Source organism: Streptomyces sp. NPDC037203 (genome assembly GCF_055605065.1).
Genome location: NZ_JBVJUC010000007.1, coordinates 115,344 through 171,080 on the forward strand (window position 1 = coordinate 115,344; position 55,737 = coordinate 171,080).

Sequence of the window (55,737 nt, forward strand, 5' to 3'; positions counted from 1 at the left end):
CGGGCGGCCGACGGAGGCGAGGTCGGTGTAGATGTCCTCGTCGTCGATGTGCTGGACGGCCGGGGCGAGCCCCGCGTCCAGCTCGGCCAGCTCGGAGACGGGCACGAGGGGTTCGGGGTCGGCGGCGACCGTGGCGGTGGCGTGCAGGTTCTCCTCGCCGCCGACCAGGGTGTACACCTCGACCTCGGCGCCGCCGCCGGGGCGCGGCCGCCAGCGGGTGGTGAGCGCGGTGACGGTCTCGGCGGGCAGTTCGAGGGGGGCGAGCAGCCTGAGGTCGCGGACGGCGTGGCGGGCGTGGCCCTGCACCGCGTCCTGCACCGCGAACAGCAGGTCGACGTAGGCGCCGGCGGGCAGCACGGTGCGGTCGTCGGCGGCGAGGTCGGCGAGCGCGCCCAGCTCCTCGGCGGTGAACTCGGCGGTGAACTCCCGCACTCCGCTGGCGAATCGCTCCTCGGTGCCGAGCAGCGGGTGGCGGGCCGTGCCGCCGGCGGCGGAGCGGCGAGGGGTGACGGAGGGCAGCCAGTAGCGCTTGCGCTGGAAGGCGTACGTCGGCAGGTCCACCCGCTGGGGGGCGGGGTGGCCGGCGTGGTAGCCGTCCCAGGCGACGGAGAGCCCGGCCGCGTAGTACTCCGCGAGGGCGGTGAGCGTCGTCGCCGTGGTGGTGTCGCGGCGGCGCAGGCTGGCCAGCCAGACGTGGTCCTCGACGGTGACCGAGCGGCGGGCGAGCGCGGTGAGCCCGGCCTGCGGGCCGACCTCGATCAGGGCGTGCCGGCCGCGCTTGGCGACGGCGCGGATGCCGTCGAGGAAGCGCACGGGCTCGCCGATGTGCCGCACCCAGTAGCCGACGTTGCCGATCTCGCGGAAGCGGGCGAGGCGTCCGGTGACGTTGGAGATGAGGCTGATCTTCGGCTCGTGGAACTCGATGCCGTCGAGGGCGGCGCGGAAGTCGTCGTAGACCTCGGCCATCAGCGGGGAGTGGAAGGCGTGCGAGACCTTGAGGCGCTCGACGCGCACGCCCCGCCCGGCGAGGATGGCGCTCACCTCGTCCAGGGCCGCGACGCCGCCCGAGATCACCGTCTGGTCGGGGGCGTTCACCCCGGCGACGGCCAGGTCCTCGTGGCCCTCCAGGAGCGGGGCGACGTCCTCCAGCGGCGCGGAGACGGCGGCCATGCCGCCCTCGGCGGTGACGGCCTGCATCAGCCGGGCGCGGGCGGCGACCAGCTTGACGGCGTCGGGGAGGCTGAACAGGCCGGCCACGGCGGCGGCGACGACCTCGCCGATGCTGTGTCCGATGAGCACGTTGGGCTTCGCACCCCAGGCCATCCACTGCTGGGCGAGCGCGTACTCCAGCGTGAACAGGGCGGGCTGGGTGTACTCGGTGCGGTCGATGGCCTCGGGGTCGGCGGCGGTGCCGAGCAGCAGCTCGCGCACCGAGCGGCCGAGGTGGGCGGCGAACAGCTCGTCGCAGGCGTCGACTTGGGCGCGGAAGACGGGCAGTGCCGAGTACAGGGCGGCGCCCATGCCGGCGTACTGGGAGCCCTGGCCGGTGAACATGAACGCGGTCTTACGGATGCCGGTCGGGCCCTCGTGCTCCTGCTCGGCGGCCTTGTCGAGGAGCTTGACGAGGGCGGCGCGGTCGGCGACGGGGGCGGCGATCCGGTACGGGTGGTGGGCGCGGGTGGTGTTGGCGCTGTGGCAGAGCGCGGCGATGGACGTCTCGGGCTTCTCCTCCAGCAACGCCCGGTACTGAGCGGCGAGTTCGCGCAGGGCGCCCGCGTTCTTCGCGGAGAGGGTGAACAGCGGGGCGGCGCCGCCCTGTTCGGTCTGCTCGGCGGGGCGCTGCGGCGCCTCCTCCAGGACCACGGCACCGATCGTCCCGGCGAAGCCGAAGCTGTTGACGACGGCGCGCTTGACCTCGGCCTTCCAGGGCTCGCACGCGGTGGGCACCCGCAGCGGGTACAGGTCCCAGGGGATGCGGCCGGAGGGGTTGTTCAGGTTGATGTGCGGGTAGATGGTGCCCGAGCGGAGCTGGAGCACCGTCTTGATGACGCCGACGATGCCGGAGGCCGGCTCCATGTGGCCGAGGTTCGTCTTCACCGAACCGACCACCACGGGCTGGTCCTTGGTGTGCGAGTCCACGAACACGTCGCCGATGGCGCCGAACTCGATGGGGTCGCCGAGCGGGGTGCCGGTGCCGTGCGCCTCGACGTAGCTGATGTCCTCGGGCGTGAGGTGGGCCGCGGCCAGCGCGCCGCGGATGACCTTCTCCTGCGCGGGTCCGTTGGGCACGGTCAGGCCGGCGCTGTCGCCGTCCTGGCCGACGGCGGTGCCGCGCACCAGGGCGAGCACCCGGTCGCCGTCGCGTTCGGCGTCGGAGAGCCGCTTGAGGACGACGATGCCGCAGCCTTCGGCGCGCGCGTATCCGTCGGCGGCCTCGTCGAAGGTCTTGCACTGGCCGTCCGGGGACAGCATCTGCGCGTTGGAGAACATCACCGGGATGCGCGGGTGGTGCAGGGCGTTGACGCCGCCGCACAGCGCGATGTCCGTCTCGCCGCCGCGCAGCGCCTGCACGGCCAGGTGCAGGGCGACCAGCGAGGAGGAGCAGGCGGTGTCCACGCTCATGCTCGGGCCGCGCCAGCCCAGGAAGTAGGAGAGCCGCCCGGAGAGCGGGAACATGGTGATGCCGGAGGCGAGGTGGCCGTCCAGCTCCTCGTAGGGCAGCGAGTCCAGCTCCAGCGCGTAGTCGATGGAGCTGGCGCCGATGTAGACGCCGCCGTTGCCGCGGCGCAGCGGCGCGGGGTCGATGCCGGCGTGCTCCAGCGCCTGCCAGGCGGTCTCCAGCAGCAGCCGCTGCTGGGGGTCCATGTACCGGGCTTCCTTCGGCGAGATGTTGAAGAAGCCCGCGTCGAACAGGTCGATGCGGTCGAGGAAACCGCCGGCCGACGCGCGGATCTTGCCCTTGTCGTCGGGGCCCTCGGGGGTGAACGCCTCGACGTCCCAGCGGTCGGTGGGAATGGGGCGGATCCCGCTGCGGCCCTCGCGCAGAAAGTCCTCGAACTCGTCGGGCGAGCCGCTGCCGCCGGGGAACCGCAGACCGATTCCGACGATCGCTACCGGCTCGGGCGCCTGCGCTGATTCCGTACGCGGCATGGAACGACTCCTCAAGCTTCCTGGACGGCCTGGGTCAGGTGGTCGACGAGGTGGGTGATGGTCGGCTCGTTGAAAAGCACGTTGACGTTGATCGACAGATCCAGGAGCTGTTCCAGGCTCTGGCGTATCTCGGTCAGGCGCAGCGAGGTGAGCCCGAGGTCGAAGTAGGAGATGTCGACGGGAAGGTCCTCGGAATCGTCCATGAGAAGAACGGCCTTGAATTTCCGCAGGACGATTGTCTCGATTTCCTCGGTCAGTTCACTGCGCGGCAGCTCGCGCAACCGCTGGATGGTGCTGTCGACGGGTGACATGCGGCTCATGCAAGCAGCGGCGGCTGACGCCCCACTGACGGCGTGGGCAGGGCCGGTTGGCTGGATCAGTCGGGTGTCAGCGCCGGATCAGATTCCGCTGTCACGCTCGCCTTGCTTCAAGAAATCCACACGCCATATCCGAAAGGCTGAAGATGCTTCGCGAAGCCGCGCAGGAGGAGAGTGCTGAGGCACCTTCCGGATTGAAGAGTTACGACCTCTACATCGCGGGCAAGGACGTCGCCGGCGACGGCTGGGTGTACACCGTCAGCGGGCGTTCGCTGCTGGAAGACGTGTTCACCAGCGTGAGCCTGAAGCGCTCCCTCGAACAGGACCCGGAGTCCGAGGCGGCCAAGCACCCGTATGTGGTGGGGCGTTGCGCCATCGCCGACGACGCCTCCATCGACCTGGCCACCCAGGCGGCCGCCGCTGCCGCCGCCGACTGGGCGGCCGTACCGCTGGAGCGGCGGATGCGGCTCGGCACCCGGTTCCGCGAGGAACTGATCAAGCACGAGGACGAGTTCCTGCGGATGCTGGTCGCCGAGTCCCACCCGGTCAAGCTCGCTCGCTGGGAGCTGAGCTGCCTGCTCCAGATCTACGCGCCGGGCTCCCTGCGCTGGTACGACAAGCAGATGCGGGTGGAGAAGGAATACAACGGCCGCCGGCTGATCCTGCACCGCCAGCCCGACGGAGTGGTCGCCTTCAACCCGCCGCAGAACGCCCCGCTGCCGAGCGCCGCGCTGTGCGTGCTGGCGCTGATGGCCGGCAACGCGGTGGTCGTACGGGCCCCGCGCAGTATCGCGCTGTCCACCATGTGGCTGCTGCGCGACATCGTCGCTCCGCTGCTGGAGGAGTTCGACGCCCCGCCCGGAGTGCTCAACGCGGTCTGCTCCAACCCGAAGCAGACCATGGACCGCTGGATCGCGGACCCGCTGATCAACGACATCTTCTACATCGGCGGCAGCCAGGAGGGCCTGCGCTTCGAGCAGCAGTGCGTGGCCCACGGCAAGAAGCCGATCCTCGAACTCGCCGGCAACGACGGCATCGTGGTGTGGAAGGACGCCGACGTGAAGTGGGCGGCCGAGGCGATCACGGAGGCGTTCTACGGCTCCGGGCAGATCTGCATGGTGCCCAACTACGTGCTGGCCCATCCGGATGTCGCCGAGGCGCTGATCGCCGAGGTCAAGGAGCAGGTCAAGGGCATCAAGCCGGGCCTGCCCGAGGAGGAGGACGTGCTGCTGTCGCCGGTGCGGCGCAGCGAGCGGTTCTTCCGGCTGCTGCGCCAGGCGCTGGACAACGGTGCCGAGCTGGTCACCGGCGGCAACCGCACGGAGGTGGACGGCACGGTCTCGGAGACCGGGGTGTTCCTCCAGCCGACGGTGGTGCGGGTGGACGGCCTGGACCGGGCACGGACGTACGACGTGGTCCGCGAGGAGACGTTCTTCCCGCTGATCCCGATCGTGGTGGCCGAGCGCGACCATGACGACGCCCTGCTCGAATCGTTCCTTCAGTTCGTCAACAGCAACGACTACGGGCTGCGCAACTCCCTGTGGTCCCGCTCCGACCACGTGGTCGAGACGTTCGTGCGGCGCACCGTCAACGGCGGCCTGCTGAAGGTCAACGACTCCCACATCGGCTTCCTGCCCTACCTGCCCAGCCACGGCGGCACCGGCCGCACCGGCGGCGCGTTCGGCGAGGCCAACTACCCGATGCTCAAGACGTCCCACGTCCAGGGAGTCAGCATCGCCCGCGACGTGAGCCCGTACGACGCGGTCTTCGGCGCCTGAACCCACCCCGTACCCGGAGGTTTTCCCGTGCGTTCCCTCGATGTCGCCCGGACCGTGTGCGAGCGGTTCCATCCGGGACTGCTCAAGGAACTGGAGCAACTCCCGTACCAGGAACGGGAGAAGGCCGGCAGCCCGGTGATCGACCTGTTCCGCATCCACGGCGGTGTGGGCCTGCTGATCCCCGAGAGCTACGGCGGCCACGGCGCGGCCCCGCTGGAGGCGCTGCGGGTGCAGCTGGCCCTCGGCGCGCTCTCGCCCTCGCTGGTCGCGGCCGTCTCCATGCACCACTTCACCGCGGCCATGCTGTACTCGCTGGCCGTCAAGTCGGGCCGGCTCACCGACGCGCAGACCCGGTTGCTGCACCAGATCGTGCCCGACCAGCAGGTGCTGGCCTCCGGCTGGTCGGAGGGCCGTACCGCGCAGAACATCCTCAAGCCGGCCGTGACCGCGCGCCCGGTGGAGGGCGGCTTCCTGCTCTCCGGCTCCAAGAAGCCGTGCAGCCTGTCCCGCTCGATGAGCCTGCTGACCGCGTCCACCGCGATCCACGGCGAGGACGGCGGCGAGCCCGAGCTGGCGCTCGCCCTGGTCCCGGCCGACGCGCCGGGCCTCACGGTGCACCGGTTCTGGGGCAACGACCTGCTGGCCGGCGCCGAGAGCGACGAGGTGCGCCTGGAGGACGTGTTCGTGCCCGGCGAGATGGTGGTGCGGGCCGGCGCGGACGACCCCACACGGCTGGACGACCTCCAGTCCGCCGGGTTCGTCTGGTTCGAGATGCTGATCTCCGCGGGGTACGCGGGCGCGGCGGCGGCACTGGTCGAGCAGGTGCTCAGCCGCAAGCGGGGCAGCGCGGACGCGCGGGCCGCGCTCGCCGTCGACATGGAGGCGGCGCTGGCCCTCCTGGAGGGCGTGGCGCGGGGCACCGGCCGCGAGCCGGGCGACGAGGAGTCGGTGGCGCGGGTGCTCGTGGCCCGGTACGCGGTGCAGAACGCGCTGCCGGGGATCGTGGCACGGGCGCTGGAACTGCTCGGCGGGATGGACTTCATCACGAACTCGGCGTTCGCGCAGGCCGCGGCCGCGACGAGGGCGCTGGCCTTCCATCCGCCGTCCCGGATCGCCGCGTCGGAGCCGTTGCTGACGTACTTCGACGGAGGGCCGTTGGTTCTCGCGTAGTCGGTCGGCTGCGGGTCCGCTGCGGCTGAGCGCGCCCACGCGGCGGAGCCGCACATCGGACACAGCACCACGCCCCTGAAGGGGCGCTCCCATCAACGGCGTTGAAAAGTCCCCTCTCTTGGAGTGAGTGACACGTGACCGTCTTGCACGATTCCCCCCACGCGCCCGTCGTCGACGACGAGGCCGAGATCCTCAACCTCTACCGGGCCCATCTGAGCAAGGGGCGGGCCACGCTCGCCGAGTTGTTCGGCAGTCATATGGAGGTGGCGTCCGAGGGCGCCTGGCTCACCACCAGTGACGGTGAGCGCTTCCTGAACGCCGGCGGCTACGGCGTGTTCATCATGGGCGCCCGGCACCCGATCGTCATGGAGGAGGTGGAGCGCCAGCTGCGCACCCACCCCACCGCGACCCGCATCCTGCTGGAGCCGACGGTCGCCCGTGCCGCCGAGGCGCTGGTGTCGGTGCTGCCCACCGGGCTCGACCGGGTGCACTTCGCGCTGTCCGGCGCCGAGGCGGTGGAGACCGGTCTGAAGCTGGCCCGCGCGGGCGGCTTCAAGCGGACCGTGTCGATGCGCGGCGGCTACCACGGCAAGACGCTGGGCGCCCTGTCGGCCACCGCCAAGGACGTGTACCAGGCGCCGTTCCGGCCGCTGATCCCCGACTTCCTGCACCTGCCGTTCGGCGACGCCGACGCCCTGGAGGCGGAGCTGAAGGCCCATCCGGGCGAGGTCTGCGTGATCCTGGAGCCGGTCCAGGGCGAGGGCGGCGTGATCATCCCGCCCAAGGGCTACCTCAAGCGGGTCGAGGAACTGGTCCGCGAGTACGAGGGCTTCCTCATCCTCGACGAGGTGCAGTCCGGGTTCGGGCGGCTCGGCGAGTGGTGGGGCGCCGACCTCGAAGGCGTCGTACCGGACGTGCTGCTGGCCGGCAAGGCGCTCGGCGGCGGGGTGATGCCGGTGTCCGCGGCCATCGCCACCCGCAAGGCGTTCCGCCCCTTCGACAAGGACCCCTACGTCCACACCGCCACCTTCTCCGGGCAGCCGGTGCTGATGGCCGCGGTGATGGGCGCGGTCCGCGCCGTCAAGGAGGAGCGCCTGGTCACCCGGTCCATGGACCTCGGTGCCCGGCTGCTGCCGCGGATCGCGGAGGTCGCCCACCGCAACATCCCCGAGCTGGTGGTGGACGTGCGCGGCCAGGGGCTGCTCATCGGCGTGGAGCTGGTCGAGGCGGGCCTCGCCGGCGAGCTGCTGATCGAGCTGTTCAACCACGGCGTCGTCGCCAACCACTCCATGAACGGCAGCTCGGTGGTCCGGTTCACCCCGCCCGCCGTGCTGAACGACACCGACCTCGACTACCTCGTCAACTCCTTCGACCTGGCCACCCGAGACCTCATCAAGGGCGCGGCCACTATGCCGGAAGGCGGTAACTGATCGTGCGGCACGTCGAACTGGAAGCCCTGATACCCGCGGAGCAGGCCGAGGAGGTGCTGCACGCCGTACGGCGCTGGGAGAAGTACCCCGACCTCGCGCCGCACGTCAACGCGACCACCGTGCACTCCGCGTACCCCGAGCCGAAGCCCTCCTCCAGCTGGGAGCTGCACTTCCGCAGCGGACTGCTGCGCTGGACCGAGGACGACACGGTGCTGCCGGAGGCGGGCGAGATCCGCTTCGAGCAGTCCGACGGCGACTTCGACTCCTTCACCGGGATCTGGTCGGTCAAGCAGAACGGCGCGGACGTCGCCGTCCGCTTCGACGCCGACTTCGACTTCGGCATCCCGAGCCTGGAGGGCATCCTCGACCCGATCGCCGAGCGGGTCATCAAGGAGACCGTCGCCTGGGCCCTGACCGGTCTGTACCCGGCCGTGCGCATCCAGGGCGGCATCGAGCTGAACACGCCCGCCACGGTCGGCGCGTAGTACCGGCCGAAGGAGCTGACCATGGACCAGGCGAACCCCTTCGAGACGCCACGCACGTACTCGCTGCACCGCGCCGAGTACCTGGTGGGCCTCGCCGTCACCACCGGGATGATCATCTACCACTTCGGTGACATCCGCTGGCTGCCGGCGCTCGGGCTGTTCCTGTACATCGACCTGATCGGCTACATCCCCGGCGCCATCGCCTTCCGCAAGAGCGGCGGCCGGCCGATCCACAAGGCGTACTACGTCCTCTACAACGTCATGCACAGCCTCATCACCCAGGGCGCGGTCGCCGCGCTGTGGTGCCTGCTGGTCAAGCCGGAGTGGGCGCTGCTGGTGCTGCCGTTCCATCTCTTCGGCGACCGGGGCCTGTTCGGCAACTTCATGAAGTCCTTCGCGCTGCCCTTCGAGCCGGTGCGCCAGGAGGGCTACCTCCGCCTCCTGGACGACCTGGGCCTGCCGCACCCCAAGCCGGTCGGGCACGCGATGGACCCGGTGCCCGTCGGGCACGTCCCGGCACGCACCGTCGTCCGCGAGACGGAGGCCGTACGATGACCACCGCCGCGACCCCGGTGCGCCGGCCGGTGCGCCAGGACCCCGCCGAGCGGCGGCGGGCCCTGTACCACCTGGCCTCCCCGGTGTCCGTGCTCACCACGGGCCCCGAGGAACGGATGCACGGCACCACCGCGAGTACCGTCACCCTGGTCTCGCGCGCGCCCCTGCTGGTCGGGGTGGTGCTGCGGGCGGGCTCGTCCTTCGCCCGCCTCGCCGCCGCCGAGGGCCGGTTCGCGATCAATGTGCTCGGCGGCGAACAGGCCGACGTGGCACGGCGGTTCGCCGACAGCTCGCGGCCCGACGGCAGCGCGGCCTTCACCGGCCTCGCCTGGACCGCCGACCGCTACGCCCAGGCCCCGCTGATCGCGGGCGCCCTCGCCCACTACGTCTGCCGGTTCCACTCCGCGCACCCCGCGGGCGACAGCGAGCTGTTGCTCGGCCATGTCGTCCGGGCCACCGCGGACGAGGGCCTGCCGCTGCTCAGTTACACCGGCGGGCTGTTCGCCGGTTCCCTGCGTCCGGCGAAGGAGACCGCCGCATCATGACCACACCCGTTGCCCCCGAGGCCGACTGGGAGAAGGCTCCCGGCCTGCTGGACGGCGCGAAGGAACTCACCCTCGGCCCCGAGGAGTGCGACCTCGCCTACTGGTTCACCTCCGTCGCCCAGGGCACCCTGCGCGACCGGGGTGCCACCGGCCACCACGTGGACGCCCTCACCCCCGACTTCCTGAAGGCCCCCGGCCCGCTGCGCGAGGCGCTGATCCTGGAGTTCGGCTTCCGGGCCCTCTCCGAGGAACTGGCCACCCGGCTGCTCGGCCACTACGTGACCATCGCGCCCGGCATCCCCGAGATGGAGTTCTACGCCACCCAGCTGATCGACGAGGCCCGGCACGCCCGCGTCTTCCGCCAGCACCTGGTGGACCTCGGCATCCCGCAGAGCGCCCTGCTGCGGGAGATCGAGGAGATGTCCCGGGACTACCGCAAGCGGGTGCTGAACCCGGTGGTGGACTTCACCCTGGACATCGTCCGCGACAAGGCCGACTTCGCCGGCGGCGTCGGCGTCTTCGCCATCATCATCGAGGGTGTCCTCGCCCCCGCGGCCGAGCTGAGCGAGCGCAAGTGGACCCCGCTGTCCCCGGCGACCGGCGAGATCTCCCGCGGCACCGCCATCGACGAGATCCGCCACCTCACCGTGGCCAGCACCATCCTGCGCGACCACCTCGTCGCGCACCCCGAGTACACCCCCCGGCTGCTGGAGATCCTGCGCTCGGGCGTCAAGCTGTGGGACGAGCTGCCGGACCGGGAGTTCGTCATCCACCGCGAGGAGCTGTTCCAGGACGGCATGTTCAAGCACGCCGACCTGATCGGCGACTACGAGGTCTGGCCGGGCGTCCGCCTGCTCGACACCACGCCCGACCAGCGCTACGACATGGCCGAGCAGTGGACCGACGAGATGGCCGAGGTCCGTATGGAGTACATGGGCCTGCCGGTCGAGGTCCTCGCCTCGGGGGCCGGCGCATGAGTACCGGGCGGGCGGCGGTCATCACCGGGATCGGCTCGTACGTCCCGCCCAACATCGTCACCAACGAGGACCTCTCGCAGCGCCTCGACACCTCCGACGAATGGATCCGCACCCGTACCGGCATCGCCGAGCGGTTCTACATCTCCCCCGGCACCTCCACCGGGGACCTCGCGGTGGAGGCGGGTCTGCGGGCCCTGAAGTCGGCGGGCGACGAGCAGGTCGGCGCGGTGGTGCTCGCCACCACCACCCCGGACCAGCCGTGCCCCGCGACCGCCCCCCAGGTGGCCGCGCGGCTCGGGCTCGGCCAGGTGCCCGCCTTCGACGTGGCGGCCGTCTGCTCCGGGTTCCTGTACGGCCTCGCGTCCGCCGCCGGGCTGATCGCCGCGGGGATCGCCGACAGCGTGCTGCTGATCGCCGCCGACGCCTTCACCACGATCATCAACCCGGAGGACCGCACCACCGCCGTGATCTTCGCGGACGGCGCGGGCGCGGTGGTGCTGCGGGCCGGCTCGCCGGACGAGCCCGGTGCGCTCGGGCCGCTGGTGCTCGGCAGCGACGGCGAGCTGAGCCATCTGATCGAGGTCCCGGCGGGCGGCTCCAAGCAGCGCTCCTCGGGCCGCCCGGCCGCCCCGGAGGACCACTATTTCCGGATGCTCGGCCGGGACACGTACCGGCACGCGGTGGAGCGTATGACCAGCGCGTCCACCGAGGCCGTCGAGCGGGCCGGCTGGCGTCTGGACGACGTCGACCGGTTCGGGGCGCACCAGGCCAACGCCCGGATCCTGGACGCGGTCTCGGACCGGCTCGGCATCCCCCCGGAGCGGCAGCTCAGCAATATCGCGCGGGTCGGCAACACCGGGGCCGCCTCGATCCCGCTGCTGCTCGCGGAGGCCACCGCCGACGGCCGGCTCACGGCGGGGGACCGGGTGCTGCTCACCGCGTTCGGCGGCGGGCTGTCCTGGGGCGCGGCCACCGTCGTCTGGCCCGAGCTCCAGACCATCTGACCGATCGTCAGGAAAGACCTTCGAAAGGAACCGACATGCTGGAGCAGCTCAAGGAAATCCTGTCCAACAAGCTCAAGGTGTCGCCCGAGGCCATCACCCCCGAGGCCACGCGGGAGGACATCGAGCTGGACTCGCTGGCCGTCGTGGAGCTGTCGCTGCTGCTGAAGTCCGAGCTGGACCTGGACATCAGCGACGACGACCTGCTCGAAGCCGACACCGTGGCCGACATGGTCCGGCTGATGGAGGAGCGGAGCGCGAAGGTCTGATGGCCGCGATGGACATCGCCGTCACCGGGCTCGGTCTGATCACCCCCGGCGGGATCGGGGTCGGACCGAGCTGGGCGGCGGTCTGCGACGGCAGGCCGGCCGCGGCCCTCGATCCGGTGCTGGCCGACAATCCCGTGAAGATCTCCTGCCGGGTGCCCGACTTCGACCCCGAGCGCCTGCTCAGCGCGCGCCGGGCCCACCGTCTGGACCGGTTCGTCCAGTTCGCGCTGGTCGCCGCGCACGAGGCGGTGGCCGACGCGGGCCTGGACCCGCAGACCTGGGACGGCGCCCGCGTGGGCGTGGTCCTCGGCTGCGCCGACGGCGGTCCGGGCACGGTCGAGGAACAGCATCATGTGCTGCGCGAACAGGGTGCCGACCGGGTGTCGCCGCTGCTGCTGCCGATGCAGCTGCCGAACATGCTGGCCGGTCAGACGGCCATCGAGTTCGGGGCGACCGGACCCAACCTGGTGGTGGCCACCGCGTGCGCGTCCGGCGCGACGGCCATCGGCACCGCGCGGGACCTGCTGGCGCTCGGCCGCTGCGACATCGTGCTGGCCGGCGGCAGCGAAGCCATGATCACCCCGCTGGTCATGGCCGGGTTCGCCCAGATGGGCGCGCTCTCCAGGCGGCACGACGACCCGGCGTCCGCGTCCCGTCCCTTCGACGCCGACCGCGACGGGTTCGTGGCCGGCGAGGGGGCCGGGATCCTGGTGATGGAGCGCGTCGCCGACGCGCGGGCCCGTGGCGCGCACATCCACGGGCGGATCATCGGGTACGGCGCCACGGCCGACGCCCACCACATGACGTCGCCGCATCCCGAGGGCGCCGGCATCGAGGCGGCGGTCCGCGCGGCGCTCGCCGACGCGGGAGCCGACCCCGACGACGTCGAGCACGTCAACGCGCACGGTACGTCGACGCCGCTCAACGACCTGTCCGAGGCACGGATGATCCAGCGGACGCTGCGCGGCGATCCGGTGGTGACGTCCACGAAGGGGGTCACCGGGCATCTGCTGGGGGCGGCGGGGGCGGTCGAGGCCGCGTTCACCGTACTCAGCGTGGAACACGAGATCATCCCGCCCACCGCCAACTTGGTGATGCCGGACTCCCGGATGGAGATCAAGCTGGCGCAGACCCTGACCGAGATGCCGATCGATCTGGCGCTGAGCAACTCCCTTGGATTCGGGGGGCAGAACACCGCTCTGGCGATAGCGCCCGCCTGAGCAGCCGCCCCGCGTCGCAACAGCCGTCCGCCGAGAACGCTCCGCGGGCGGCTGTCGGCCTTACGTCACCCCCCCACAGTCCCCACCCCTCTCCCCATATCTGGAGCCCCCATGTCCACCACCAGTGGTTCGCCGCCCGTGTCGGGGCGGCTCGGTACGGCGCACATTCTGTTTCTCATCGTCGCCGCCGCGGCACCGCTGTCCGCGATGGTCGGTACGGTCCCGCTCGCGTTCGCGTTCGGGGACGGCGCCGGGGTGCCGGCGGCCTTCCTGTTCGCCGGGGTGACCCTGCTGTGCTTCTCGGCCGGGTACGCGGTCAGCGCCCGGCGTACCGGGGGGTCCGGCGGGTTCTACGCCTCCGTCGCCGACGGGCTCGGCCGGCCCCCGGCCGTCGCGGCCGGATATCTGGCCCTGCTGTCGTACAACTGCGCGACCATCGGGCTGGCCGGTGCGCTCGGATACTTCACCCGGCTCGTGCTGGCCGCGCACGGGCTGACGGTCTCCTGGGAGTGGTGCGCGGCGGTCGGGCTGGTGCTGACGGCGGTGCTCGGCTACCGGGAGATCGCGCTGAGCGCCCGCGTGCTGGCGCTGCTGATGCTGGGCGAGATCGGCGTGCTCGCGGCCCTGGACGTGGCGATCCTCGTCCGGCACGGGCTGCACGCGCTGCCCGCCGCCTCGTTCTCCCCGCACACCGCCGCCGGCCCCGGCGTCGGTGTCTCGCTGATGTTCGCGTTCGTGTCCTTCATCGGGTTCGAGTCGGCGGCGCTGTACGGCAAGGAGGCCCGCGACCCGGAGCGCAGCGTGCCCCGCGCGACGTACGCGGCCGCCGCGCTGATCGCCGGGTTCTACGCACTGACCAGCTGGCTCGCGGTGGGCGCGATCGGCCCGGACCATGTGCGCGAGGTCGCGGGCAAGCAGATGGGCGACCTGTTCTTCGGGCTCGGCGACGACTTCCTCGGCACCGCGGGCAGCACCATGCTCCAAGTCCTGCTCTGCACCAGCCTGTTCGCGGCGACGCTGGCCCTGCACAGCGCCGCCAACCGCTATGCCCAGGTCCTCGCCCAGGACGGGCTGCTCCCCCGCACCCTGGCCGCCGAGCACGCTCGGCACGGCTCCCCGCACCGGGCGAGCGTCTGGCAGAGCGTGCTGACCGCGCTGGTGCTGGCCGGGTTCGCGGTCGCGGGCCTGGACCCGTACGCCGACCTGACCACCAGCATGCTCGGGCTGGGCACGCTCGGCATCGTCACACTCCAGGCGCTGGCCGCGCTCTCCGTGCTCGGGCTGCGGCTGCGCGCCGGGCACGGGCACTGGTGGAAGGAGACCCTCGCCCCGCTGCTGGGCTTCGCCGGGCTCGCCGCCTCCGTGTGGCTGGTGCTCGGCAACTTCGACATGCTCACCGGCTCCCCCTCGAAGGTGATCGCCGCGCTGCCCTGGCTGCTGCCGCTGGTCGCGCTCGGCGGCCTCCTCTACGCGGTCCGGCTGCGCACGGCCCACCCGCTGCGCTACCGGCTGCTCGGCACCCGGCACACCGCCGCCCCCGCCACCCCCGACCTCTCCCCCGCCCCGTCAGGAGACCGCCATGCACGATCCCAATGAGCTGATCGAGGCCGGCGAGGACGCCAGGCGCCGCCTGGCCCGCCGCCGCTACGAGCTCGACCTGGACGCGGTGGGCGGTGCACTGCGCGCCCGTTCGGCCGCCAACGCCGAGGTGACCCGGCTGCGCACCGAGCTGAACAGGACGGCCAAGGCACGCCGTTCGGGCCCGCCCAGCGAGGCGGAGAAGGAAGCCGCCCGCGCGCTGCGGGCCGAGGTGCAGCAGGCGGAGGCGCTGGCGCGGGTGGCGGCGGGAGAGCTGACCGAGCTGCTGCTCGGCATCCCCAACCTGCCGCTGGACAGCGTCCCGGACGGCGACTCCGAGAAGGAGGCCGTGGAGGTGCGGCGGGGCGGTCCGGCGCCGCGCCCGGCGAAGGGTGCCCGGCACCACGCCGAGATCGGCGAGGCCCTGGGCATCCTCGACCCGCCGACCGCGGCCAAGCTGTCCGGCGCCCGGTTCAGCGTGGCGCACGGCGCCGGAGCCCGCCTGGAGCGCGCCCTCGCCGACTTCTTCCTCGATCTGCACACCCGCGAGCACGGCTACACCGAGCAGTCGGTGCCCTTCCTGGTCTCCCGCGACACCATGACCGGAACCGGACAACTCCCCAAGTTCGAGGAGGACCTGTTCCGTACGCAGGTCGGGGAGCGGGAGCTGTTCCTGATCCCGACCGCCGAGGTGCCGCTGACCAATATGGTCTCCGGGGAGCTGCTGGACGCGCGGGCGCTGCCGTACGCCTTCACCGCCCGCACCCCCTGCTTCCGCGCGGAGGCCGGGGCGTACGGTCGCGACACCCGCGGTGTGCTGCGGCTGCACCAGTTCGAGAAGGTGGAGCTGGTGCGCATCTGCGCGCCCGAAGAGGCGCAGGAGCAGCTGGAGTTGATGGTCGGGCACGCGGAGGAGTGCCTGCGCCGCCTCGAACTGTCCTTCCGTACGGTGCTGCTGCCGGCGGGCGACATGGGCTTCTCGGCGCGGATGACGTACGACATCGAGGTGTGGCTGCCGGGCGGTGACGCCTTCCGGGAGATCTCGTCGGTGTCCGACTGCGGCACCTTCCAGGCGCGGCGCGCGGACATCCGGGTCAAGCGGGCCGACGGCCGCAAGACGCCGGCCGCCACGCTGAACGGCTCGGCGCTGCCGATCGGGCGGACGGTGGCCGCGCTGCTCGAACAGGGCGTGCAGGACGACGGTTCGGTGCTGCTGCCGGACGCGCTGGTGCCGTACACCGGGTTCCGGCGGATCCTGCCGGGCGGCACGACCGAGTGACACCACGGGAAGGGGGCGGGCGCCGGTCCGGCACCCGCCCCCTTCCCGTGTCCGCGCCGGAGGAGCGCGGGACGTCTCAGGCGCCCATCATGTGCACCCCGCCGTCCACGTGGACGATCTCGCCGGTGGTGCGCGGGAAGAAGTCCGACAGCAGGGCGACGACGCCGCGGGCGGCCGGCTCGGGGTCGGTCAGGTCCCAGCCGGCCGGAGCCCGTCCGGTGGTCCACACATCGGCCAGTTCGCCGAAGCCGGGGATGGACTTGGCGGCCATCGAGCGCAGCGGGCCGGCCGCGATCAGGTTGCTGCGGATGCCGAACTCGCCCAGATCGCGGGCGAGATAGCGGCTGGTGGACTCCAGGGCGGCCTTGGCGACGCCCATCCAGTCGTAGTGCGGCCAGGCCACGGCCGCGTCGAAGGTGAGCCCGACGACCGAGCCGCCGCGCCGCTTGAGGAGCGGGAGGCAGGCGGTGGTCAGGGACTTGAGGGAGTACGCCGAGACGTGCACGGCGGTCGAGACGTCGTCCCAGGTGCCGTCCAGGAAGTTGAAGGCGCCCTGCGGGCCGAAGGCGATGGAGTGCACCACGCCGTCGAGTCCGTCGGTGTGCGTGCCGAGCCGTTCGGCGAGCGTGTCCAGGTGGTCCTGGTCGGTGACGTCCAGCTCGATGACGGGGGCGGGCTTCGGCAGCCGCTGCGCGAACCGCTCGATGAGGGAGAGCCGCCCGAATCCGGTGAGCAGGACCTCGGCGCCCTCCTCCTGGGCGATCCTGGCCACGTGGAAGGCGATGGAGGCATCCGTGACCACGCCGGTCACCAGGACGCACTTGCCCGCGAGGATGCCGCTCATGCCGTCACCTTTCCGGGCAGGGACGCCACCAGCGGGGAGTCGTGGTCCTGGGGGCCGAGCGCGCTGCCGCCGCCGGGCGAGCCGAGGGCGGCGAAGAAGTCGGCGTTGGAGGTGGCGTGGTCGTCGCCCCACTCCTCGGGCATGTCGTCCGCGAAGTAGATGGCGTCGACCGGGCACACCGGCTCGCAGGCGCCGCAGTCCACGCATTCCTCCGGATGGATGTACAGGGCGCGGCGGCCCTCGTAGATGCAGTCCACGGGGCATTCGTCGATGCAGGAGCGGTCCTTGATGTCGACGCAGGGCAGCCCTATGACGTAGGCCATGCTCAACTCCTTGCTGAGTAAGGGTCGTTCACTTCAGGGACACACCGGTGGTGCGCTCGCCGAGGGTGAGCACCGTGACGGCGAGGACGGCCATGGCGGCGGCGATGACGGCGAACAGCGCGCCGGGGCCGTGCGCGTCGAGGACCGGCAGCAGCGCGAACGGCAGTGCGCCCGCGCTGAGTTTGGACAGCGAGTACGCGGCGCCCGCGGCGGTGGCCCGGATCTCGGTCGGGTACTGCTCGGAGAGGTACACGTGCGACACGCTGGAGAAGACGTTGCTGAACAGGGTGTACGCGAAGCCGCACAGCACGATGAGTTCGGCGGAGGAGGCGTAGGCGAAGCCCAGGCCCGCGACCACCATCGCGGCGGCCGAGACGGCGACGAGGGTACGGCGCTCCATGCGGTCCACGACCGGCAGGGCCAGCGCGGAGCCCACCGGGTAGCCGAGGAAGGAGAGCGCGGTGAAGCCGAGGCCGGCGACGACGCCGTAGCCCTTGGCGGCGACGATCTGCGGGGCGAGAGTGCCGAAGCCGTAGTAGCCGACGGTGGACAGGATGCAGAACACCCACAGCACGAGGGTGCGGCGCAGCAGACCGGGCCGGAAGATGTCGCGCAGCCGGGTGCCTCGCGCGGCGCTCACGCTCTCCGGCGCGGGGCTCGCGGTGTCCCCTCGCGGGGCGGGCGGGACCGGCGGCAGCCCCTGCCCGGCCGCCTCGGCCTCCAGGCGGGCGACGAGCCGGTCGGCCTCCTCGGTGCGGCCGGTGGCGGCGAGCCAGCGCGGGGACTCGATGAGCTGGCGGCGGAGCACCCAGACGACGGCGGAGCCGAGGGCGCCGAGCACGAACAGCCAGCGCCAGCCCGCCACCCCGAGCGGGGACAGCGGCACCAGCCACAGGGCGGCGAAGCCGACCGCGGGCACCCCGCAGAAGGCGAGGGTGTAGGCCCAGGCGATGAACCGCCCGCGCTTGCCGGCGGGCAGCACGTCCGCCAGGTAGCAGTCCGAGAGGGCCTGTTCGGCGCCGATACCGAGACCGGCGAAGAAGCGGGTGACGATCAGCCAGGCGGCGTTCGGTGTGAAGGCGCCGAGCAGGGAACAGGCCGAGTAGATCGCCAGGTTGACCAGGAAGGCCCGACGCCGGCCGAACCGGTCCGCGATCCGGCCGAGCGTCAGGGATCCGATGAACTGGCCGACGAACGCGGAGGCCAGGACGAGCTTGAGCGAGGTCGTGCCGAAGCCGAAGTCGCTCTGGAGCACCTTGCCGATGGTGCCGGAGAGGTTGTTCTCGAAGGTGTCGAAGAACAGACCGACACCGATGACCGCGGTGAGTCTTCGGTGCAGGGGAGTGATCGGCATGCGGTCCAGGCGGGCGCCGATCGGGACGTGAGCGGTGCGACCGCCGGCCGCGGCGGTGGTCTGGGACATGGGGCTGGCTCCTTGGAAACTGCTGTCGCACGCTGTCGCTGTGCTTCTGGGAAGGAACCGCCCGGGTCCCCGGCGGACCCGGGCGTGCGGCCCGGGGGCCAGGTGTGGGGGTAAGTCAGGGACGGACAAGGGGATTCGGGGGGTCAGGCCGTTTCCATGGCCTGGCGGCGGATCTGCTCCTCGACGTCACCGCGCCGCACCGGCGCGCTGACCTTGTGCAGGAAGGAGGCGACCTCGCGGTACGAGCGCCAGAAGCCGACCTCGTGGTACGGCACACCGCGTTCGGCGCAGTACTGCATGGTCAGTTCGCGGGCGCGCGGCAGGTTCTTCTGCGGCATGGCCGGGAACAGATGGTGCTCGACCTGGTAGTTGAGGCCGCCGTAGAGGAAGTCGATGAGCAGGCTGGGGCGGATGTTGCGGGAGGTGAGCACCTGCCGCTCCAGCCAGTCCAGGGTCTCCTCCTCGCCGTCGCGGACCTCCATGCCCTTGTGGTTCGGGGCGAAGATCATGCCGAAGTACACGCCGAGGGCGGCGTGCTGGACGACGATGAAGGCGACCGCGAGCTCCGGGGACAGGATGGTGAAGACGCAGGTGAGGTAGACGGCGGCGCGCAGCAGGATGAGGGAGGTCTCCAGCACGGGCCGCTTGGTCTTGCCACCGGTGATGGACTTGACCGCGGTCTTCAGCATCTTGAAGCCCTCGAGCACCAGCAGCACGAAGAACATCACGCTCTGGTAGCGCACCACGAACTTCTGTGTGCCCTTGCGGCTCGGGTACTGCTTGATGTCGAAGATGGCGGTGCGCCGGCCGATGTCCGGGTCCATGTCGAGGTGGTTGGGGTTGGAGTGGTGCCGGTTGTGGTGGTTGACCCACCAGCCGTAGCTGACCCCGTTGACCAGGTTGGCGTGCACGTACCCGACGGCGGACGCGGCCTTCTTGCTGCGGAACATGGCCTTGTGGCCGGCGTCGTGCCACATGAACGCCGACTGGCCGCCGCACAGGCCCATCCACACGGCGGTGAGCAACTGCCACCAGGTGTCGCCCAGTTCGAAGAAGGCGATGAACCCGACGGCCAGCAGGGCGGTGTTGAGGGCGAGCTTGCCCACGTAGTAGCGCGGGTCCAGATCGAGGAGTCCCTCGGCCTTGACCCGTTTGAGCAGTTCGGCGAAGGTGGCCGACGCGCCGGTGCGTTCGCCGCCCGGCGCGGCCGCGGCCACGGCTTCCTGTATGTGCGGACGCTGCATGCGTTGCTCTCCTTGGGAGAAAGTGCCCGATACCGGGCGGCGGCGCCGCTGCCCCGCGGACCTGCGGACCTGCGGGCGCCGCGAGTCGACTTCAGCTCCCGCGTGGCGTCACCGCCGCGGGCTGTGGCCCGCCCGGCGGATCCGGGCGACGGGAGCGCAGTGCGGCGCTCCCGGACCCGGACCACCGGGCGAACGTGCGTCCAGCGTTCCGTGCGGCACTGATGTGGCACTGATGCCGGTCTGATCGGGCCACCCTCGCCCCACCGGCCGGCGCCGGGCGGCCGCCCGCGCGGCCACTCAGGCGGTCGCCTCGGCGCGCAGCCGCTCGTCCAGGGCATGCACCGCGGCGTCGGCGGTTTCGGCGACCCCGGTGTCGTCGGGGGCGCCGATGACGGCCATCAGCTGCTCGACGACGGCGTGCGAGAGCTCCTCGGTGGACTGGCTCATTTCAGCTTCTCCTGTCTGTCAGTTCGCTGGCTGCTGGTCAGAACGCCTTGCAGGCGCGGAAGATGTGCGCGAAGCCGGGCAGCGACGCCTGCGGCCCGTCGAAGGCGACGTACTCGGGGATCAGCACGTCGGGGGCCCACTTCTGCTTGTACGACAGCTGGGTCTGCGCCGGGTACAGCGCCGCGCCCTCGGCCCACAGGGCGTGCATCAGCCACTGGAACGCCGGGCTGTGGCCGTCGAGTTCGTGTCCGGCGTCCAGCCCGGTGAACGGTGTGAAGCCGAAGTGCAGCCAGTCGACGCCCTCGGCGCGGAAGATCTCGATGGCGTGCGCGTTGATGGCCTCCATCAGGCCCGGCGAGCCCTCGGGGATGCGGCGGCTGAGGTCGTGCATCCAGCCGGCCCGGCTGCCGTAGACCGGCGAGTAGGAGATGTAGGCGACCGGTTCGCCGTCGATGGTGCCGCTGAACAGCCGGCGCTGCGCCTGGGCGGGTCCGCCGATCTGGCCGACCAGGAACTCCAGTTGCTGGGCGCCGCCCTTGGAGCCGAGCCACGCCTTGTCGATCACGGCGATGTCGTCGGCGACCTCGGCCGCGTCGACCTCCTGGATCTGGAGGCCGTTGCGCAGCGCGCGGGAGATCTTGTTGCGCAGCTGCATGAACTTGGTGCCGCGCAGCGTGAAGTCCTCCAGGCCGACCGCCCAGGAGGCGCCGATCTGGTTGACGACGCAACCGCGCGCCGCGTACCGCTCGGCGTCGGCGCGCTGGAGCTGTACGCCGACCAGGCTCAGGCCCTCGCTTCGGACGTACTCCCGGAAGGCGTCCAGGAGGGTGCCGTAGTCCGCCTCGGCGGCGAACGGGCCGCCGAACTGCACGGCCCAGCGGCCGGTGCGGCGGTAGACGACGACACCGTCCACGCCGGGGACGGTGAAGACGCTGTTTCCGCTGTTGAGCGCGAGGAAGGAACTCGGGTTCTCGCTCGCGGTGTGGGTGCGTATCGCGTTGAGAATCAGACTGTCTGTACCGGTCTCGGTGGTGGTCGCGGTCATTCCCTTACCCCTTTCGGGTGCGTTTTCCGTCAAAGGGAGTACAGCACCGTAACGTTGCCTCGGAAAAGAGCAGTTGGGCATTCATTTACCTGTGTCAGAACCGCGTCAGCTTTCCGTCAGCCGGTGCTGCCAATGTGGTTGACGTGAACGGCACCGGATTCCGGCGCCGGACACGGGGAGAGGTGCCCGGAGTGGCCGATCGGGGACCGTGTGCACCACACTGGTCGGGCCTACGGCCCGCGCAGGTTCGAATCCTGCCCTCTCCGCCACGGCCGGAACCATGGCTGGACGCGCTTCCCGCCCCGGACGGTGGGAAATCGCAGGCGTCCGTCCGTGAATTCGGCATCACCAGCCGGTGCCCCTGATATTGCATTCGGGTACCGGCACCACCCAGAAGCCGCCGGCCGCCCCCCGTCCCGGCGGAACTAACGCCCCGGCGGGCCGCGGTACAGGTCGAGGCCCGCCGGGGCATGGCGCGTTCGGCCCATCCTTTCTTGCACGGCAGCACCATGGCGGAAAATCCGTCGGCGAGGAATTGTCAGCTAGGGGGAGAGATATGCTCAGGTTCTCCATTCTCGGGGCGCTGGAGATACGCACCGCCGCCGGTGAGGCGGATGTCTGCGGCGATCTTCAGCGCACTCTGGTGCAGACCCTGCTGGTCAGCGAGGGCCGGCCGGTGTCCGGGGAGAGCCTGGCGGAGGAGATGTGGGGCGAGGCGCTGCCGGACCACCGGGCCAACGCCCTCCAGGCCCACATCAGCCGGCTGCGGCGCAGACTGCGCGCGCTGGAGCCGGAGCGCCCCGCGTCACGGGTGACCATCCATCCGGCCGGCTACCGGCTCAGCGTCGGCGAGGGCGAATTGGACGCGGCCGAGTTCGTCCGGGCCGTACGGCAGGCCGAGTCGGCCGGGCCCGAGGACGCCGAGCGCACCGCCCGGATGCTCGGCGAGGCCCTCGCGCTGTGGCGGGGCCCGGTCTTCGGCGGCTTCCCCGGCGGCACCATGTGCCAGCTCGCCGGGGCGCGGTACGAGGAGTACCGGATGCGCGCGATGGAGCTGCGCTTCGACGCCGAACTGCGCCTGGGCAGGCATGCGTCCGTGCTCGCGGAGCTGGCCGAGGCGCACACCAACCATTCGCTGCGCGAGCGGTTCTGCGAGCAACTGATGGTCGCCCTGTACTGCTCGGGCCGGCAGGCCGACGCGCTCGACGTCTTCCGCCGGATGCGCCGCAGGCTGGACGAGGAGCTGGGGATACAGCCCTCGCCCGCGCTGCGCAAGGTGGAGCTGGCGATCCTCTCGCACGATCCGGCGCTCACGGGTGATCCGCTGGTCCCGACGGCGCTGCTGCCGGTGTGAGGGGGCCGGGCGCACGGGTGCGGGGCCGGACCGTAAGCGGCCCGTCAGCGCCCGGTCAGAGCGCGTTGCCACGATCGGCTCCGGGTGCCCCGAGCGGCGGCCCGGCGCGGGCAGCGTCCGATGTCACGTCACCTCACCGCAGAGGCAGGCAGAGATGAAGTCCCACATCGCGGAACTGGCCGGCATACGCGGGAGCGTGCTCGCCGGCCCGAGCGAGAAGGCGACCGCGGCGCAGCACGCCAAGGGCAAGCTGACGGCGCGGGAGCGGATCGAGCTGCTCCTGGATCCGGGGTCCTTCCAGGAGGTCGAGCAGTTGCGCCGGCACCGGGCGACCGGGTTCGGCCTGGAGGCGAAGAAGCCGTACACCGACGGTGTGATCACCGGCTGGGGCACGGTCGAGGGCCGTACCGTGTTCGTCTACGCGCACGACTTCCGGATCTTCGGCGGCGCCCTCGGCGAGGCCCACGCCACCAAGATCCACAAGATCATGGACATGGCCATCGCGGCCGGCGCCCCCCTGGTCTCCCTGAACGACGGCGCGGGCGCCCGCATCCAGGAAGGCGTGACCGCGCTCGCGGGCTACGGCGGCATCTTCCGCCGGAACACGGCCGCTTCCGGGGTGATCCCGCAGATCTCCGTGATGCTGGGCCCCTGCGCGGGCGGCGCCGCCTACTCCCCGGCGCTGACCGACTTCGTCTTCATGGTCCGCGAGACCTCGCAGATGTTCATCACCGGCCCGGACGTGGTCAAGGCGGTCACCGGCGAGGAGATCACCCAGAACGGGCTGGGCGGCGCGGACGTGCACGCCGAGACGAGCGGTGTGTGCCACTTCGCGTACGACGACGAGGAGACCTGCCTGGAGGAGGTCCGCTACCTCCTGTCGCTGCTGCCGGGCAACAACCGCGAGAACCCGCCGCGGGTGGAGTGCTCCGACCCCGCCGACCGGCGCTGCGAGGCGCTGGCCGATCTGGTGCCGGAGGACGGCAACCGGCCGTACGACATGACGAAGGTGATCGAGGAGATCGTCGACGACGGCGAGTACCTGGAGGTCCACCAGCGCTGGGCCCGCAACATCATCTGCGCGCTGGCCCGCCTCGACGGCCAGGTGGTCGGCATCATCGCCAACCAGCCGCAGACGCTCGCCGGGGTCCTCGACATCGAGGCGTCCGAAAAGGCCGCGCGTTTCGTGCAGATGTGCGACGCGTTCAGCATCCCGCTGGTCACCCTGCTGGACGTGCCGGGCTTCCTGCCGGGCGTCGGCCAGGAGCACGGCGGCATCATCCGCCGGGGCGCGAAGCTGCTGTACGCCTACTGCAACGCGACCGTGCCGCGCATCTCGCTGATCCTGCGCAAGGCGTACGGCGGCGCGTACATCGTCATGGACTCCCAGTCGATCGGCGCGGACCTGACGTTCGCCTGGCCCACGAACGAGATCGCGGTGATGGGCGCGGAGGGCGCGGCCAACGTCATCTTCCGCCGCCAGATCGCCGACGCCGAGGACCCCGAGGCCACGCGCGCGCGGCTGGTCAAGGAGTACAAGTCCGAGCTGATGCACCCCTATTACGCCGCCGAGCGCGGCCTCGTCGACGACGTCATCGATCCGGCCGAGACCCGTGAGGTCCTGGTGCGATCGCTGGCGATGCTCCGCACGAAGCACGCGGAGAGCCCCGCCCGCAAGCACGGCAACCCCCCTCAATGACGGAGGTCCCCATGTCCGTGTCCACCCCCTCCCCCACTCCCCCCATCCGGGTCGAGAAGGGCGAAGCCACCGACGAGGAACTGGCCGCCCTGACCGTCCTCCTGCTCAGCCGCACCGCCCTCGCGGGCCCCGGCACGGAGGCGTCCTCGCCGGGCACCACCTCCTGGCGGCCGCATTCCTTCCACGCGCCGCACAGCTGGCAGCGGGCGTAGGCCACCGGCCGGCCCAGGGGCCGGGCCACCCGCAGGGGTGCGCCTGCCCCGGGCCCGCCTCCCGCGTGGCCGCCGGGTTCACCCCCGCGCCAGGGTGATGTCCTGGTCGGCGGTGGCGTGGAACACCGGCAGCGGCACCAGCCCCACCGGGCGCAGCTCCATCACCGTGGCCTGGACGTGAGCCGCGCCGGGCCGGAGGGTCTCGCTGGTGACCGTGCCGGAGTTGGACCAGGTGTGCGTCGTACCGTCGCACCGCGCGGTGGTGCCGCCGATGCCGTGCCGCACGCGGGGATCGCGCTGGCTCAGGGAGGACGTGACGAAGACCGGGCCGGTGCCGCCGGTGCAGCGGTAGGTGCCGGTCAGGGTGACGGTGCCGTCGGCGGCGAGGCGGCCGACCGTGTCGACGGTGACGGACTCGCCGGGTGCGGCCTGGGCCGGTGCCGCGGCGAGGGCCAGCAGGGCGGCGCCGCCGAGGGCCGCGGCGAGGACGGAACGGGCGGGACGGACGGCGCGGACTGAGCGGATGGGCATGGATACCTCCGGGTTTGTACCGTTTCGGCGGTCTCCACTGGTACCCGTCACCCACCCCGCCGGGTGTGACCGTCACCCGCGCGGTGGCGCGTCACGGCAGTACGGCGAACCCGTCCAGCTCCACCAGTGCCGCTTCGTCCCACAGTCGTACGACCTGAACGACGGCCATCGCCGGGTAGTCCCGGCCCGCCGCCGCCCGCCACAGCCGCCCCAGTTCCCGCGCCTGCGCCCGGTACGCGGCGACGTCCGTGGCGTACACCGTGACCCGCGCCAGATCCGCGGGGGTGCCGCCGGCCGCGCGCAGGGCGGTGAGCAGATTGCCCAGCGCCCGCTCGAACTGCTCGGCCAGGGTGTCGCCGGTGATCTTCCCGTCGGCGTCGAGCGCGGTCTGCCCGGCGAGGAACACCACCCTGGAGCCGGTGGCGACGACGGCGTGCGAGAACCCGGTGGCCGGGGACAGCTCGGCCGGGTTGACGCGTTCGGGCGTGCGGAATCGTCCGGTCGGGTCGGGTCGTTCGCTCGTCACCGGGTCTCCTGCTCGTGAGTGGCGTACAACTCCTTGGCGATGATGCCCCGTTGGACTTCGCTCGCGCCCTCGTAGATGCGCGGCGCCCGCACCTCGCGGTAGAGGTGTTCGAGCAGATGGCCGCGCTGGAGGGCGCGCGCACCGTGCAACTGCACGGCGGTGTCCACGACATACTGCGCGGTCTCCGTCGCGAGCAGCTTGGCCATCGCCGAGCGACGGGGCACATCGGGCGCGCCCTCGTCGTACGCGCTCGCCGCCGCGTACACCATCAGCCGGGCCGCCTCGGTGCGCAGCGCCATCTCCGCGACCTGGTGGGCAACCGCCTGAAGATCCATCAAGCGGCCCTGGAACGCCTGTCGTCGACGCGTGTGTGCCATGGTCGCGTCCAGCGCCGCCTGCGCCATGCCCACCGCGAACGCCCCGACGCTGGGCCGGAAGAGATTGAGCGTCCCCATGGCGACGGCGAAGCCCCGGTCGACCTCGCCGAGCACATCCTCCGAGGTGACCGGAACGGCGTCGAAGTCGAGCGCGCCGATGGGGTGCGGGGAGATCATCTCCAGTGCGCGGCCGGTGAGTCCGGGCCGGTCGGCGGGGACCAGGAACGCCGTCACGCCGCGGGCGCCGGCACCTGCCGCGGTGCGCGCGAAGACGGTGTAGAAGTCGGCCTCGGGCGCGTTGGAGATCCAGCACTTCTCCCCCGTCAGCCGCCACTTGCCCGGTCCGCGGGACTCGGCCGCGAGCGCCAGCGCCGCCGCGTCCGAGCCGGCGCCCGGCTCGCTGAGCGCGAAGGCCGCGACCGCACCGCCGTCCGCGACCCGCGGCAGCCAGCGCTCCCGCTGGGCCGCGCTGCCGTGCGCGTGCACCGGATGGGCGCCGAGCCCCTGGAGGGCGAGCGCGGTCTCCGCCTCCGTGCAGCCCTGCGCCAACGACTCGCGCATCAGGCACAGATCGAGGGCGCCGGACGTGAACAGCCGCTCCAGCAGGCCGAGTCGGCCCAGCTCGGCCAAGAGTGCCCGGTTGACGCGGCCGGGGACGCCCCGGCCGGCGAGCGGGCGCAGCCGTTCGGCGGCGAGCGACCGCAGCCGCGCGCACCAGGCCAGCCGCTCCGGATCGAGTGAGAAAGCGGGCACTGCCGTCCTCCCTCCGGGACGGACCACGGCGACCGTCCACCCGCACGACGGTATCGCGCACAGTTGACTGCCGTCACCAACACGATACGCTCCCACCACGAGCCCACCAGGAATGCCCGTCCGGACGTCCGTCACGGCAAGGGGGCGCCATGCATCTCTCGGCCCATGTGGACACCTTCGCGCGCGACCATCTGCCGCCCCCGCAGGAGTGGCCCGAGCTGCGCTTCGACCTCCCCGAGCTGCGCTACCCCGCCCGGCTGAACTGCGCGGTGGAGCTCCTCGGCCACGCCGACGGCGCCCGCCCGGCCTTCCGCACCCCGGACGGGCCCGTGTGGACGTACGCCGAGCTGCGCGCGCGGGTCGACCGGATCGCGCATCTGCTCACCGGCGAGCTGGGCGTCGTACCCGGCAACCGGGTGCTGCTGCGCGGCCCCACCACCCCCTGGCTCGCGGCCTGCTGGCTCGCGGTGCTGAAGGCGGGCGCGGTCGCGGTCACCGTACTGGCCCAGCAGCGTCCGCACGAACTGGCGACCATCTGCGAGATCGCGCGGGTGGGCCACGCACTGTGCGACGTGCGCGCGGTGGACGACCTGGCGAAGGCCCGGATACCGGGGCTGCGCATCACGACGTACGGCGGGGACACCCCCGACGACCTCCTCCGCCGCGCCGCGCCCGCGAACCCCTACCCGGCGGTGGACACCGCCTGCGACGACGTCGCCCTGATCGCCTTCACCTCGGGCACCACGGGTCGCCCGAAAGGGTGCATGCACTTCCACCGGGACGTGCTGGCGATCGCCGACACCTTCTCCCGGCACGTCCTGCGCCCCCGCCCCGCCGACGTGTTCGCGGGCAGCCCCCCGCTGGGCTTCACCTTCGGCCTCGGCGGGCTGGTGATCTTCCCGCTGCGGGCGGGCGCGAGCGCGCTCCTGCTGGAGCAGTCCGGTCCGCGCCGTCTGCTCCCCGCGATCGCCGAGCACCGCGTCTCGGTCCTGTTCACCGCCCCGACCGCCTACCGCGCCATGCTGGACGAGCTGGACGGCCACGACGTCTCCTCGCTACGGCGCTGCGTGTCGGCCGGGGAGAACCTGCCGGCGGCGACCTGGCGGGCGTGGCACGAGCGCACCGGGGTGCGGATCATCAACGGCATCGGCGCGACCGAGCTGCTGCACATCTTCGTCTCCGCCGCGGACGAGGGGATAAGACCGGGCACCACGGGCGTGCCGGTGCCGGGCTGGCAGGCGCGGGTGCAGCGGCCGGACGGCACCCCGCTGCCCGACGGCGAACCCGGACTGCTGGCCGTGCGCGGCCCGGTCGGCTGCCGCTATCTGGCCGATCCCCGCCAGCGCCAGTACGTGCGCGGCGGCTGGAACATCACCGGCGACACCTACGTCCGCGAACCCGACGGCTACTTCCGCTACGTGGCCCGCGCCGACGACATGATCATCTCGGCGGGGTACAACATCGCGGGGCCCGAGGTGGAAGACGCGCTGCTGCGCCATCCGGACGTGGTGGAGACGGCGGTGGTCGGCCGCCCCGACGCGGCGCGCGGACAGGTGGCGGTCGCCTACACGGTGCTGCGCGAGGGCGCGCGCCGCGACCCGGAGGCGCTGCGCGCCTTCCTGACCTCGCAGCTCGCGCCGTACAAATGCCCGCGCGAGTTCGTCTTCCTTCCCGCCCTCCCCCGCACCGCCACCGGCAAGTTGCAGAGGTTCCGCCTGCGCACCCCTGGTGACCAGGTGTGATGCCGACGACTTAAGATGATCATCGTGTCCGAGCAGCACGCACCCAGGTCTCTCATCGTCACGCTCTACGGCGCGTACGGCCGCTCCATGCCGGGCCCGATGCCGGTCGCCGAGCTGATCCGGCTCCTGGCCGCGGTCGGCGTGGACGCGCCCTCCGTCCGCTCCTCGGTGTCCCGTCTCAAGCGGCGCGGCCTGCTCCTGCCCGGCCGCGCGGAGACCGGCGCCGCGGGGTACGAACTCTCGCCCGAGGCCGTCCAGTTGATGGAGGACGGCGACCGCCGCATCTACGCCGCGGCGCCACCCGAGGACGCGGGCTGGGTGCTCGCGGTGTTCTCGGTGCCGGAGACGGAACGCCAGAAGCGCCATGTGCTGCGCTCCCGGCTGGCCTCCCTGGGCTTCGGCACGGCGGCCCCCGGCGTCTGGATCGCCCCCTCAAGGCTGTACGAGGAGACCGAACACACGCTGCGCCGCCTGCACTTGGACCCGTACGTCGACTTCTTCCGCGGTGCGCACCTGGGTTTCGCCCCGACCCCGGAGGCGGTCGCCCGCTGGTGGGACCTGGATTCGATCGCCAAGGAGCATCTGCGCTTCCTGGACGTCCACGCCCCCCTCCTGCGGGCCTGGGAACGCCGCACGGACACCCCGCCGGAGGACGCCTACCGCGACTACCTGCTCACCCTGGACTCCTGGCGCCACCTCCCCTACACCGACCCCGGTCTCCCCGCCCACCTGCTCCCCGCCGACTGGCCGGGCCTGCGCTCCTCGGCGGTGTTCCGGGCGCTGCACGACCGGCTGCGGGACGCGGGCGCGGAGTTCGCCCTGGGCCCTCGTCCTGCCTGACGCGTCCTCAGATCCGGCCGCCGGTGAGCCGGGTGATCGGCCCGTGCGTACGGCGCCCGGCCCGGCGCCCGGCCAGGTACGACGCCGCGGTCACAGCCGCGAGCCCCGCTCCCGCTCCGGCGGCGACGACCTTCCGTGCGGCGACCACCGTCCACGCCGTCCTGGCAAGGCCGGCGGCCCGTCCGGACGCGGCGACGACGACCTGCCGGCCGGCCTGGACCCGCTCGGCCGCACCGCGCACCACCGCGGCGCCCGCTCCCGCCGTACGCTCCGCGGCGCTCGCGGCAGCCGACGCCATGTCATCCGACTTCCCGGCCGCCTTCTCCGCCGCCTGTGACGCCGGAGCGGTCACCTTCGCGGTGGCCCGCCGGGCCTTGGCTGCCGAATCCTGCTGGGTGTCACTGTTCGTCTGGCTCATGAACTCCGCGTTGCCGCTCCCGCCAAGGCCAAACCCGTCCACGGGGGTGACGCCGATGCCGGCAGCCGTCGGCGCCCGCGGTACGCCGAAGCGGTGCCCGGTAGCGGTGAGTTGACCACGCCGAGCACCGGTGCTCCTCGCCCGCCGCCCGGAGTTTCCCCACCAGGGACAGGCGTTGTCCTGGGGCTAGGCAGCCTTGCGGCGTGGCCTGCGGAGATCCGGGGCGGGTGGCTGGACGTCGTCCGCCGGGAAGAAGTCGTCCTCGCCGAAGTCGGGGGCCTGGAAGGGGTTGGTCGCCGGAGGCGGGGATGCCTCGGTAGGGCGGTGGGGCCGGCCTTCCGGGGCGGAGAACAGTGACGTCGAGTCGATGGGAGGGCTCTCTTTCGTGACAGGTCCCCGAGGGGGCCTGGTGTGCCCGTGCCGGGCACGGCGGTACTACAGCTTGGTCATCTTGGCGTACGGGCTCAAGATCCGCATCTGCGAGGAGCCGAAGTCGACGAGCGCCGCGACGCCCTCTTCGATGCCGATCACGCGGCCGAGGCCGTACATGTCGTGGGTGACCTGGTCACCCAGGGCGAAGTGCTTGGGGACGGGCGCGACCGGGGCCTTGAAGGGGCTCGTCGGCAGATGGCGCTTCGGTGCAGAAGGCTTTGTCATGGCTCATTATGCGCCTTTGCGCACCCCGTTTGCTGTGGCCGTCGGCACAGTTCCACCCGGACGCCCCGCGGCACGCCTCTGACCTGCGGTTTCGAGATGTCACGCGATGAAATTGGACCGAGGTCCAGCCTCACGGGGGTCGAGGGGGTCCGGGCTGTCGGCCATGAGTGGACCTCGGAGCACGCCGGGAGCCGGTGGGGGGTTCAGTCGGTCAGGGACAGGCGGGGTTTAGGGGTGTCCGTGCGGCCTGTCCGGGGGCGGCGGTTGCCGGCGCGGTAGGGGGTGGGCCAGTGGATGCCGGGGCCGGTGTAGGACTGTTCGGCGGCGGCGTGCAGGGTCCAGTTGGGGTCGTAGAGATGGGGGCGGCCCAGGGCGCACAGGTCGGTGCGGCCCGCCAGGATCAGGGAGTTGACGTCGTCCCAGGAGGAGATCGCGCCCACGGCGATCACCGGGACGCGGACCTCGTGGCGGATGCGGTCGGCGAACGGGGTCTGGTAGGAGCGGCCGAACTCCGGCTGCTCGCCGGAGACCACCTGGCCGGTGGAGACGTCGATCGCGTCGGCGCCGTGCGCGGCGAAGGCACGGGCGATCTCCACCGCCTCCTCGGCGCTCGTGCCGCCCTCGGCCCAGTCGGTGGCGGAGACGCGGACCGTCATCGGGCGCTCGGCGGGCCATACCGAGCGGACCGCGTCGAAGACCTCCAGCGGAAAGCGCAGGCGCCGCTCCAGTGAGCCGCCGTACGCGTCGGTGCGGCGGTTGGTCAGGGGCGACAGGAAACCGGACAGCAGGTAGCCGTGGGCGCAGTGGAGTTCGAGCAGATCGAAGCCGACGCGGGCGGCGCGCCAGGCGGCCGAGGTGAACTGCTCGCGGATGTCCGTGAGCTGGGCGCGGGAAAGCTCGCGGGGGATCTGGCTGTCCGGGCGGTAGGGCAGCGGCGAGGGGGCCACGATCGGCCAGTTGCCGCTCGGCAGGGGCTCGTCCATCCCCTCCCACATCAGCTTGGTCGAGCCCTTGCGGCCCGAGTGGCCCAGCTGCACGCCGATCGCGGTGCCCGGTGCCTGCCGGTGCACGAAGCCGGTGATCCGCCGCCACGCCTCCGCCTGGCGGCCGGTGTAGAGGCCGGCGCAGCCGGGGGTGATGCGGCCCTGCTCGCTCACGCACACCATCTCGGTCATGACCAGCGCCGCGCCGCCGAGCGCACGGGCGCCGAGATGGACGAGGTGGAAGTCGCCGGGCACGCCGTCGGTGGCCGAGTACATGTCCATCGGCGAGACGACCACCCGGTTGCGCAGGATCAGGCCGCGCAGCCGGAACGGGGTGAACATCGGAGGCGTACCGGGCGGGCAGCCGAAGTCGCGCTCCACGGACTCGGTGAAGCGGGCGTCGCGCAGCCGGAGGTTGTCGTGGGTGACGCGGCGGCTGCGGGTGAGCAGGTTGAAGGCGAACTGGCGGGACGGCTGGTCCCGGTACCGGCGCACGTTCTCGAACCATTCCAGGCTCGCCCGCGCGGCCCGCTGTGTCGAGGCGACCACGGGCTTGCGTTCCGCCTCGTACGCCGTCAACGCAGCCGGTACGTCCGGCTGTTCACGCAGGCAGGCGGCGAGCGCCAGCGCGTCCTCGACGGCCAGTTTGGTGCCGGAGCCGATGGAGAAGTGGGCGGTGTGGGCGGCGTCGCCGAGCAGCACCAGGTTGCCGTGCGACCAGCGGTCGTTGACCACCGTACGGAAGGTCGTCCAGGCGGAGTTGTTGGAGCGCAGGGGTCGGCCGCGCAGGGCTTCCGCGAAGATCTTGGCGCAGCGGTCGGTCGATTCGCGCGGGTCCATCTCGTCGTACCCGGCCGCCCGCCAGACCTCCTCGCGCATCTCGACGATGACCGTCGAGGCGTCCGGTGCGAACGGGTAGCCGTGCAGCTGCATCACGCCGTGCTCGGTCTCGGCGATCTCGAAGCGGAAGGAGTCGAAGGCGAAGTCGGCGGCGAGCCAGATGTAGCGGCAGCGGTGGCCGGTGATCTCGGGGCGGAAGACGTCCGCGTAGGTCTCGCGGGTGGTGCTGTGGACTCCGTCGGCGGCGATGACCAGGTCGTGGGCGGCGGCGAGGTCCCCGGCCGGCGGGGCCTGGGTGCGGAACTCGATGCGCACCCCGAGGTCCTGGCAGCGGGTGTGCAGGATCTCCAGGAGGCGGTGCCGGCCGAGGGCGGCGAAGCCGTGGCCGCCGGAGGTGTGGCGGGTGCCGCGGTGGACGATGTCGATGTCGTCCCAGCGGACGAAGTGCCGTTGCAGGGCCTCGTAGACGACCGGGTCGGCGTGTTCGATGCCGCCCAGGGTCTCGTCGGAGAGGACCACGCCGAAGCCGAAGGTCTCGTCGGGGGCGTTGCGCTCCCAGACGGTGACCTCACGGGCGGGGTCGAGGCGTTTGAGGAGGGCGGCGGCGTACAGGCCGCCGGGGCCGCCGCCGATGATCGCGATGCGTGGGGGGTGGTCGACCGCCGTGGGCGGACACGGGTCGGCCGTGGTCGGCCGCGCGGTTCCCCGCGCCCCTTCGGCGGGCACACCGGGCATCGGCATGAAAGGTCACCTTCCCTGCCATTTGGGGGGCCGTTTCTCCGTGAAGGACGCGTGGAACTCCCGGTAGTCCTCGCCGTTCATCAGCAGCGCCTGGGTCGCCGCGTCCAGTTCGACCGACGCGGCCAGCGGCATGTCCAGCTCCGCCGTCAGCAGCGCCTTCGTCTGGGCGTGGGCCAGGGCGGGGCCGTCGGCCAGGCGGCGGGCCAGCGCGCCCGCGGCCTCACCGGCCCTGCCCTCCTCGGTCAGTTCGCTGATCAGACCGATCCGCTCGGCCTCGGGGGCGCGGACCGGCTCGCCCAGCATCAGCAGCCGGGTGGCGTGGCCGAGCCCGACGACGCGGGGCAGCAGATAGGCGGCGCCCATGTCGCCGCCGGACAGGCCGACGCGGGTGAAGAGGAAGGCGAAGCGGGCGCTCGGGTCGGCCACCCGGAAGTCGGCCGCGAGGGCGAGGACGGCGCCGGCGCCCGCCGCGACCCCGTGGACGGCGGCGATCACCGGGAACGGGCATTCGCGGATCGCCCGGACCACCTGGCCGGTCATCCGGTTGAAGTCGAGGAGCTGGGCGGTGTCCAGGGCGAGGGTGGCGCCGATGATCTCGTCCACGTCACCGCCGGAGCAGAACCCCCGCCCCTCGCCGGCCAGCACCAGGGCGCGCACCGCGCGCTCGCGGGACAGCTCGGCCAGCAGATCGCGCAGGTCGGCGTAGGCGCCGAAGGTGAGGGCGTTGAGCTTGTCGGGGCGGGCGAGGGTGACCGTGGCGACCCCGTCCGCGATCCGGAGGCGCAGATGCTCCCAATCGGCGGTGCGGCGGGCGGAGCCGGTGAAGGGACTCATGACGTGCGGCCTCCCTTGGGCGGCGGTGCCGTACGTTGCGCGGTCCCTCGAAGCTATCACTTGTTTGTGACTGTCGTCACGAGTGCGCGACAGAGCGGGGAGGCGGAGGGCGATTTCCGGCCGGATCGTGCCGAGTGTCACCGGTCTGCTCCGGCGCGGTAACAGCGGGCTCCGGCGGGCGAGGCGGGGTGCCGCGCGGGGTAGGGCGTCCGGTACGGGGGCGACGGTCCCCGGTGCGGGCCGCCGGCCGTTTCGGGCGACCAAACCCGTACCATTCCTACAGTCGAAAGCAGGACAGCCTGCTCCATGAACGGACTCGCCTTGCCCGAACGCTTCACCGAACCGGCCTCCTGGCGCATGGCGCTGCCGCACACCGCCGCGGCGGTGCCGGTGGCCCGCGCCCTGGTGCGTTCGGCCTTCGCCGAGGTGGGGCACGCGGCCGACCGCGACACGGCCGAGCTGCTCACGGCCGAGTTGGTGGCCAACGCGGTGGAGCACACCGCGGGCCGGGGTCCGATAGAGCTGGTGGTGGAGCTGCTGCCGACCGGCTGCCAGGTCGAGGTGCACGACCCCGATCCCGCGCCGCCCGGCCAGCTGACCCGGCCGGTGCTGGAGGAGCCCGATCTGTGGCAGGAGGGCGGGCGCGGGCTGCTGCTGATCCGCGCCCTGAGTTCCTCCTGCGGGCACCGCCCCACCCCGAGGGGCAAGGCGGTGTGGTTCAGGCTTCCTGCGGTTCCCGCTCCGCGCCGCCCGCGGTGACACCGGCCCGGTCCGCCGCGGCGGCCAGCTCGCGGCCCAGCGTGGAGTGCCGGCGCCCGTAGGCGGTGTACACGGCGAAGCCCACCGCGAGGAACACCGCGAACTGGATCCAGGTCTGCCAGCCGGTCTCGAACATCAGATACAGGCAGAAGGCGATGCCGAGCAGCGGGCCCACCGGGTAGAGCGGGACGCGGAAGCTGCGGCTCAGGCCCGGCTCGCGGCGGCGCAGGGTCATCACCGCGAGGTTCACCACGGCCATGATCGCGAGGGTGCCGATGGTGCACAGGTTCATCACCGCGTCGAGCGAGGCGAAGGCCGCCGGGAGCGCGAAGACGACGGCGACGATCAGCGTGCCCGCGACCGGCGTGGAGGTCTTCGGGGAGACCTTCTCGAAGACGCGCGGGATCAGGCCGTCGCGGGACATCGACATCAGGATGCGGGTCTGGCCGTACATCACCGCGAGGACCACGGAGGCGATGGCGACGACCGCGCCGAAGGCGATCACGCCGCCGCCGATGGTGGAGCCGGTGACCTCGTTGACGACGTAGGACAGGGCGGCGGGGCGGCCCGCGACCTGCTTGCCGCCGATGGCGCCGATGGCCGCGAGCGCCACCGCGCAGTACAGCAGCGTCACGATGCCCATGCAGACCATGATCGCGACGGGGATGTCCCGGCGGGGGTTCTTGGCCTCCTCGCCGGCGGTGGTGATCGCGTCGAAGCCGATGTACGAGAAGAACGCGGCGGTGGTGCCCGCGCCGATGCCGCCGAGGCCGGCCGGGGAGAACGGGGTGAGGTTCCCGTGCTTGAAGGCGCTGTAACCGATGGCGCAGAAGGCGATCAGGATCACCAGCTTGACGGCGGCCATGGCGGCGGTCGCGCCGGCGCTCTCGCGCACGCCGCGCACCAGCAGCACGGAGGCCATGGCGATCACGAGCACCGCGGGGAGGTTGACGACGCCGCCGTCGCCCGGCCCCGCCGACAGCACGGCGGGCAGCTGCCAGCCGACGAGGCTGTGCAGCAGCTCGTTGACGTACTGGCTCCAGCCGACCGCGACGGCCGAGATGGAGATGCCGTACTCCAGCAGCAGGCACCAGCCGACCAGGAAGGCGGTGGACTCGCCGAGACCGGCGTAGGCGAAGGAGTACGAGGAGCCGGAGACCGGGATCGCGCCGCCCAGCTCCGCGAAGGAGAAGGCGGTGAACACGCAGGTGATCGCGGCGAGGATGAAGGAGACGACGACGGCGGGGCCGGCCTGGGCGACGGAGTCGGAGAGGCCGACGAAGATGCCGGTGCCGACGATCGCGCCGACGCCGAAGCAGATGAGCTGGAAGAGGCCCATCGTGCGCTTCAGACCGTGTCCCTCGCGGTCGGCGCCGGATTCGGCGACCAGCAGATGGGGGGACTTGATGCGGGGAGCGGGCATTGCGGGTGGTGCTCGTTTCTGGTGGTGCGGGCGGCCGGATGACGACCGCCGGTGCGAGCGGCGGGTGCGACGGGATGCGTCGCGGGTGCGAGCGACGGGACGACGGTCGCGCCGGTGGCCCCGCCACGTGGGTGGTCGCGAGGCCGCCGATCAGGATAATCCCTGGTCGGGGGCGGTTACCAGGGTCAGCGGCCGAGTGTGGCGACCAGCACGGCCTTGATGGTGTGCAGCCGGTTCTCGGCCTCGTCGAAGACGACCGAGTGCGCCGATTCGAACACCTCGTCGGTGACTTCCAGGGAGGTCAGGCCGTACGCCTCGTGGATCTCCCGGCCGACTCGGGTGCCGAGGTCGTGGAAGGCGGGCAGGCAGTGCAGGAACCGGACGTCCGGATTGCCGGTGGCGCGCAGCACGTCCATGGTCACGGCGTACGGCGCGAGTGCCTTGATCCGTTCGGCCCAGACCTCCTTGGGTTCCCCCATGGAGACCCAGACGTCGGTGGCGACGAAATCGGCGCCGCGCACGCCCTCGGCGATGTCCTCGGTCAGCGTGAGCACCGCGCCGCTGGTCTTCGCCAGCTCGCGGGCGCGGGCCACGATCTCGGGGTCGGGCCAGTAGTGCTCGGGCGCCACGATCCGTACGTCCATGCCGAGCAGGGCGCCGGTGACCAGGTAGGAGTTGCCCATGTTGAAGCGGGCGTCGCCGAGATAGGCGAAGGCGGTCTCCGTGAGCGGCTTGGCGCAGTGCTCGGTCATGGTGAGCACGTCGGCCAGCATCTGGGTGGGGTGCCAGTCGTCGGTGAGGCCGTTGTAGACGGGCACGCCGGCCAGGGCGGCCAGCTCCTCGACCTTGACCTGGCTGTCGCCGCGGTACTCGATACCGTCGAACATCCGGCCGAGCACACGGGCGGTGTCCGCCACGGACTCCTTGTGCCCGATCTGCGAGCCGGACGGCTCCAGGTACGTCGTATGGGCGCCCTGGTCGGCGGCCGCGACCTCGAACGCGCAGCGGGTGCGCGTCGAGGTCTTCTCGAAGATCAGCGCGATGTTGCGGCCCCGGAGGTACTGGACCTCGGCCCCGGCCCGCTTGGCGGCCTTCAGCTCGGCGGCCAGCTCGACCAGACCGCGGAACTCCTCCCCGGTGAAGTCCAGCTCCTTGAGGAAGTGGCGGCCGGCGAGGGCGGTCGGGACTGTCGCCATGAGGGCGCTCCAGGGGTACGACTGACAGGACTCTGGAATTCTATACGACCGATAGCAAGTTTATGCAGTCCCGTCCGGTGCGCCTCCTCACACAGGATCCCGTTCCACCGGACAGCTCATGCACCGGGGGCCTCCCCTGCCCCGCCCCAGCTCGCTGCCCGGAATCTCGATGACCTCGATGCCCTGCTTGCGCAGATGGGTGTTGGTGGTGGAGTTGCGCTCGTAGGCGACGACGACGCCGGGTTCGACGGCGAGGACGTTGCAGCCGTCGTCCCACTGCTCGCGCTCGGCCGCGTGCACGTCCTGGGTGGCGGTCAGCACCCGGATCTCGCCGAGCCCGAGGGCGGCGGCGATCGCACGGTGCATGTGCTCCGGCGGGTGGTCGGTGACCTTCAGCTCCTTCTCGCCCGCGCCCGGCTCGATGGTGTACGAGCGCAGCATGCCGAGCCCGGCGTACTGGGTGAAGGTGTCGCCGTCGACCATCGTCATCACGGTGTCGAGGTGCATGAAGGCGCGCCGCTTGGGCATGTCGAGCGCGACGATCGTACGGGCGGAGCCGGCCGCGAACAGTTTGTGCGCGAGCATCTCCACGGCCTGCGGGGTGGTCCGCTCGCTCATCCCGACGAGGACCGCGCCGTTGCCGATCACCAGGACGTCGCCGCCCTCGATGGTCGAGGGGTAGTCGGCCTGACCCTCGGACCAGATGTGGAAGCGCTCCTCGCGGAAGACCGGGTGGTGCCGGTAGATCGCCTCGAAGTGGACGGTCTCGCGCTGCCGGGCGGGCAGCCGCATGGCGTTGATGGCGACCCCGTCGTAGATCCAGGCGGAGGTGTCACGGGTGAAGAGGTGGTTGGGCAGCGGGGCGAGGAGGAAGTCGTCCAGCTCCATCACATGGAAGCGGACGGAGGCCGGCTCGGCGTGCGCCGCCAGGAACTCCCGCTTGGTCATGCCGCCGACGAGGGCCTCGGCCAGCTCCCGCGCCGGCAGGTTCTCGAAGGCGGCGCGCAGGTGGGCGGTGGCGAGGGGGCCGTACTCCCGCTCGTCGAAGACGCGGTCCAGGACCAGGGTGCGGGCCTCGGGCAGCGCCAGGGTCTCGACCAGCAGATCGCCGAAGAGATGGACGGCGACGCCCCGGTCGCGCAGCACGTCGGCGAATCCGTCGTGCTCGGCGCGGGCCCGGCGCACCCAGAGGACGTCGTCGAAGAGGAGGGCGTCCTTGTTGCTGGGGGTGAGCCTTTTGAGCTCGAGATCGGGCCGGTGCAGGATGACGCGGCGCAGCCGCCCGGCCTCGGAGTCGACATGGAATCCCATGTGACCATCCTGACCACCGAGGACCGGATTCACCCGCCCCTCGGCCATTTCGGAGCGCTCTTGTTGCGACTTCAGTTCGACCCCCTGCCCCTCCCCCGCTTTTCGTCCACTTGACGACAACAGGCCGACCCGCTTATCGTCTTAGCGACGAAAAGAAGCGAGGGGGTCTCATGGCCGACATCACCCGGCGTCTCGGCTGGCGCCACCTGCGGGGCACGCCGACCGCGCACATCCGCCACCACCGCTCCGGGCGGTTGGTCCACGACGGCCCCGGACTCAGCTTCTGGTACCGCTCCCTGACCGCCGCGCTGTCCGAAGTCCCGGTGGACGACCGCGAGCTGGCGATGACCTTCCACGCGCGTACGGCCGACTTCCAGGACGTGACGGTGCAGGCGACGGTCACCTACCGCATCGGCGACCCGGCGCTCGCCGCCGCCCGGCTCGACTTCTCGGTCGACCCGGACACCGGCGCCTGGCGGGGCACGCCGCTGGAGCAACTGGCCACCCTGCTCACGGAGACGGCGCGGGAGCACGCCCTGGACGTGCTGGCCCGTACTCCGCTGGCGACCGCGCTGACCGACGGGGTGCGCGCGGTGCGCGAACGGCTCGCGGCCGGGCTCGCGGCACAGCCCCGGCTGCCGGACACCGGGATCGAGGTGGTCGCCGTCCGGGTGGTGGCGGTGCGCCCGGAGCCCGAGGTGGAACGGGCGCTGCGCACCCCCGCGCGGGAGCAGATCCAGCAGGAGGCGGACCGGGCGACGTACGAGCGGCGGGCGGTGGCCGTCGAGCGGGAGCGCGCGATCGCCGAGAACGAGCTGGCCAGCCGTATCGAACTCGCCCGGCGCGAGGAGCGGTTGGTGGAGCAGAACGGCACCAACGCACGGCGCGAGGCGGAGGAGCGGGCGGCCGCGGACGCGGTACGGGCGGACGCCGAGGCGGCGCGCACGGTTCGGCTCGCGGAGGCGGAGGCGGCGCGCACGGAGCGGCTGGCGGTGGCCGAGGCGGACAAGGCGGTACGGCTGGCCCGCGCGACGGCGGAGCAGGAGCGCGAGGTGGGGACGGCGCGGGCACAGGCGCGGGCGGAGTGGCTGCGGGCGCACGGCGAGACGGATGTGGCGACACTGCACGCGCTGGCCGCGATGCGGGTGGCGGAGAACCTGCCGGACATCGAAAGCCTGACGATCTCACCGGATGTGCTGACGGGGTTGCTGGCGAGGCTGGCGGGAGCGGGGAACGGACCGGTGGCGGGGTCCGGCACCGGCTCGGGCGATGGCGCCGGCGGCGGGGTCGGGGAGTGAGCCTCGCGCCGCGGGCTGTGCTGGTTCACCGGACCACGGAGTACGAGGAGCTGGTGGCCCGTTACGGCACGCACGGGCAGGCGGCGTTCGTGCTCGCCTCGCGGGGCCGGGACATCGGGGAGATCGCGGCCCGGCACCAGGGGACGCGGCGGGCGCTGGCGGAGGTGGCGGCGGCCGTACCGCTCACCTGGCGGCAGGCGCGGGTGGAGCGCGCCGACCTGGACCGGTTCCTGTTCGCACCCGAGGACGTCGTCGTGGTCGTCGGCCAGGACGGTCTGGTCGCCAATGTGGCCAAGTACCTGACCGGCCAGCCGGTGATCGGCATCGACACCGATCCGGGGCGCAACCCCGGCGTGCTGGTCCGGCACCGCCCGCAGGACGCCGCGAAGCTGCTCGCGGCGCCGGACGGCGGCTGCGACGAACTGACGATGGTGGCGGCGGTGGCCGACGACACCCAGCGGCTGGTCGCCCTCAACGAGATCTACCTCGGCGCCGCGGGCCACCAGACCGCCCGATACCGCCTGGGTCTCGACGGCGACAGGGGTGTCGTCGAGACCCAGGCCTCCTCCGGCGTCCTGGTGGGCACGGGCACGGGTGCCACCGGCTGGCTCCGCTCCCTGTGGCAGGAGCGGGGCGGCCGGCTCCCCCTGCCCTCCCCCACCGAGCCCCGCCTCCTCTGGTACGTCCGCGAGGCCTGGCCGTCCCCGGCCACCGGCACGACGCTGGTCGCCGGGGAACTGGACGCGTCCGCCGCCCTGACCCTCACCGTGGAGTCCGACCGCCTGATCGCGTTCGGCGACGGCATCGAGACGGACGCCCTCCAGCTGACCTGGGGCCAGCGGGTGCGGGTGGGGGTGTGGGGCGAGCGGTTGCGGCTGGTGGGGTGACGGCGCCCGGCTCGGGGGCCGCCCTACAACCGCGGGTCCACCGGCTCCGATTCCAGGGCCAGGACGCCGAAGACCGCCTCGTGGATCCGCCACAGCGGCTCGCCCGCGGCCAGCCGGTCCAGCGCTTCCAGTCCGAGGGCGTACTCGCGCAGGGCGAGGGAGCGCTTGTGTTCGAGGAAGCGGCGGCGCAGGCGGGCGAGGTGGTCGGGACGGGTGTACTCGGGGCCGTAGACGATCCGGAGGTACTCGCGGCCCCGGCACTTGATGCCGGGCTGGACCAGGCGGCCGTCCGGACGGCGGGTCAGGGCGGCGAGGGGCTTGACGACCATGCCCTCGCCGCCGCGGCCGGTCATCTCCAGCCACCAGTCGACGCCCGCCGCGACCGACTCGGCATCGCCCGTGTCGACGTACAGGCGGCGGGTGGTGGCCAGGAGACCGGTGCCGTCGTGTTCCACCAGGCGGTCCAGCAGCGCGAGTTGCTCGTCGTGCGGGAGCGCGGCGAGGCTGCGGCCCTCGGTGGCGAGGATCTGGAACGGGGCGAGGCGCACCCCGGCGAGGCCGTCGGTGGGCCAACAGTAGCGGCGGTAGGCGCTGGTGAACGCGGCGGCGTCCGAGGCGCGTTCGCGCTGCCGGTCCAGCAGCTCGCCCACCTCCGCACCGCGCGAAGCCGCCGCCTCCAGCGCTTCCAGCGCGGCCGGGAACACCGCCCCGGCCGCCGCGCCGACGGCCGCGTACTGGCTGCGCAGCAGGCCCACGGACTTCAGCGACCACGGCATCAGCTCGGCGTCCAGCAGCAGCCAGTCCGTGTCCAGTCCGGTCCACAGGCCGGCGTCCGAGACGGCCGTGCGCAGGCGGCCGAGGATCTCCTCCGTCCTCGCCTCGTCGTCGAAGAAGGGGCGCCCGGTACGGGTGTACAGCGCGCCCGTGGGCCCCTCCACACCGAACCGCTTCGCCGCCGTCGCCGCGTCCCGGCACACCAGGACCACGGCGCGCGAGCCCATGTGCTTCTCCTCGCACACCACCCGCGCCACGCCGTCCGCCGCGTACTGCGCGAACGCCTCCCGCGGGTGCTCCAGGTAGCCGTCCACCCCGGAGGTGGCCGTCGGCGCCATGGTCGGCGGCAGGTACGGCAGCAGGCGCGGATCGATCGCGAAGCGGCTCATGACCTCCAGGGCCGCCGCCGCGTTCTCCTCGCGGACCGCGACCCTGCCGGCGTGCCGGGTCTCGACCGCCCGGCGGCCCCGCACGTCGGCGAGGTCCAGCGGACGTCCGTCCGCTCCGCCGGGCGCCTCGGCGCGCAGCGGGCGCACCGGCTCGTACCAGACGCGCTCGGCCGGTACGTCGACCAGCTCCCGCTCCGGCCAGCGCAGCGCGGTCAGCTTGCCGCCGAAGACGGCGCCGGTGTCCAGGCAGATGGTGTTGTTGAGCCAGCTCGCCTCCGGCACCGGGGTGTGGCCGTAGACGACCGCGGCCCGGCCCCGGTAGTCCTCCGCCCACGGGTAGCGCACGGGCAGCCCGAACTCGTCGGTCTCGCCGGTGGTGTCGCCGTACAGCGCGTGCGAGCGGACCCGGCCGGAGGTGCGGCCGTGGTACTTCTCGGGCAGTCCGGCGTGGCAGACGACGAGCTTGCCGCCGTCGAGGACGTAGTGGCTGACCAGCCCGTCGAGGAAGGTCCGCACCCGCGCCCGGAACTCCTCGCTCTCGCCCTCCATCTGGGCGATGGTCTCGGCGAGGCCGTGGGTGTGCTGGACCTTGCGGCCCTTGAGGTGACGGCCGTACTTGTTCTCGTGGTTCCCCGGCACGCACAGCGCGTGGCCGGCTTCGACCATCGACATCACACGGCGCAGTACACCCGGCGAGTCCGGTCCCCGGTCGACGAGGTCGCCGACGAAGACGGCGGTACGGCCCTCGGGGTGGACGCCGTCCACATAGCCGAGCTTGCCCAGCAGTGACTCCAGTTCGGCGGAGCAGCCGTGGATGTCGCCGATGATGTCGAAGGGGCCGGTGAGGTGGGTGAGGTCGTTGAGGCGCTTCTCGGTGACGACGGTGGCGCGCTCGGCCTCCTCGACGCCGCGCAGCACGTGCACCTTGCGGAAGCCCTCGCGCTCCAGGTGCCGCAGTGAGCGCCGCAGTTCGCGGATGTGCCGCTGGATGACCCGGCGCGGCATGCCGGCGCGGTCGGTGCGGCCCGCGTTGCGCTCGGCACACACCTCCTCCGGCACGTCCAGGACGATGGCGATGGGCAGCACGTCGTACTGCCTGGCCAGTTCGATCAGCTGGCGGCGGCTGTCCTGCTGCACGCTGGTGGCGTCCACGACGGTGCGGCGCCCGGCGGCGAGCCGCTTGCCGGCGATGTAGTGCAGGACGTCGAAGGCGTCGCGGGTGGCGCCCTGGTCGTTCTCGTCGTCGCTGACCAGGCCGCGGCAGAAGTCGGAGGAGATCACCTCGGTGGGCTTGAAGTGCCGTCGGGCGAAGGTGGACTTGCCGGAGCCGGAGGCGCCGACGAGGACCACGAGGGAGAGGTCGGTGACGGGAAGGACCCGTCCGTCGGGTGTCCTGGTCATGCCGCCTTCGCCTCCTTCTCGGCGCGGATGGTGAACAGGGCCAGCTGGGTGGGCGGCCCCACTTCGGGGTCGTCGGGGCCGACGGGCGCGAACTCCACGTCGTATCCGTGCCGTCCGGCGACCTCGGCGGCCCAGGCGCGGAACTCGGCGCGGGTCCACTCGAAGCGGTGGTCGCCGTGCCGGACGTGTCCGGCGGGCAGGGTTTCCCAGCGGACGTTGTACTCGACGTTCGGGGTGGTCACGACGACCCTGCGGGGGCGGGCGTGTCCGAACACGGCGTACTCCAGGGCGGGCAGCCGGGGCAGGTCGAGGTGTTCGACGACCTCGCTGAGCACGGCGGCGTCGTAGCCCTTGAGTCGCTTGTCGGTGTAGGCGAGCGAGCCCTGTACCAACCGGACGCGCGCCGACTGCCGTTCGCCCATGCGGTCGAGCTTGAGCCGCCGGGCGGCGATGGCGAGCGCCCGCACCGACACGTCGACGCCGACGATCTCGGTGAACCGGACGTCCTTGAGAAGCTCTTGCACCAACTGGCCCTGTCCGCAGCCGAGGTCGAGCACGCGTGCGGCGCCGCTGGCGCGCAGCGCGGAGATGATCGCGTCCCGGCGCTGCACCGCGAGCGGGGTCGGCCGCTCCTCCGCCTCGGTCTCCTCGCCGACCGCGTTGTCGATCGCCTCGACCTCGCTGTCGTCGGCCTCGGCGAGCCGCACCAGCTCCAGCGCCTCGCGCGCCTGCCGGGTCAGCGACCAGCGGCGGGAGAGATAGCGGCTGGTGATCAGCTGCTGCTCCGGGTGGCCGGGCAGCCAGCCCTCGCCGGCCCGCAGCAGCTTGTCGACCTCGTCGGCACTGACCCAGTAGTGCTTGGCGTCGTCGAGGACCGGCAGCAGGACGTACAGGTGGCGCAGCGCCTCGGCGAGGGTCAGCGTCCTGGAGGCGAGCACCAGCCGGACGTACCGCGAGTCGCCCCACTGCGGGAACTCGCTGTCCAGCGGCACCGGTTGGGCGTCCACGCGCCAGCCCAGCGGCTCGAACAGCCGGCGCACGAGCGGCGCTCCGCCGCGGGCGGGCAGCGCGGGGACCTCGATGCGCAGCGGCAGCGGGGCGGCGGCCCGCTCGGGGCGGGCGGCGCACACCCCGCGCATGGCGCTGGAGAAGACGGCGCTCAGCGCGACGGCGAGGAGCGAGGAGGCGGCGTAGGGGCGGTCGTTGACGTACTGCGCGAGTGCCGCGTCGGGGGCGCCGCCGCGGCCCTTGCCCTTGCCGCGCCGCACCAGCGCCGCGGGATCGGTCTCCAGCAGCAGGGCGGCCGTGCAGCGTGTGTCCTCCGCCTCGGGGTAGAAGACGTGCGCGGTGCCGTAGGACGTGGAGAAGCGCTGCGCTTTGCCGGGGTGCTTGTGCAGCAGGTACCCGAGGTCGGTGGCGGGGCCGGCGGCGTCGCCGCTGAGGGAGATCGTCAGGAACACGTGTCCGAGTCTGGCGCTCCGGGCACCCCGCTGACCACCGGTTTTCACGCCGCTCGGCGGCCTTGTGCGTGGTTGCGTACGCAACGGCAGGCATGATGGACGTATGGATCTGCGAGTCTTCACCGAACCCCAGCAGGGCGCGACCTACGACACGCTCCTGCGCGTCGCCCAGACCGCCGAGGAACTCGGCTACGACGCATTTTTCCGTTCCGACCACTATCTCCACATGGGCAACGTGGACGGGCTGCCCGGCCCCACCGACGCCTGGATCACCCTCGCCGGTATCGCGCGGGAGACGAGCCGCATCCGGCTCGGCACCCTGATGACGGCCGGCACCTTCCGCCTCCCCGGCGTGCTGGCCATCCAGGTGGCGCAGGTCGACCAGATGTCCGGCGGCCGGGTCGAGCTGGGCCTCGGCTCGGGGTGGTACGAGGAGGAGCACAAGGCGTACGGCATTCCCTTCCCGAAGGAGAAGTTCGGTCGGCTGGAGGAGCAGCTGGCGATCGTCACCGGGCTGTGGGAGACGCCGGTCGGCGAGCGGTTCAGCTACGACGGCTCGTACTACCAGTTGCAGGACTCCCCCGCGCTGCCGAAGCCGGCGCAGCACCGGATGCCGGTGCTCATCGGCGGTCACGGCGCCAAGCGCACTCCGGCGCTGGCGGCGAAGTACGCCACCGAGTTCAACATCCCCTTCGCCTCCGTGGAGGACAGCGAGCGGCAGTTCGGCCGGGTGCGGGCGGCGGCCGAGGAGCGCGGGCGCAAGGGTGACGACCTGGTGTACTCCAACGCGCTGGTCGCCTGTGTCGGCACGAACGACGCCGAGGTCAAGCGGCGGGCGGAGGCCATCGGCCGCGACGTGGACGAGCTGAAGGCCAACGGTCTCGCGGGCTCCCCGGCGGAGGTCGTGGAGAAGCTGGGCCGCTATGCGGCGGTGGGTTCGCAGCGGGTCTACCTCCAGATGCTCGACCTGGACGACCTGGCCCACCTGGAGCTGATCGCCTCCGAGGTCATGCCGCAGCTCGGCTGAGGTCCGACCGGCGCCGGCACCGTCGCCCCGCGGGCGGTGCCGCGCGCCCGATGCGGGATCGTGGCGCGAACCGTCGTACGGAACCCTGCGCGGCGGCTACGCGCAGGGTGCGCCCCCGAAGGGGCTGCGCTGGTTGTCGTTCGCCGATGTCACCTCCTCGCGCGCGGCCAGCTTGCGCAGCATCTCGCGGACGCGGTCGCGGGACTCGTCGGCCGCGTCGATCGCCTCCATGCACTGCCAGTACGTCGTCTCGTCCGCCGCGGCGCTGGCCATGCCGACCAGGGCCATGCCGACCTCGCCGAGCAGTCCGCCGAGGCAGAGCAGGGTCTCGCGGGCGTCCTCCAGCCGGGTGAGCTGGGCGGCGCGCAGATCGCCCGGGTCCAGTTCGGGCGGGTCGAGGGCGCCGCAGCCCCGGCCCGCCAGCTCGGTCAGCCCGAGCGCCTCGCCGCGCAGCTCCGGCGGCCCGGAGACCGCGAGCCTGCTGCCGATCGCCTGGGCGAGGGCCTGTGCCTGCCACACCTCCGCCATCAACTCACGTGTGTCCGCGCCGTTCGCCAGGGCTCGCCTGCCGGTGAGGATGAGTCGTACCGCGTCCATCCGTCGCCCCCGTCCCTTCACGCACTCGCTCGTACGTTCACTGGCTCTCCTGTCCACTACCCAGAGTGAGGGCCGTTGGTGCGAAAAGCTAGAGGAAGCCCGAAATCTGGGGACAACAATTCGGATTCGGCAGGTGAATTGATTCCGGAGAGTAATAACGGAAGCAGGGAGTCCGCCTGTTGTCAGTCTCCGGGCGCCGGAAAACGGTGTTCGTTGCGGTCGATCTTCTCGGACAGGGCGGTCAGCGGGTCGATGTCCAGGACCGCGCAGAACTGGAGGAGATAGGCGAGGACGTCGGCGACCTCGTCGCGGACGCGGTGCGCGGTGGCCGGGTCGGACATCACCCGAGCCGACTCCTCGGGGGTCAACCACTGGAAGATCTCGACCAGTTCGGAGCTCTCCACGCTCAGCGCGGAGGCGAGGTTCTTGGGGGTGTGGTACTGCCCCCAGTTCCGGGCGGCGGCGAACGCCGCGAGCCTGCGCTGGAGCCGGGGAAGGTCAGGGTGTTCCGTCACGCTTCAGGTGTACCACCGTGACGCCCTCGGCCCCCGCGCACCAGGAGGCGTCCTGCACCGCCGCGACCAGCCGGACGTGCCCGCGCTCGCCCATCGCGGCCGCGAGGCGCAGCAGGGACCGGCGCTGGGCCGGGTCGAGGGAGCGGTCGAAGCCGTCGGCGAGGACGGTGAGGCAGCGCAGGGCGTCGGGGACCTCGCCCGGCGGATCCATGGCCAGTACGCCGGGACCGGTCAGCAGCACCAGCGTGAGGGCGAGGAAGCGCAGTTCGCCCTCGCCGAGGCGGGCCAGTGCGGTGCGGTGGCCGTCGCCGCGGTCGAGCAGGGCGCGCACCGTGCCACCGGCGAGCGGTTCGGCGATCAGGTCGTCCACCGGGCCCGCGCAGCCCGCGCGCAGCGCCTCGACCAGCCGGCCGTGCCGGCGGGCGCACTCGGCGCGGGTGCGCCACAGCACGTCGGCGAGGTTGTCGCAGCCCGGCATCAGGCGGCCGGAGCCGGTGGGCACGGGGGTGCGCATGCAGTCGGGGCGCGGATCGCAGACGAAGACCGAGCGCAGGGCGACGACCATCTGCTCGGCGGCGGCCAGCACCCTGCGCTGTCCGTCCGTCTTGCCGGCCACGCGCAGCGGGAGCAGGGCGGTGCCGAGAAGGTCGTCCGGCAGCGGCGCGCGGGTCACCGGTGCGGTGCCCGCGGTGTGCCAGGCGGCTTGGACGGCGCGGCGCTCGGGGTCGCGTAACGCGGTCTGGAGCAGGACGAGTCCGCCCGCGGACAGCCGCTCGCCCACGATCCGCGGCTGCGGTTCGGCCTGTACGGCGAGGTCGAGCCGGACCGGACCCTCGGGGCCGTCGGCCGTACAGCCGATCCTGAAGCCCCGCCGCCCCTCGCCGTCGGGCCGGGCCCGCTCGGGGACGCAGGCGGCCGGATCGGGGAACGCCTCCACGAGCGGCGCGCCCCCGGCGAGCCGGGCCAGTGCCTCGTACGCGGCCAGCGCGGTCGTCTTCCCCGATCCGCTGGGGCCGGCGAGCACCGTGACCGCCCCCAGCGGGAAGCCCGCGCTGCGGTGTCCGGCGAACGCCGACAGCCGCAGCTCGGTGATCCGGGGCCGTACGTCGGGGGACTCGGGGGGCTCCGGCGCGGCGGTCCCGCCGAGCGCCTCGGCCAGTGGCGGCTCGGTGGACGCGAAAGGCATGGCCATGCCCGGACCGTAGGGGTCCGCCGAGAGGGCGAACCGTTTACCCGGCGGAGGTTCGCACGTTCGGGGGCGTTCACGGCAACAACGGGGACCCGGCTTCACCCGGTGGGGCGACGCAGGGCCCCCGGCTCACGCCGTCCCCTCCATCAGCCCGCTGACCTCCGTGCCCGGCGGCGTCAGCAGGAAGACGTTGCGGTCCACCCGGTGCATCCCGCTGCCCAGGCCGAAGACGACTCCGGTGCTGAAGTCGAGGACGCGCTTGGCGACATCGCCCTCCGCGCCGGACAGGTCGAGGAGGACGGGCGCGCCCGCCATCACCGTCTCGGCGACCTCGCGCGCGTCGGCGAAGACGTTGACCCGCAGGACCACGAAGCGGCGCCGGGTCTCCGTCTCGTCGTCCGGGAGGGAGCGGTGGTTGACCGCGGAGGGCCACGCGTCGCGGCCCCTCAGTGGCACGACCTGGGCGAGCCCTTCCCACTGTTCATCGGTGACGTCGTAACGGCTCACCGGCTCCCCCCGACCTGACTCGCTTTCCATGCCTGCACCAGCCAATTCTTACGCCAAGTCACCCGTTCGGCCCAACAGCGACACACAGCGACACGGAAGCGGCCGGTCCGCCGGCGCGAACACCGTCCCATCTTTGGCCAGATGTGCGAATATGCCCGCTTCTTACCGCTCTCATACCGGACTCTTCACCGCTGGTCGCGCACTGGTCACGCACCGCCGCTAGCGTCCGGTCCCGTGCACTTGGCAGAAACACAGCAGGTGACGCCCGGCCGGCGGACGCAGTCGGCGGTGTCCGCCGTACCCGGACCACGCGCGGGGGCGCCCGGCGGCCCGGCGCAGTGGCATCGCGTCCTCACGCTCCTGGCCGACGTGAGCCTCTTCATCGGCACCCGCTCCCTGTGGACCCAGGCGGCCACGCACCGCCTCGTCCTCGCCGGGGTCATCTCCCTGTGCTACGCGGCGATCCTGGTGACCGGCGTCCTCGCCCTCACCGTCCGCGGGTCCCGTTCACTGGCCCGCCTGGACCTGGTGGTGCTGGCGACCGCCGTCACCCTCGCCCTGTGCGGCTGGGCGCTGAACCACGGCGGCGGCGACGAGGCGCTCCTGACCACGCAGGCCGCCAGGGAACTCGTCCACGGGCACCAGGTGTACGACCACCCCTGGCCCTGGCTGTTCCGCATCAAAGGCGTCGCCCTGACCGCGACGACGACCGGCGGGTACGACTACACGTACGGCTATCCCCCGCTCGCGCCGCTGCTCACCGTGCCCTTCCTGTGGCTGGGCCACGGCGGCGCCCCGGCGACGGCGGTGGCCACCCTCGCCCTGATCGCGGGCACGATCGCACTGTGGCGGATGGTCCCGGCGCAGTGGCGGTCGGCGGTCACCCTGGTCTGCCTCGGCTCCGGCCTGCTGACCAGCTACGGCCGCCAGGGCTACCCGGCGATCCTCGCCCTCGCGCTGCTGATCCCGGTGGTGGTCCGCTGGCCCCGGCTCGGCGCGCGCGGCCGGCTGGGCGCCTGGGGGATCGCCCGCGCAGGCTGCCTCGGCGCGGCCTGCGCGGCCCAGCAACTCCCCTGGTTCGTCGCGCCGTTCCTGCTCGCCGGGATCTACGCGGTGCGCCGCGGCGAGCTGGGCGGCCGGGTGGCCGCGCGCGTGGTGCTGCGCATCACCGGGATCGCCGTCCTGGCCTTCCTGCTGGCCGACGCCTATCTGATCGCCACCGAGCCGGGACCGTGGCTGCGCGGCATCGTGCTGCCGCTGACCCAGGGCGCCGTGCTGCACGGGCAGGGCATCGTCGGCATCTCCCTGTACTTCACCCACGGCAGCGACCGCCTCGACTGGTACGGGCACGCGAGCATGCTGCTGGCCGCCGCCCTGCTGGCCCTGTTCGTGCTGTTCGTGCGGCGCCTCGGACCGGCCGCGACCGTGCTGCCGTGGTGCGCGTTCTTCCTGGCGACGCGCTCGCAGGACGGCTACTACCTGATGATGACCCCGCTGTGGCTGGCGGCGGCGGTCACCGCGCCCCTGCCGGAGTTCGCGGACGCCTGGCAACCCCGGCCGCGCTTCCTGGCGGGCCCGGCGCGCAGACCCGCCCGGCTCGCCGCCGTCCCGGTGCTGCTCGCACCCGCGCTGGTCAGCGCGGTCCTCGCGGCCACCGGGAGCCCGCCGCTGCGGATGGACATCGCGGCGGTCCGCCCCCTCGCGCCCGGCGCGATCTCCGCGGTGACCCTGAACGTCGCCAACACCGGCGACGACCCGCTCACCCCGCACTACATGCTCACCACCGGCCAGGGCATGAGCCGCTACTGGCCGCTCGCCCACGGCCCGGCCACCATCCCGGCGCACGGCACGGCGAGCGTCGAACTCCGCGCCCCCTCCGGCCGCTTCACGCTTCCGAGGAAGCGGAGCGCGCGGCTGCGGCTGCGCGCCTTCACCGGCGGCCCCCAGACGCTCTCCACCAAGGACCTACGCCCCTCCGAGCTGCGCGTCAAGGGCTGAACGCCTCCCGCGGCACCCGCGGCCCGGCCGTCGTCCCGGCCGGGCCGCGCCGTCGTACCAGGGCGTCCCTCCACCGGAGCGGCGCGGGTCACAGCCGCAAGGGGAGAAAACTCACAAGCGAATGCTCTGCACTCTTTTGAGCCCCCTGGCCTAGCATCCGAGCCATGACGGTCCTGCCTGACGACGGGCTCCCCCTGGCCGCCGAGTTCCCTGACGCGACACACGAGCAGTGGCAACGCCTGGTCGAGGGTGTGCTGCGCAAGTCGGGCAAGGAAGTCTCGGGCACGGCAGCTGAGGACGCTCTGTCCACGACCCTGGAGGACGGGCTGCGCACCCGTCCCCTGTACACGGCGCGCGACACCGCGCCCGACCCCGGTCTGCCGGGCTTCGCCCCGTATCTGCGGGGCGGCCGCCCCGAGGGCCGGGTCGCGGGCGGCTGGGACGTACGCCAGCGGCACACGGCGCTCGCCGACGGCGCGGTCCTCGCCGACCTGGAGAACGGCGGCACCTCGCTGTGGCTGGTGCTCGGCGAGGGCGGCATCCCCCTCGCCGACCTGGGCCGGGCCCTGGAGGGCGTCTATCTGGACCTCGCGCCCGTGGTGCTGGACGCCGGGAAGGACACCGAGCGGGCCGCCGAGGCGCTGCTCGCCCTGTACGCGGACAACGGCGTCGAACCGAAGGCGGTACGCGGCAATCTGGGCGGCGACCCGCTCGGGTACGAGGCCCGCACCGGCGCCGCGCAGGACGTCGCGCGGTACGCCGCACTGGCCGCGCGCTGCGCCGAGGGCTATCCGGGACTGCGCGCGCTGACCGTGGACGCGCTGCCGTACCACGAGGCCGGCGGCTCGGCCGCGCAGGAGCTCGGCGCCTCGCTCGCCACCGGCGTGGCCTATCTGCGGGCGCTGACCGAGGCGGGGCTGAGCATCGAACAGGCCGCCGATCAGCTTGAGTTCCGCTACGCGGCCACCGCGGACCAGTTCCTGACCATCGCCAAGCTGCGCGCGGCGCGCCGGCTGTGGGCGCGGGTCGCGGAGGTCAGCGGCGCGCCCGGCGCCCAGACGCAGCACGCGGTCACGTCGCCGGTGATGATGACCCGCCGCGACCCGTGGGTGAACATGCTGCGCACCACGGTCGCGACGCTCGCCGCCGGGGTGGGCGGCGCCGACTCCGTGACGGTGCTGCCGTTCGACCACGCGCTCGGCCTGCCGGACGCGTTCGCCCGGCGCATCGCCCGCAACACCTCCACGATCCTGATCGAGGAGTCGTACCTCGCGCGGGTCATCGACCCGGCGGGCGGCTCCTGGTACGTGGAGCGGCTCACCGACGAACTCGCCGAGGCCGCTTGGGAGTTCTTCCGGACCATCGAGCGCGACGGCGGCCAGGCGGCCGTGCTGCGCTCCGGGCGGCTGCGCACCGACCTCGCCACGACCTGGGCGGAGCGCTCCAAGAAGCTCGCCCGGCGGCGCGAACCCATCACCGGGGTCAGCGAGTTCCCGCTGCTGGCCGAGAAGCCGGTGGAGCGCGAGCCCGCACCGCAGCCGCCGTCCGGCGGGCTGCCGCGGGTGCGCCGGGACGAGGCGTTCGAGGAGCTGCGGGCGCGTTCCGACGCCCATCTCGCGGCGACCGGCGCCCGCCCGCGGATCTACCTCGCCACGCTCGGTTCGGCCTCCGAGTACACCGCGCGGGCCTCCTTCGCCGCCAACCTCTTCCAGGCCGGCGGCATCGAGCCGGTCACCGGGGGGACCTTCGAGGACAGCGGCGCCACCGAGGCCGTGCTGTGCTCCAGCGACGCCGGGTACGCCGAACAGGCCGAGAAGACCGCCGCGTCGCTGCGCGCCGCGGGCGCCCGGCACCTGTTCCTGGCGGGCCGGGGCGAGTACGCCGGTGTCGACTCGTACGTCTTCGCGGGCTGCGACGCCGTCGATGTGCTGTCCGCGACTCTCGACCGCATGGGAGTGTCCTGATGGGAATCCCCGACTTCTCCGGCATCGAGCTGGGGACCCCGGTGGCCGGCGGCAGCGCCGAGGAGTGGCAGGCGGCCGTCAAGCGGGCCACCGGCGGCGCCGAGCCGCTGTGGGAGACCCCGGAGGGCATCGGGGTCAAGCCGCTGTACACCGGGCGTGACCTGGAGGGCCTGGACTTCCTGGACACCTATCCGGGTATCGCGCCGTACCTGCGCGGCCCGTACCCGACGATGTACGTCAACCAGCCCTGGACGATCCGCCAGTACGCGGGCTTCTCCACCGCCGAGGAGTCCAACGCCTTCTACCGGCGCAACCTGGCGGCGGGCCAGAAGGGCCTGTCGGTCGCCTTCGACCTGCCCACGCACCGCGGTTACGACAGCGACCACCCGCGGGTGACCGGCGACGTCGGCATGGCGGGCGTGGCGATCGACTCGATCTACGACATGCGGCAGCTGTTCGACGGGATCCCGCTGGACAAGATGACGGTGTCGATGACGATGAACGGCGCCGTGCTGCCGGTGCTGGCGCTGTACATCGTGGCGGCGGAGGAACAGGGCGTACCGCCCGAGAAGCTGGCCGGGACCATCCAGAACGACATCCTCAAGGAGTTCATGGTCCGCAACACCTACATCTATCCGCCGAAGCCGTCGATGCGGATCATCTCCGACATCTTCGCGTACACCTCGCAGCGGATGCCGCGCTACAACTCCATCTCGATCTCCGGGTATCACATCCAGGAGGCGGGCGCGACGGCGGATCTGGAGCTGGCGTACACCCTCGCGGACGGGGTGGAGTACATCCGCGCGGGGCGCGAAGCCGGCCTGGACGTGGACGCGTTCGCGCCGCGCCTGTCGTTCTTCTGGGCGATCGGCATGAACTTCTTCATGGAGGTCGCCAAGCTCCGGGCGGCCCGGCTGCTGTGGGCCAAGCTGGTCTCCCAGTTCGAGCCGAAGAACACCAAGTCCCTTTCGCTGCGCACTCATTCGCAGACCTCGGGCTGGTCGCTGACCGCGCAGGACGTCTTCAACAACGTCACGCGCACCTGCGTGGAGGCGATGGCCGCGACCCAGGGCCACACCCAGTCGCTGCACACCAACGCCCTGGACGAGGCGCTGGCGCTGCCCACCGACTTCTCCGCCCGCATCGCCCGCAACACCCAGCTGCTCATCCAGCAGGAGTCGGGCACCACCCGCGTCATCGACCCGTGGGGCGGCAGCGCGTATGTGGAGCGGCTGACGTACGACCTCGCCCGCCGGGCCTGGGCGCACATCCAGGAGGTGGAGCAGGCGGGCGGCATGGCGCAGGCCATCGACGCCGGCATCCCCAAGCTGCGCGTGGAGGAGGCGGCGGCCCGAGTGCAGGCCCGCATCGACTCCGGGCGGCAGCCGGTGATCGGCGTCAACAAGTACCGGGTGGACAGCGACGAGCAGATCGACGTGCTCAAGGTCGACAACTCCTCGGTGCGCGCGCAGCAGATCGAGAAGCTGCGCCGGCTGCGCGCGGAGCGCGACGAGCAGGCGTGCCGGGACGCGCTGGACGCGCTCACCCGCGCCGCCGCGGGCACCGGGAACCTGCTGGAGCTGGCGGTGCACGCGGCCCGCGCCAAGGCGACCGTGGGCGAGATCTCCGACGCCCTGGAGAAGGTGTACGGGCGGCACGCGAGCCAGATCCGTACGATCTCCGGCGTGTACCGCAACGAAGCAGGCGAGTCCCCGTCGGTGGACCGCACCCGTGCCCTGGTGGACGCGTTCGAGGAGGCGGAGGGGCGCCGACCGCGCATCCTGGTCGCCAAGATGGGCCAGGACGGCCACGACCGGGGCCAGAAGGTGATCGCGACCGCGTTCGCCGACCTCGGTTTCGACGTGGACGTCGGCCCGCTGTTCCAGACGCCGGACGAGGTCGCCCGGCAGGCGGTCGAGGCGGATGTCCACGTGGTCGGCGTGTCCTCGCTGGCCGCCGGTCACCTCACCCTCGTACCGGCGCTGCGCGAGAAGCTGGCGGAGGAGGGCCGTGCGGACATCATGGTCGTGGTCGGCGGGGTGATCCCGCCGCAGGACGTGCCCACGCTGCTGGAGATGGGCGCCACCGCCGTGTTCCCGCCCGGCACGGTGATCCCGGACGCGGCCTACGACCTGGTCCGGCGCCTGGCGGCCGACCTCGGCCACGAGCTGTAGGGCCGCGATGGCCCCGATCGATCTCGACACGTATGTGAAGGGTGTGCTCGACGGGAAGCGGGCCCTGGTGGCCCGCGCCATCACGCTCGTCGAGTCCACCCGGCCACAGCACCGGGCGCTGGCCCAGGAGTTGCTGACCCGGCTGCTGCCGCACAGCGGCCGGGCCCGGCGGATCGGCATCAGCGGGGTGCCGGGGGTCGGCAAGTCGACGTTCATCGACGCGTTCGGCACCATGCTGACCTCGCTGGGGCACCGGGTCGCCGTCCTCGCCGTCGACCCCTCCTCGACCCGCACCGGCGGCTCCATCCTCGGCGACAAGACGCGGATGGAACGGCTGTCGGTCGACCCGGCGGCCTTCGTGCGGCCCTCCCCCAGCGCGGGCACGCTGGGCGGGGTCGCGAAGGCCACCCGCGAGTCGATGGTGGTGATGGAGGCGGCGGGCTACGACGTGATCCTCGTGGAGACCGTCGGTGTCGGGCAGTCGGAGACGGCGGTCGCCGACATGGCCGACTCCTTCCTGCTGCTCACCCTGGCGCGCACCGGCGACCAGTTGCAGGGCATCAAGAAGGGCGTCCTGGAGCTGGCCGACGTGATCGCCGTCAACAAGGCGGACGGCCCGCACGAGCGCGACGCGCGGGCGGCGGCACGGGAGTTGGCGGGCGCGCTGCGGCTGATGCACGGCAAGGACGCGTTCTGGACCCCGCCGGTGCTGCATTGCAGCGCACGCGAGTCCACGGGCCTCGGCACCGTGTGGGAGCGGCTGGAGCAGCACCGGACGCTGCTCGACTCGACCGGCCGGCTCACCGCCAAGCGGCGCGACCAGCAGGTCGGCTGGACCTGGGCGATGGTCCGCGACGAACTCCTCGGCCGGCTGCACGCCCACCCGGCGGTCCGCGCGGTGGCACCGGAACTCGAACGGCAGGTCAGGGACGGGACGTTGACGGCGACGCTGGCGGCGGAGCGGATCCTGGGCGCGTTCGAGGGCGGCGCGGGCGGTCCGCGGGCGGTCAGTTGAGTCCGCCCCGTTCGCAGACCTGCCGCGCCACCTCCCGGAGTTTGATGTTCTTGTGCTGGGAGTAGCGGCGCAGCACCTTGAAGGCCTGCTCCTCGGTGAGGTCGTGGCTGCCCATGAGGATGCCCATGGCCTCGCCGATGACATGCCGGGTGGCGACGGCCTGCTCCAGCTGGGCGTGGGTGCGGGCACTGGAGAAGGCGACGGCGGCGTGCGAGGCGAGCAGCCAGCCGGCCGTCTCGCCGGCCTCACCGAAGGCGCCCGGCTCG

General features: G+C 72.3%; 50 protein-coding genes and 1 tRNA gene (2 of these 51 running past the window's edge). 26 read left to right on the top strand and 25 right to left on the bottom strand.

Annotated elements, in window-relative coordinates:
- Positions 1-3,150, bottom strand: partial view of a type I polyketide synthase gene (locus ACZ7EC_RS20615; protein WP_471064448.1) — the 5' portion only. It extends 2,538 nt beyond the left edge of the window; the window shows 3,150 of its 5,688 coding nt (coding positions 1-3,150); it begins with the start codon at positions 3,148-3,150; the stop codon falls past the left edge of the window.
- Between the two features lie 11 nt (positions 3,151-3,161).
- Positions 3,162-3,461, bottom strand: coding sequence for an acyl carrier protein (locus ACZ7EC_RS20620; protein ID WP_471064450.1), 300 nt, complete (start codon positions 3,459-3,461; stop codon positions 3,162-3,164).
- Between the two features lie 152 nt (positions 3,462-3,613).
- On the opposite strand from ACZ7EC_RS20620, the gene ACZ7EC_RS20625 reads away from it, so the two are divergent.
- The 12 genes from ACZ7EC_RS20625 (at position 3,614) to serS (ending at position 15,754) form a co-directional block, all read left to right on the top strand.
- Positions 3,614-5,245 carry an aldehyde dehydrogenase family protein gene (locus ACZ7EC_RS20625; RefSeq protein WP_397983516.1) on the top strand — a complete coding sequence of 544 codons (1,632 nt, stop codon included), beginning with the start codon at positions 3,614-3,616 and terminating at the stop codon, positions 5,243-5,245.
- 27 nt (positions 5,246-5,272) lie between these two features.
- Entirely contained in the window at positions 5,273-6,415 is a 1,143-nt protein-coding gene (locus ACZ7EC_RS20630; protein WP_471064453.1) for an acyl-CoA dehydrogenase, read from the top strand.
- Between the two features lie 134 nt (positions 6,416-6,549).
- Complete coding sequence (locus tag ACZ7EC_RS20635) at positions 6,550-7,845, top strand: aspartate aminotransferase family protein (RefSeq protein WP_471064455.1); 1,296 nt, start codon at positions 6,550-6,552, stop codon at positions 7,843-7,845.
- 2 nt (positions 7,846-7,847) lie between these two features.
- On the top strand, positions 7,848-8,330 hold the full coding sequence (locus ACZ7EC_RS20640; RefSeq protein ID WP_471064457.1) for a type II toxin-antitoxin system RatA family toxin: 483 nt from the start codon (positions 7,848-7,850) through the stop codon (positions 8,328-8,330).
- A 21-nt stretch (positions 8,331-8,351) separates the two neighbouring features.
- Positions 8,352-8,885, top strand: a complete 534-nt coding sequence (locus ACZ7EC_RS20645) for a hypothetical protein (RefSeq protein ID WP_471064459.1) — start codon at positions 8,352-8,354, stop codon at positions 8,883-8,885.
- Positions 8,882-9,430 (top strand): flavin reductase family protein, encoded by a 549-nt coding sequence (locus ACZ7EC_RS20650; protein ID WP_471064461.1) that lies wholly within the window; start codon positions 8,882-8,884, stop codon positions 9,428-9,430. The genes ACZ7EC_RS20645 and ACZ7EC_RS20650 overlap by 4 nt, the downstream gene beginning before the upstream one ends.
- Positions 9,427-10,407, top strand: coding sequence for a ferritin family protein (locus ACZ7EC_RS20655; protein WP_471064463.1), 981 nt, complete (start codon positions 9,427-9,429; stop codon positions 10,405-10,407). Before ACZ7EC_RS20650 ends, ACZ7EC_RS20655 begins: the two co-directional genes overlap by 4 nt.
- Positions 10,404-11,411 carry a beta-ketoacyl-ACP synthase III gene (locus tag ACZ7EC_RS20660; protein WP_471064465.1) on the top strand — a complete coding sequence of 336 codons (1,008 nt, stop codon included), beginning with the start codon at positions 10,404-10,406 and terminating at the stop codon, positions 11,409-11,411. The genes ACZ7EC_RS20655 and ACZ7EC_RS20660 overlap by 4 nt, the downstream gene beginning before the upstream one ends.
- A gap of 35 nt (positions 11,412-11,446) precedes the next feature.
- Positions 11,447-11,677 (top strand): phosphopantetheine-binding protein, encoded by a 231-nt coding sequence (locus ACZ7EC_RS20665; protein ID WP_397983524.1) that lies wholly within the window; start codon positions 11,447-11,449, stop codon positions 11,675-11,677.
- A complete protein-coding gene (locus ACZ7EC_RS20670; protein ID WP_471064467.1) occupies positions 11,677-12,897 on the top strand; it encodes a beta-ketoacyl-[acyl-carrier-protein] synthase family protein in 1,221 nt (406 codons plus the stop codon). The genes ACZ7EC_RS20665 and ACZ7EC_RS20670 overlap by 1 nt, the downstream gene beginning before the upstream one ends.
- A 111-nt stretch (positions 12,898-13,008) precedes the next feature.
- Entirely contained in the window at positions 13,009-14,493 is a 1,485-nt protein-coding gene (locus tag ACZ7EC_RS20675; RefSeq protein ID WP_471064469.1) for an APC family permease, read from the top strand.
- Positions 14,477-15,754 carry a serine--tRNA ligase gene (gene serS / locus ACZ7EC_RS20680; protein ID WP_471064471.1) on the top strand — a complete coding sequence of 426 codons (1,278 nt, stop codon included), beginning with the start codon at positions 14,477-14,479 and terminating at the stop codon, positions 15,752-15,754. The genes ACZ7EC_RS20675 and serS overlap by 17 nt, the downstream gene beginning before the upstream one ends.
- Positions 15,755-15,830: 76 nt before the next feature.
- Here serS and fabI read toward each other — a convergent pair whose 3' ends face one another.
- The 6 genes from fabI to ACZ7EC_RS20710 form a co-directional block, all read right to left on the bottom strand.
- Positions 15,831-16,598 (bottom strand): enoyl-ACP reductase FabI, encoded by a 768-nt coding sequence (fabI, locus tag ACZ7EC_RS20685; protein ID WP_471064473.1) that lies wholly within the window; start codon positions 16,596-16,598, stop codon positions 15,831-15,833.
- Positions 16,595-16,921 (bottom strand): ferredoxin, encoded by a 327-nt coding sequence (gene fdxA, locus ACZ7EC_RS20690; protein WP_471064475.1) that lies wholly within the window; start codon positions 16,919-16,921, stop codon positions 16,595-16,597. The genes fabI and fdxA overlap by 4 nt, the downstream gene beginning before the upstream one ends.
- A 28-nt stretch (positions 16,922-16,949) precedes the next feature.
- On the bottom strand, positions 16,950-18,344 hold the full coding sequence (locus ACZ7EC_RS20695; protein ID WP_471064477.1) for an MFS transporter: 1,395 nt from the start codon (positions 18,342-18,344) through the stop codon (positions 16,950-16,952).
- Positions 18,345-18,487: 143 nt separating this feature from the next.
- Positions 18,488-19,588 carry a fatty acid desaturase family protein gene (locus ACZ7EC_RS20700; protein WP_471064479.1) on the bottom strand — a complete coding sequence of 367 codons (1,101 nt, stop codon included), beginning with the start codon at positions 19,586-19,588 and terminating at the stop codon, positions 18,488-18,490.
- Positions 19,589-19,885: 297 nt separating this feature from the next.
- Positions 19,886-20,035, bottom strand: a complete 150-nt coding sequence (locus ACZ7EC_RS20705) for a hypothetical protein (protein ID WP_471064481.1) — start codon at positions 20,033-20,035, stop codon at positions 19,886-19,888.
- 37 nt (positions 20,036-20,072) lie between these two features.
- Positions 20,073-21,080, bottom strand: coding sequence for a DUF2156 domain-containing protein (locus tag ACZ7EC_RS20710; protein ID WP_471064483.1), 1,008 nt, complete (start codon positions 21,078-21,080; stop codon positions 20,073-20,075).
- Between the two features lie 176 nt (positions 21,081-21,256).
- Here ACZ7EC_RS20710 and ACZ7EC_RS20715 point away from each other — a divergent pair.
- From ACZ7EC_RS20715 to ACZ7EC_RS20730, 4 genes are all read left to right on the top strand, one after another.
- Positions 21,257-21,349 (top strand) — tRNA-Gly (locus tag ACZ7EC_RS20715).
- A gap of 287 nt (positions 21,350-21,636) precedes the next feature.
- Complete coding sequence (locus ACZ7EC_RS20720) at positions 21,637-22,434, top strand: AfsR/SARP family transcriptional regulator (protein WP_471064485.1); 798 nt, start codon at positions 21,637-21,639, stop codon at positions 22,432-22,434.
- A gap of 154 nt (positions 22,435-22,588) precedes the next feature.
- Positions 22,589-24,133, top strand: coding sequence for an acyl-CoA carboxylase subunit beta (locus ACZ7EC_RS20725; RefSeq protein WP_471064487.1), 1,545 nt, complete (start codon positions 22,589-22,591; stop codon positions 24,131-24,133).
- Between the two features lie 11 nt (positions 24,134-24,144).
- Positions 24,145-24,345, top strand: coding sequence for an acyl-CoA carboxylase subunit epsilon (locus ACZ7EC_RS20730; protein WP_471064489.1), 201 nt, complete (start codon positions 24,145-24,147; stop codon positions 24,343-24,345).
- 78 nt (positions 24,346-24,423) lie between these two features.
- Here the strand turns inward: ACZ7EC_RS20730 and ACZ7EC_RS20735 are convergent, their stop codons facing one another.
- The 3 genes from ACZ7EC_RS20735 to ACZ7EC_RS20745 all read right to left on the bottom strand — a co-directional run bounded on the left by ACZ7EC_RS20735 (position 24,424) and on the right by ACZ7EC_RS20745 (position 26,532).
- Positions 24,424-24,876 (bottom strand): DUF6299 family protein, encoded by a 453-nt coding sequence (locus ACZ7EC_RS20735; RefSeq protein ID WP_471064491.1) that lies wholly within the window; start codon positions 24,874-24,876, stop codon positions 24,424-24,426.
- A gap of 91 nt (positions 24,877-24,967) precedes the next feature.
- A complete protein-coding gene (locus tag ACZ7EC_RS20740; RefSeq protein WP_471064493.1) occupies positions 24,968-25,402 on the bottom strand; it encodes a RidA family protein in 435 nt (144 codons plus the stop codon).
- Complete coding sequence (locus ACZ7EC_RS20745; protein ID WP_471064495.1) at positions 25,399-26,532, bottom strand: acyl-CoA dehydrogenase family protein; 1,134 nt, start codon at positions 26,530-26,532, stop codon at positions 25,399-25,401. The genes ACZ7EC_RS20740 and ACZ7EC_RS20745 overlap by 4 nt, the downstream gene beginning before the upstream one ends.
- 149 nt (positions 26,533-26,681) lie before the next feature.
- Here ACZ7EC_RS20745 and ACZ7EC_RS20750 point away from each other — a divergent pair, with 149 nt between their 5' ends.
- Positions 26,682-28,274: an AMP-binding protein gene (locus ACZ7EC_RS20750; RefSeq protein ID WP_471064497.1), complete on the top strand. Its 1,593-nt coding sequence runs from the start codon at positions 26,682-26,684 to the stop codon at positions 28,272-28,274.
- Positions 28,275-28,289: 15 nt separating this feature from the next.
- Positions 28,290-29,114, top strand: coding sequence for a PaaX family transcriptional regulator (locus ACZ7EC_RS20755; RefSeq protein WP_471064499.1), 825 nt, complete (start codon positions 28,290-28,292; stop codon positions 29,112-29,114).
- A 7-nt stretch (positions 29,115-29,121) separates the two neighbouring features.
- Here the strand turns inward: ACZ7EC_RS20755 and ACZ7EC_RS20760 are convergent, their stop codons facing one another.
- From ACZ7EC_RS20760 to ACZ7EC_RS20775, 4 genes are all read right to left on the bottom strand, one after another.
- A complete protein-coding gene (locus ACZ7EC_RS20760; RefSeq protein WP_471064501.1) occupies positions 29,122-29,532 on the bottom strand; it encodes a hypothetical protein in 411 nt (136 codons plus the stop codon).
- A gap of 435 nt (positions 29,533-29,967) precedes the next feature.
- A complete protein-coding gene (locus tag ACZ7EC_RS20765; protein ID WP_397983544.1) occupies positions 29,968-30,189 on the bottom strand; it encodes a hypothetical protein in 222 nt (73 codons plus the stop codon).
- Between the two features lie 203 nt (positions 30,190-30,392).
- Positions 30,393-32,747 (bottom strand): bifunctional salicylyl-CoA 5-hydroxylase/oxidoreductase, encoded by a 2,355-nt coding sequence (locus tag ACZ7EC_RS20770; RefSeq protein WP_471064802.1) that lies wholly within the window; start codon positions 32,745-32,747, stop codon positions 30,393-30,395.
- Between the two features lie 12 nt (positions 32,748-32,759).
- Positions 32,760-33,587: an enoyl-CoA hydratase family protein gene (locus ACZ7EC_RS20775; RefSeq protein WP_471064502.1), complete on the bottom strand. Its 828-nt coding sequence runs from the start codon at positions 33,585-33,587 to the stop codon at positions 32,760-32,762.
- Between the two features lie 306 nt (positions 33,588-33,893).
- On the opposite strand from ACZ7EC_RS20775, the gene ACZ7EC_RS20780 reads away from it, so the two are divergent.
- The gene (locus ACZ7EC_RS20780) at positions 33,894-34,346 is read left to right on the top strand and encodes an ATP-binding protein (RefSeq protein WP_471064503.1); all 453 of its coding nucleotides are present in this window, start codon (positions 33,894-33,896) and stop codon (positions 34,344-34,346) included.
- Here the strand turns inward: ACZ7EC_RS20780 and ACZ7EC_RS20785 are convergent.
- The 3 genes from ACZ7EC_RS20785 to ACZ7EC_RS20795 form a co-directional block, all read right to left on the bottom strand.
- A complete protein-coding gene (locus ACZ7EC_RS20785) occupies positions 34,306-35,769 on the bottom strand; it encodes an amino acid permease (protein WP_471064505.1) in 1,464 nt (487 codons plus the stop codon). The two genes, ACZ7EC_RS20780 and ACZ7EC_RS20785, sit on opposite strands and share 41 nt — an antisense overlap.
- 185 nt (positions 35,770-35,954) lie before the next feature.
- On the bottom strand, positions 35,955-36,965 hold the full coding sequence (argF, locus tag ACZ7EC_RS20790; protein ID WP_471064506.1) for an ornithine carbamoyltransferase: 1,011 nt from the start codon (positions 36,963-36,965) through the stop codon (positions 35,955-35,957).
- Positions 36,966-37,052: 87 nt separating this feature from the next.
- Positions 37,053-38,276, bottom strand: a complete 1,224-nt coding sequence (locus ACZ7EC_RS20795) for an arginine deiminase (RefSeq protein WP_471064508.1) — start codon at positions 38,274-38,276, stop codon at positions 37,053-37,055.
- A 170-nt stretch (positions 38,277-38,446) separates the two neighbouring features.
- Here ACZ7EC_RS20795 and ACZ7EC_RS20800 point away from each other — a divergent pair, with 170 nt between their 5' ends.
- Together ACZ7EC_RS20800 and ACZ7EC_RS20805 are read left to right on the top strand one after the other, a co-directional pair.
- Complete coding sequence (locus ACZ7EC_RS20800) at positions 38,447-39,574, top strand: SPFH domain-containing protein (RefSeq protein ID WP_471064510.1); 1,128 nt, start codon at positions 38,447-38,449, stop codon at positions 39,572-39,574.
- Positions 39,571-40,461 carry a hypothetical protein gene (locus ACZ7EC_RS20805; protein ID WP_471064512.1) on the top strand — a complete coding sequence of 297 codons (891 nt, stop codon included), beginning with the start codon at positions 39,571-39,573 and terminating at the stop codon, positions 40,459-40,461. Before ACZ7EC_RS20800 ends, ACZ7EC_RS20805 begins: the two co-directional genes overlap by 4 nt.
- Positions 40,462-40,484: 23 nt before the next feature.
- Here the strand turns inward: ACZ7EC_RS20805 and ACZ7EC_RS20810 are convergent, their stop codons facing one another.
- On the bottom strand, positions 40,485-43,025 hold the full coding sequence (locus ACZ7EC_RS20810; protein WP_471064514.1) for a polynucleotide kinase-phosphatase: 2,541 nt from the start codon (positions 43,023-43,025) through the stop codon (positions 40,485-40,487).
- Positions 43,022-44,485 (bottom strand): 3' terminal RNA ribose 2'-O-methyltransferase Hen1, encoded by a 1,464-nt coding sequence (locus ACZ7EC_RS20815; protein ID WP_471064516.1) that lies wholly within the window; start codon positions 44,483-44,485, stop codon positions 43,022-43,024. The genes ACZ7EC_RS20810 and ACZ7EC_RS20815 overlap by 4 nt, the downstream gene beginning before the upstream one ends.
- Before the next feature lie 103 nt (positions 44,486-44,588).
- Here ACZ7EC_RS20815 and ACZ7EC_RS20820 point away from each other — a divergent pair, with 103 nt between their 5' ends.
- Positions 44,589-45,512 (top strand): LLM class F420-dependent oxidoreductase, encoded by a 924-nt coding sequence (locus ACZ7EC_RS20820; RefSeq protein ID WP_471064518.1) that lies wholly within the window; start codon positions 44,589-44,591, stop codon positions 45,510-45,512.
- A gap of 96 nt (positions 45,513-45,608) precedes the next feature.
- On the opposite strand, the gene ACZ7EC_RS20825 is transcribed toward ACZ7EC_RS20820, so the two are convergent.
- From ACZ7EC_RS20825 to ACZ7EC_RS20840, 4 genes are all read right to left on the bottom strand, one after another.
- A complete protein-coding gene (locus ACZ7EC_RS20825) occupies positions 45,609-46,109 on the bottom strand; it encodes a DUF6099 family protein (RefSeq protein WP_471064520.1) in 501 nt (166 codons plus the stop codon).
- A 182-nt stretch (positions 46,110-46,291) separates the two neighbouring features.
- Entirely contained in the window at positions 46,292-46,624 is a 333-nt protein-coding gene (locus ACZ7EC_RS20830; protein WP_471064522.1) for a nucleotide pyrophosphohydrolase, read from the bottom strand.
- Complete coding sequence (locus tag ACZ7EC_RS20835; protein WP_471064524.1) at positions 46,608-47,816, bottom strand: AAA family ATPase; 1,209 nt, start codon at positions 47,814-47,816, stop codon at positions 46,608-46,610. The genes ACZ7EC_RS20830 and ACZ7EC_RS20835 overlap by 17 nt, the downstream gene beginning before the upstream one ends.
- Before the next feature lie 126 nt (positions 47,817-47,942).
- Positions 47,943-48,350, bottom strand: coding sequence for a cell division protein SepF (locus ACZ7EC_RS20840; RefSeq protein WP_397983557.1), 408 nt, complete (start codon positions 48,348-48,350; stop codon positions 47,943-47,945).
- Positions 48,351-48,554: 204 nt separating this feature from the next.
- On the opposite strand from ACZ7EC_RS20840, the gene ACZ7EC_RS20845 reads away from it, so the two are divergent.
- The 4 genes from ACZ7EC_RS20845 to meaB all read left to right on the top strand — a co-directional run bounded on the left by ACZ7EC_RS20845 (position 48,555) and on the right by meaB (position 55,471).
- Positions 48,555-50,318, top strand: coding sequence for a hypothetical protein (locus ACZ7EC_RS20845; RefSeq protein ID WP_471064526.1), 1,764 nt, complete (start codon positions 48,555-48,557; stop codon positions 50,316-50,318).
- Between the two features lie 164 nt (positions 50,319-50,482).
- The gene (locus ACZ7EC_RS20850; RefSeq protein ID WP_471064528.1) at positions 50,483-52,282 is read left to right on the top strand and encodes a methylmalonyl-CoA mutase family protein; all 1,800 of its coding nucleotides are present in this window, start codon (positions 50,483-50,485) and stop codon (positions 52,280-52,282) included.
- Positions 52,282-54,456, top strand: a complete 2,175-nt coding sequence (gene scpA, locus ACZ7EC_RS20855; RefSeq protein ID WP_471064530.1) for a methylmalonyl-CoA mutase — start codon at positions 52,282-52,284, stop codon at positions 54,454-54,456. The genes ACZ7EC_RS20850 and scpA overlap by 1 nt, the downstream gene beginning before the upstream one ends.
- Positions 54,457-54,463: 7 nt before the next feature.
- The gene (gene meaB / locus ACZ7EC_RS20860) at positions 54,464-55,471 is read left to right on the top strand and encodes a methylmalonyl Co-A mutase-associated GTPase MeaB (protein WP_471064531.1); all 1,008 of its coding nucleotides are present in this window, start codon (positions 54,464-54,466) and stop codon (positions 55,469-55,471) included.
- Here the strand turns inward: meaB and ACZ7EC_RS20865 are convergent.
- Positions 55,464-55,737: the 3' end of a GAF and ANTAR domain-containing protein gene (locus ACZ7EC_RS20865; RefSeq protein WP_471064533.1), read on the bottom strand. It continues 416 nt past the right edge of the window; the window shows 274 of its 690 coding nt (coding positions 417-690); its start codon lies beyond the right edge, outside the window; the stop codon is at positions 55,464-55,466. The two genes, meaB and ACZ7EC_RS20865, sit on opposite strands and share 8 nt — an antisense overlap.

What these genes read in the sequence shown, in the direction of transcription:
- ACZ7EC_RS20620 (WP_471064450.1), bottom strand. Translation starts at nt 3,461, where the DNA reads ATGTCACCCGTCGACAGCACCATCCAGCGGTTGCGCGAGCTGCCGCGC.
- ACZ7EC_RS20625 (WP_397983516.1), top strand. Translation starts at nt 3,614, where the DNA reads ATGCTTCGCGAAGCCGCGCAGGAGGAGAGTGCTGAGGCACCTTCCGGA.
- ACZ7EC_RS20645 (WP_471064459.1), top strand. Translation starts at nt 8,352, where the DNA reads ATGGACCAGGCGAACCCCTTCGAGACGCCACGCACGTACTCGCTGCAC.
- ACZ7EC_RS20650 (WP_471064461.1), top strand. Translation starts at nt 8,882, where the DNA reads ATGACCACCGCCGCGACCCCGGTGCGCCGGCCGGTGCGCCAGGACCCC.
- ACZ7EC_RS20655 (WP_471064463.1), top strand. Translation starts at nt 9,427, where the DNA reads ATGACCACACCCGTTGCCCCCGAGGCCGACTGGGAGAAGGCTCCCGGC.
- ACZ7EC_RS20660 (WP_471064465.1), top strand. Translation starts at nt 10,404, where the DNA reads ATGAGTACCGGGCGGGCGGCGGTCATCACCGGGATCGGCTCGTACGTC.
- ACZ7EC_RS20665 (WP_397983524.1), top strand. Translation starts at nt 11,447, where the DNA reads ATGCTGGAGCAGCTCAAGGAAATCCTGTCCAACAAGCTCAAGGTGTCG.
- ACZ7EC_RS20670 (WP_471064467.1), top strand. Translation starts at nt 11,677, where the DNA reads ATGGCCGCGATGGACATCGCCGTCACCGGGCTCGGTCTGATCACCCCC.
- ACZ7EC_RS20675 (WP_471064469.1), top strand. Translation starts at nt 13,009, where the DNA reads ATGTCCACCACCAGTGGTTCGCCGCCCGTGTCGGGGCGGCTCGGTACG.
- serS (WP_471064471.1), top strand. Translation starts at nt 14,477, where the DNA reads ATGCACGATCCCAATGAGCTGATCGAGGCCGGCGAGGACGCCAGGCGC.
- fabI (WP_471064473.1), bottom strand. Translation starts at nt 16,598, where the DNA reads ATGAGCGGCATCCTCGCGGGCAAGTGCGTCCTGGTGACCGGCGTGGTC.
- fdxA (WP_471064475.1), bottom strand. Translation starts at nt 16,921, where the DNA reads ATGGCCTACGTCATAGGGCTGCCCTGCGTCGACATCAAGGACCGCTCC.
- ACZ7EC_RS20695 (WP_471064477.1), bottom strand. Translation starts at nt 18,344, where the DNA reads ATGTCCCAGACCACCGCCGCGGCCGGCGGTCGCACCGCTCACGTCCCG.
- ACZ7EC_RS20700 (WP_471064479.1), bottom strand. Translation starts at nt 19,588, where the DNA reads ATGCAGCGTCCGCACATACAGGAAGCCGTGGCCGCGGCCGCGCCGGGC.
- ACZ7EC_RS20705 (WP_471064481.1), bottom strand. Translation starts at nt 20,035, where the DNA reads ATGAGCCAGTCCACCGAGGAGCTCTCGCACGCCGTCGTCGAGCAGCTG.
- ACZ7EC_RS20710 (WP_471064483.1), bottom strand. Translation starts at nt 21,080, where the DNA reads ATGACCGCGACCACCACCGAGACCGGTACAGACAGTCTGATTCTCAAC.
- ACZ7EC_RS20720 (WP_471064485.1), top strand. Translation starts at nt 21,637, where the DNA reads ATGCTCAGGTTCTCCATTCTCGGGGCGCTGGAGATACGCACCGCCGCC.
- ACZ7EC_RS20725 (WP_471064487.1), top strand. Translation starts at nt 22,589, where the DNA reads ATGAAGTCCCACATCGCGGAACTGGCCGGCATACGCGGGAGCGTGCTC.
- ACZ7EC_RS20730 (WP_471064489.1), top strand. Translation starts at nt 24,145, where the DNA reads ATGTCCGTGTCCACCCCCTCCCCCACTCCCCCCATCCGGGTCGAGAAG.
- ACZ7EC_RS20735 (WP_471064491.1), bottom strand. Translation starts at nt 24,876, where the DNA reads ATGCCCATCCGCTCAGTCCGCGCCGTCCGTCCCGCCCGTTCCGTCCTC.
- ACZ7EC_RS20750 (WP_471064497.1), top strand. Translation starts at nt 26,682, where the DNA reads ATGCATCTCTCGGCCCATGTGGACACCTTCGCGCGCGACCATCTGCCG.
- ACZ7EC_RS20755 (WP_471064499.1), top strand. Translation starts at nt 28,290, where the DNA reads ATGATCATCGTGTCCGAGCAGCACGCACCCAGGTCTCTCATCGTCACG.
- ACZ7EC_RS20760 (WP_471064501.1), bottom strand. Translation starts at nt 29,532, where the DNA reads ATGAGCCAGACGAACAGTGACACCCAGCAGGATTCGGCAGCCAAGGCC.
- ACZ7EC_RS20765 (WP_397983544.1), bottom strand. Translation starts at nt 30,189, where the DNA reads ATGACAAAGCCTTCTGCACCGAAGCGCCATCTGCCGACGAGCCCCTTC.
- ACZ7EC_RS20770 (WP_471064802.1), bottom strand. Translation starts at nt 32,747, where the DNA reads ATGCCCGGTGTGCCCGCCGAAGGGGCGCGGGGAACCGCGCGGCCGACC.
- ACZ7EC_RS20775 (WP_471064502.1), bottom strand. Translation starts at nt 33,587, where the DNA reads ATGAGTCCCTTCACCGGCTCCGCCCGCCGCACCGCCGATTGGGAGCAT.
- ACZ7EC_RS20780 (WP_471064503.1), top strand. Translation starts at nt 33,894, where the DNA reads ATGAACGGACTCGCCTTGCCCGAACGCTTCACCGAACCGGCCTCCTGG.
- ACZ7EC_RS20785 (WP_471064505.1), bottom strand. Translation starts at nt 35,769, where the DNA reads ATGCCCGCTCCCCGCATCAAGTCCCCCCATCTGCTGGTCGCCGAATCC.
- argF (WP_471064506.1), bottom strand. Translation starts at nt 36,965, where the DNA reads ATGGCGACAGTCCCGACCGCCCTCGCCGGCCGCCACTTCCTCAAGGAG.
- ACZ7EC_RS20795 (WP_471064508.1), bottom strand. Translation starts at nt 38,276, where the DNA reads ATGGGATTCCATGTCGACTCCGAGGCCGGGCGGCTGCGCCGCGTCATC.
- ACZ7EC_RS20800 (WP_471064510.1), top strand. Translation starts at nt 38,447, where the DNA reads ATGGCCGACATCACCCGGCGTCTCGGCTGGCGCCACCTGCGGGGCACG.
- ACZ7EC_RS20810 (WP_471064514.1), bottom strand. Translation starts at nt 43,025, where the DNA reads ATGACCAGGACACCCGACGGACGGGTCCTTCCCGTCACCGACCTCTCC.
- ACZ7EC_RS20820 (WP_471064518.1), top strand. Translation starts at nt 44,589, where the DNA reads ATGGATCTGCGAGTCTTCACCGAACCCCAGCAGGGCGCGACCTACGAC.
- ACZ7EC_RS20825 (WP_471064520.1), bottom strand. Translation starts at nt 46,109, where the DNA reads ATGGACGCGGTACGACTCATCCTCACCGGCAGGCGAGCCCTGGCGAAC.
- ACZ7EC_RS20835 (WP_471064524.1), bottom strand. Translation starts at nt 47,816, where the DNA reads ATGGCCATGCCTTTCGCGTCCACCGAGCCGCCACTGGCCGAGGCGCTC.
- ACZ7EC_RS20840 (WP_397983557.1), bottom strand. Translation starts at nt 48,350, where the DNA reads ATGGAAAGCGAGTCAGGTCGGGGGGAGCCGGTGAGCCGTTACGACGTC.
- ACZ7EC_RS20850 (WP_471064528.1), top strand. Translation starts at nt 50,483, where the DNA reads ATGACGGTCCTGCCTGACGACGGGCTCCCCCTGGCCGCCGAGTTCCCT.
- scpA (WP_471064530.1), top strand. Translation starts at nt 52,282, where the DNA reads ATGGGAATCCCCGACTTCTCCGGCATCGAGCTGGGGACCCCGGTGGCC.
- meaB (WP_471064531.1), top strand. Translation starts at nt 54,464, where the DNA reads ATGGCCCCGATCGATCTCGACACGTATGTGAAGGGTGTGCTCGACGGG.